The sequence below is a fragment of the Andreprevotia lacus DSM 23236 genome (assembly GCF_900176275.1).
Classification (GTDB): Bacteria; Pseudomonadota; Gammaproteobacteria; order Burkholderiales; family Chitinibacteraceae; genus Andreprevotia; species Andreprevotia lacus.
Genome location: NZ_FWXD01000001.1, coordinates 54,435 through 110,076, shown reverse-complemented (window position 1 = coordinate 110,076; position 55,642 = coordinate 54,435). Strand labels below are relative to the sequence as shown.

At 62.9% G+C, this 55,642-nt stretch carries 58 protein-coding genes (2 of these 58 only partly in view); 33 read left to right on the top strand and 25 right to left on the bottom strand.

Annotated features, from left to right (window positions below):
• The 5 genes from B9A19_RS00650 to B9A19_RS23210 form a co-directional block, all read left to right on the top strand.
• Positions 1-159: the final stretch of a DinB family protein gene (locus tag B9A19_RS00650; RefSeq protein ID WP_084088824.1), read on the top strand. 378 nt of this gene lie to the left of the window's left edge; only the last 159 of its 537 coding nucleotides appear in the window; its start codon lies off the left edge, out of view; its stop codon occupies positions 157-159.
• A 2-nt stretch (positions 160-161) separates the two neighbouring features.
• The gene (locus B9A19_RS00645; protein WP_084088612.1) at positions 162-404 is read left to right on the top strand and encodes a DUF2164 domain-containing protein; all 243 of its coding nucleotides are present in this window, start codon (positions 162-164) and stop codon (positions 402-404) included.
• Positions 405-408: 4 nt separating this feature from the next.
• Positions 409-1,059: an endonuclease III gene (nth, locus tag B9A19_RS00640; protein ID WP_084088611.1), complete on the top strand. Its 651-nt coding sequence runs from the start codon at positions 409-411 to the stop codon at positions 1,057-1,059.
• 102 nt (positions 1,060-1,161) lie between these two features.
• Positions 1,162-1,749, top strand: coding sequence for an LURP-one-related family protein (locus B9A19_RS00635; protein ID WP_084088610.1), 588 nt, complete (start codon positions 1,162-1,164; stop codon positions 1,747-1,749).
• 299 nt (positions 1,750-2,048) lie between these two features.
• Positions 2,049-3,713 (top strand): carbohydrate-binding protein, encoded by a 1,665-nt coding sequence (locus B9A19_RS23210; RefSeq protein WP_084088608.1) that lies wholly within the window; start codon positions 2,049-2,051, stop codon positions 3,711-3,713.
• A gap of 266 nt (positions 3,714-3,979) precedes the next feature.
• On the opposite strand, the gene B9A19_RS00620 is transcribed toward B9A19_RS23210, so the two are convergent.
• The gene (locus B9A19_RS00620) at positions 3,980-4,882 is read right to left on the bottom strand and encodes a flagellar brake protein (RefSeq protein WP_176216720.1); all 903 of its coding nucleotides are present in this window, start codon (positions 4,880-4,882) and stop codon (positions 3,980-3,982) included.
• A 183-nt stretch (positions 4,883-5,065) separates the two neighbouring features.
• On the opposite strand from B9A19_RS00620, the gene B9A19_RS00615 reads away from it, so the two are divergent.
• Positions 5,066-7,060, top strand: coding sequence for a UvrD-helicase domain-containing protein (locus tag B9A19_RS00615; protein WP_084088606.1), 1,995 nt, complete (start codon positions 5,066-5,068; stop codon positions 7,058-7,060).
• A 204-nt stretch (positions 7,061-7,264) separates the two neighbouring features.
• Here B9A19_RS00615 and B9A19_RS00610 read toward each other — a convergent pair whose 3' ends face one another.
• Positions 7,265-7,762 (bottom strand): glycine zipper 2TM domain-containing protein, encoded by a 498-nt coding sequence (locus B9A19_RS00610; protein WP_245804228.1) that lies wholly within the window; start codon positions 7,760-7,762, stop codon positions 7,265-7,267.
• Between the two features lie 232 nt (positions 7,763-7,994).
• Here B9A19_RS00610 and rpsT point away from each other — a divergent pair, with 232 nt between their 5' ends.
• Positions 7,995-8,258, top strand: coding sequence for a 30S ribosomal protein S20 (rpsT, locus tag B9A19_RS00605; RefSeq protein WP_084088604.1), 264 nt, complete (start codon positions 7,995-7,997; stop codon positions 8,256-8,258).
• 67 nt (positions 8,259-8,325) lie between these two features.
• Here the strand turns inward: rpsT and B9A19_RS00600 are convergent, their stop codons facing one another.
• On the bottom strand, positions 8,326-8,679 hold the full coding sequence (locus B9A19_RS00600) for a hypothetical protein (RefSeq protein WP_176216719.1): 354 nt from the start codon (positions 8,677-8,679) through the stop codon (positions 8,326-8,328).
• Between the two features lie 116 nt (positions 8,680-8,795).
• Between B9A19_RS00600 and B9A19_RS00595 the strand changes: the two genes are divergently transcribed.
• A complete protein-coding gene (locus tag B9A19_RS00595; protein WP_084088602.1) occupies positions 8,796-9,911 on the top strand; it encodes a GGDEF domain-containing response regulator in 1,116 nt (371 codons plus the stop codon).
• A 2-nt stretch (positions 9,912-9,913) separates the two neighbouring features.
• Here B9A19_RS00595 and B9A19_RS00590 read toward each other — a convergent pair whose 3' ends face one another.
• The 3 genes from B9A19_RS00590 to surE form a co-directional block, all read right to left on the bottom strand.
• Positions 9,914-11,710 carry a GGDEF domain-containing protein gene (locus B9A19_RS00590; protein WP_084088601.1) on the bottom strand — a complete coding sequence of 599 codons (1,797 nt, stop codon included), beginning with the start codon at positions 11,708-11,710 and terminating at the stop codon, positions 9,914-9,916.
• Between the two features lie 203 nt (positions 11,711-11,913).
• Positions 11,914-12,570 (bottom strand): hypothetical protein, encoded by a 657-nt coding sequence (locus B9A19_RS00585; protein WP_084088600.1) that lies wholly within the window; start codon positions 12,568-12,570, stop codon positions 11,914-11,916.
• 11 nt (positions 12,571-12,581) lie between these two features.
• Entirely contained in the window at positions 12,582-13,538 is a 957-nt protein-coding gene (gene surE, locus B9A19_RS00580) for a 5'/3'-nucleotidase SurE (RefSeq protein WP_084088599.1), read from the bottom strand.
• A gap of 137 nt (positions 13,539-13,675) precedes the next feature.
• Between surE and B9A19_RS00575 the strand changes: the two genes are divergently transcribed.
• Positions 13,676-14,269 carry a TetR/AcrR family transcriptional regulator gene (locus tag B9A19_RS00575; protein WP_084088598.1) on the top strand — a complete coding sequence of 198 codons (594 nt, stop codon included), beginning with the start codon at positions 13,676-13,678 and terminating at the stop codon, positions 14,267-14,269.
• 207 nt (positions 14,270-14,476) lie between these two features.
• Here B9A19_RS00575 and B9A19_RS00570 read toward each other — a convergent pair whose 3' ends face one another.
• The 4 genes from B9A19_RS00570 to B9A19_RS00555 all read right to left on the bottom strand — a co-directional run bounded on the left by B9A19_RS00570 (position 14,477) and on the right by B9A19_RS00555 (position 18,824).
• Positions 14,477-16,090 carry an NAD+ synthase gene (locus B9A19_RS00570; protein ID WP_084088597.1) on the bottom strand — a complete coding sequence of 538 codons (1,614 nt, stop codon included), beginning with the start codon at positions 16,088-16,090 and terminating at the stop codon, positions 14,477-14,479.
• Between the two features lie 186 nt (positions 16,091-16,276).
• On the bottom strand, positions 16,277-17,251 hold the full coding sequence (locus tag B9A19_RS00565; protein ID WP_139798572.1) for an EF-hand domain-containing protein: 975 nt from the start codon (positions 17,249-17,251) through the stop codon (positions 16,277-16,279).
• A gap of 43 nt (positions 17,252-17,294) precedes the next feature.
• The gene (locus B9A19_RS00560) at positions 17,295-17,864 is read right to left on the bottom strand and encodes a LemA family protein (protein WP_084088595.1); all 570 of its coding nucleotides are present in this window, start codon (positions 17,862-17,864) and stop codon (positions 17,295-17,297) included.
• A 42-nt stretch (positions 17,865-17,906) separates the two neighbouring features.
• The gene (locus B9A19_RS00555; protein ID WP_084088594.1) at positions 17,907-18,824 is read right to left on the bottom strand and encodes a LysR family transcriptional regulator; all 918 of its coding nucleotides are present in this window, start codon (positions 18,822-18,824) and stop codon (positions 17,907-17,909) included.
• 97 nt (positions 18,825-18,921) lie between these two features.
• On the opposite strand from B9A19_RS00555, the gene B9A19_RS00550 reads away from it, so the two are divergent.
• Positions 18,922-19,893 carry an SMP-30/gluconolactonase/LRE family protein gene (locus B9A19_RS00550; protein WP_084088593.1) on the top strand — a complete coding sequence of 324 codons (972 nt, stop codon included), beginning with the start codon at positions 18,922-18,924 and terminating at the stop codon, positions 19,891-19,893.
• A gap of 133 nt (positions 19,894-20,026) precedes the next feature.
• Here B9A19_RS00550 and B9A19_RS00545 read toward each other — a convergent pair whose 3' ends face one another.
• The gene (locus tag B9A19_RS00545; protein WP_176216718.1) at positions 20,027-20,419 is read right to left on the bottom strand and encodes a YybH family protein; all 393 of its coding nucleotides are present in this window, start codon (positions 20,417-20,419) and stop codon (positions 20,027-20,029) included.
• A gap of 20 nt (positions 20,420-20,439) precedes the next feature.
• Positions 20,440-23,376, bottom strand: a complete 2,937-nt coding sequence (locus tag B9A19_RS00540) for an HD domain-containing phosphohydrolase (protein ID WP_084088591.1) — start codon at positions 23,374-23,376, stop codon at positions 20,440-20,442.
• A gap of 208 nt (positions 23,377-23,584) precedes the next feature.
• On the opposite strand from B9A19_RS00540, the gene B9A19_RS00535 reads away from it, so the two are divergent.
• Positions 23,585-24,787, top strand: coding sequence for an amino acid aminotransferase (locus tag B9A19_RS00535; RefSeq protein WP_084088823.1), 1,203 nt, complete (start codon positions 23,585-23,587; stop codon positions 24,785-24,787).
• A gap of 85 nt (positions 24,788-24,872) precedes the next feature.
• Here the strand turns inward: B9A19_RS00535 and B9A19_RS00530 are convergent, their stop codons facing one another.
• The 3 genes from B9A19_RS00530 to B9A19_RS00520 all read right to left on the bottom strand — a co-directional run bounded on the left by B9A19_RS00530 (position 24,873) and on the right by B9A19_RS00520 (position 26,456).
• Positions 24,873-25,502 (bottom strand): hypothetical protein, encoded by a 630-nt coding sequence (locus B9A19_RS00530; RefSeq protein ID WP_139798571.1) that lies wholly within the window; start codon positions 25,500-25,502, stop codon positions 24,873-24,875.
• A gap of 70 nt (positions 25,503-25,572) precedes the next feature.
• Positions 25,573-26,046 carry an LEA/WHy family protein gene (locus B9A19_RS00525; protein ID WP_084088589.1) on the bottom strand — a complete coding sequence of 158 codons (474 nt, stop codon included), beginning with the start codon at positions 26,044-26,046 and terminating at the stop codon, positions 25,573-25,575.
• A complete protein-coding gene (locus tag B9A19_RS00520; protein ID WP_084088822.1) occupies positions 26,043-26,456 on the bottom strand; it encodes an acyl-CoA thioesterase in 414 nt (137 codons plus the stop codon). Before B9A19_RS00520 ends, B9A19_RS00525 begins: the two co-directional genes overlap by 4 nt.
• A 108-nt stretch (positions 26,457-26,564) precedes the next feature.
• Here B9A19_RS00520 and B9A19_RS00515 point away from each other — a divergent pair, with 108 nt between their 5' ends.
• Both B9A19_RS00515 and mutY read left to right on the top strand, forming a co-directional pair.
• Complete coding sequence (locus B9A19_RS00515; protein ID WP_084088588.1) at positions 26,565-28,841, top strand: AsmA family protein; 2,277 nt, start codon at positions 26,565-26,567, stop codon at positions 28,839-28,841.
• Complete coding sequence (mutY, locus tag B9A19_RS00510; RefSeq protein ID WP_084088587.1) at positions 28,838-29,875, top strand: A/G-specific adenine glycosylase; 1,038 nt, start codon at positions 28,838-28,840, stop codon at positions 29,873-29,875. The genes B9A19_RS00515 and mutY overlap by 4 nt, the downstream gene beginning before the upstream one ends.
• Positions 29,876-29,918: 43 nt before the next feature.
• Here mutY and B9A19_RS00505 read toward each other — a convergent pair whose 3' ends face one another.
• Positions 29,919-30,491 (bottom strand): outer membrane beta-barrel protein, encoded by a 573-nt coding sequence (locus tag B9A19_RS00505; RefSeq protein WP_084088586.1) that lies wholly within the window; start codon positions 30,489-30,491, stop codon positions 29,919-29,921.
• Between the two features lie 228 nt (positions 30,492-30,719).
• Here B9A19_RS00505 and argJ point away from each other — a divergent pair, with 228 nt between their 5' ends.
• The 3 genes from argJ (at position 30,720) to B9A19_RS00490 (ending at position 32,747) form a co-directional block, all read left to right on the top strand.
• The gene (argJ, locus tag B9A19_RS00500; protein ID WP_084088585.1) at positions 30,720-31,949 is read left to right on the top strand and encodes a bifunctional glutamate N-acetyltransferase/amino-acid acetyltransferase ArgJ; all 1,230 of its coding nucleotides are present in this window, start codon (positions 30,720-30,722) and stop codon (positions 31,947-31,949) included.
• 128 nt (positions 31,950-32,077) lie between these two features.
• A complete protein-coding gene (locus tag B9A19_RS00495; protein ID WP_176216731.1) occupies positions 32,078-32,410 on the top strand; it encodes a DMT family transporter in 333 nt (110 codons plus the stop codon).
• 4 nt (positions 32,411-32,414) lie between these two features.
• A complete protein-coding gene (locus tag B9A19_RS00490; protein WP_084088583.1) occupies positions 32,415-32,747 on the top strand; it encodes a YnfA family protein in 333 nt (110 codons plus the stop codon).
• A 15-nt stretch (positions 32,748-32,762) separates the two neighbouring features.
• On the opposite strand, the gene B9A19_RS00485 is transcribed toward B9A19_RS00490, so the two are convergent.
• Positions 32,763-33,350, bottom strand: coding sequence for an NUDIX hydrolase (locus B9A19_RS00485; RefSeq protein ID WP_084088582.1), 588 nt, complete (start codon positions 33,348-33,350; stop codon positions 32,763-32,765).
• Between the two features lie 89 nt (positions 33,351-33,439).
• On the opposite strand from B9A19_RS00485, the gene B9A19_RS00480 reads away from it, so the two are divergent.
• Together B9A19_RS00480 and B9A19_RS00475 are read left to right on the top strand one after the other, a co-directional pair.
• Positions 33,440-34,195 (top strand): DeoR/GlpR family DNA-binding transcription regulator, encoded by a 756-nt coding sequence (locus B9A19_RS00480; RefSeq protein WP_084088821.1) that lies wholly within the window; start codon positions 33,440-33,442, stop codon positions 34,193-34,195.
• Positions 34,196-34,259: 64 nt separating this feature from the next.
• Positions 34,260-35,093 carry an AraC family transcriptional regulator gene (locus tag B9A19_RS00475; protein ID WP_084088581.1) on the top strand — a complete coding sequence of 278 codons (834 nt, stop codon included), beginning with the start codon at positions 34,260-34,262 and terminating at the stop codon, positions 35,091-35,093.
• Positions 35,094-35,126: 33 nt separating this feature from the next.
• Here B9A19_RS00475 and B9A19_RS00470 read toward each other — a convergent pair whose 3' ends face one another.
• The gene (locus B9A19_RS00470; protein WP_139798570.1) at positions 35,127-35,882 is read right to left on the bottom strand and encodes a substrate-binding periplasmic protein; all 756 of its coding nucleotides are present in this window, start codon (positions 35,880-35,882) and stop codon (positions 35,127-35,129) included.
• Positions 35,883-36,507: 625 nt separating this feature from the next.
• Between B9A19_RS00470 and B9A19_RS00465 the strand changes: the two genes are divergently transcribed.
• Entirely contained in the window at positions 36,508-37,371 is an 864-nt protein-coding gene (locus B9A19_RS00465; protein ID WP_217806947.1) for an ATP-binding protein, read from the top strand.
• A gap of 223 nt (positions 37,372-37,594) precedes the next feature.
• On the opposite strand, the gene B9A19_RS00460 is transcribed toward B9A19_RS00465, so the two are convergent.
• Entirely contained in the window at positions 37,595-38,038 is a 444-nt protein-coding gene (locus B9A19_RS00460) for a hypothetical protein (protein WP_084088578.1), read from the bottom strand.
• Positions 38,039-38,142: 104 nt separating this feature from the next.
• Between B9A19_RS00460 and B9A19_RS00455 the strand changes: the two genes are divergently transcribed.
• The 5 genes from B9A19_RS00455 to B9A19_RS00435 all read left to right on the top strand — a co-directional run bounded on the left by B9A19_RS00455 (position 38,143) and on the right by B9A19_RS00435 (position 41,813).
• Positions 38,143-39,090: a Nudix family hydrolase gene (locus tag B9A19_RS00455; protein ID WP_084088577.1), complete on the top strand. Its 948-nt coding sequence runs from the start codon at positions 38,143-38,145 to the stop codon at positions 39,088-39,090.
• The gene (locus B9A19_RS00450) at positions 39,087-39,521 is read left to right on the top strand and encodes a hypothetical protein (protein WP_084088576.1); all 435 of its coding nucleotides are present in this window, start codon (positions 39,087-39,089) and stop codon (positions 39,519-39,521) included. The genes B9A19_RS00455 and B9A19_RS00450 overlap by 4 nt, the downstream gene beginning before the upstream one ends.
• A 140-nt stretch (positions 39,522-39,661) precedes the next feature.
• The gene (locus B9A19_RS00445; RefSeq protein WP_176216717.1) at positions 39,662-40,126 is read left to right on the top strand and encodes a DUF4124 domain-containing protein; all 465 of its coding nucleotides are present in this window, start codon (positions 39,662-39,664) and stop codon (positions 40,124-40,126) included.
• A 231-nt stretch (positions 40,127-40,357) separates the two neighbouring features.
• The gene (xth, locus tag B9A19_RS00440; protein WP_084088574.1) at positions 40,358-41,128 is read left to right on the top strand and encodes an exodeoxyribonuclease III; all 771 of its coding nucleotides are present in this window, start codon (positions 40,358-40,360) and stop codon (positions 41,126-41,128) included.
• A gap of 10 nt (positions 41,129-41,138) precedes the next feature.
• A complete protein-coding gene (locus tag B9A19_RS00435) occupies positions 41,139-41,813 on the top strand; it encodes a Crp/Fnr family transcriptional regulator (RefSeq protein ID WP_084088573.1) in 675 nt (224 codons plus the stop codon).
• Between the two features lie 143 nt (positions 41,814-41,956).
• On the opposite strand, the gene B9A19_RS00430 is transcribed toward B9A19_RS00435, so the two are convergent.
• From B9A19_RS00430 to B9A19_RS00415, 4 genes are all read right to left on the bottom strand, one after another.
• A complete protein-coding gene (locus tag B9A19_RS00430; RefSeq protein ID WP_084088572.1) occupies positions 41,957-42,400 on the bottom strand; it encodes a hotdog fold thioesterase in 444 nt (147 codons plus the stop codon).
• 63 nt (positions 42,401-42,463) lie between these two features.
• On the bottom strand, positions 42,464-43,078 hold the full coding sequence (locus tag B9A19_RS00425) for a lytic transglycosylase domain-containing protein (RefSeq protein WP_084088571.1): 615 nt from the start codon (positions 43,076-43,078) through the stop codon (positions 42,464-42,466).
• Positions 43,079-43,110: 32 nt separating this feature from the next.
• Positions 43,111-43,422 (bottom strand): hypothetical protein, encoded by a 312-nt coding sequence (locus B9A19_RS00420; protein ID WP_139798569.1) that lies wholly within the window; start codon positions 43,420-43,422, stop codon positions 43,111-43,113.
• Between the two features lie 107 nt (positions 43,423-43,529).
• The gene (locus tag B9A19_RS00415; RefSeq protein WP_084088569.1) at positions 43,530-45,242 is read right to left on the bottom strand and encodes a proline--tRNA ligase; all 1,713 of its coding nucleotides are present in this window, start codon (positions 45,240-45,242) and stop codon (positions 43,530-43,532) included.
• A 172-nt stretch (positions 45,243-45,414) separates the two neighbouring features.
• Here B9A19_RS00415 and B9A19_RS00410 point away from each other — a divergent pair, with 172 nt between their 5' ends.
• On the top strand, positions 45,415-46,587 hold the full coding sequence (locus B9A19_RS00410) for an MFS transporter (RefSeq protein ID WP_084088568.1): 1,173 nt from the start codon (positions 45,415-45,417) through the stop codon (positions 46,585-46,587).
• Here B9A19_RS00410 and B9A19_RS00405 read toward each other — a convergent pair.
• A complete protein-coding gene (locus B9A19_RS00405; protein WP_084088567.1) occupies positions 46,572-46,946 on the bottom strand; it encodes a hypothetical protein in 375 nt (124 codons plus the stop codon). The two genes, B9A19_RS00410 and B9A19_RS00405, sit on opposite strands and share 16 nt — an antisense overlap.
• A 214-nt stretch (positions 46,947-47,160) precedes the next feature.
• Between B9A19_RS00405 and B9A19_RS00400 the strand changes: the two genes are divergently transcribed.
• The 5 genes from B9A19_RS00400 (at position 47,161) to B9A19_RS00380 (ending at position 51,811) form a co-directional block, all read left to right on the top strand.
• Positions 47,161-48,213: an imelysin family protein gene (locus tag B9A19_RS00400; RefSeq protein WP_176216716.1), complete on the top strand. Its 1,053-nt coding sequence runs from the start codon at positions 47,161-47,163 to the stop codon at positions 48,211-48,213.
• A gap of 208 nt (positions 48,214-48,421) precedes the next feature.
• A complete protein-coding gene (phnD, locus tag B9A19_RS00395) occupies positions 48,422-49,393 on the top strand; it encodes a phosphate/phosphite/phosphonate ABC transporter substrate-binding protein (protein ID WP_084088565.1) in 972 nt (323 codons plus the stop codon).
• Between the two features lie 203 nt (positions 49,394-49,596).
• Positions 49,597-50,454, top strand: coding sequence for a pirin family protein (locus B9A19_RS00390; protein WP_084088564.1), 858 nt, complete (start codon positions 49,597-49,599; stop codon positions 50,452-50,454).
• A 53-nt stretch (positions 50,455-50,507) separates the two neighbouring features.
• Positions 50,508-51,398, top strand: coding sequence for a pirin family protein (locus B9A19_RS00385; RefSeq protein WP_084088563.1), 891 nt, complete (start codon positions 50,508-50,510; stop codon positions 51,396-51,398).
• Positions 51,399-51,400: 2 nt separating this feature from the next.
• Entirely contained in the window at positions 51,401-51,811 is a 411-nt protein-coding gene (locus B9A19_RS00380) for an OsmC family protein (RefSeq protein ID WP_084088562.1), read from the top strand.
• Positions 51,812-51,813: 2 nt separating this feature from the next.
• Here B9A19_RS00380 and B9A19_RS00375 read toward each other — a convergent pair whose 3' ends face one another.
• Positions 51,814-52,128, bottom strand: a complete 315-nt coding sequence (locus B9A19_RS00375; protein WP_084088561.1) for a hypothetical protein — start codon at positions 52,126-52,128, stop codon at positions 51,814-51,816.
• Between the two features lie 160 nt (positions 52,129-52,288).
• On the opposite strand from B9A19_RS00375, the gene recG reads away from it, so the two are divergent.
• From recG to B9A19_RS00360, 3 genes are all read left to right on the top strand, one after another.
• Positions 52,289-54,313, top strand: coding sequence for an ATP-dependent DNA helicase RecG (gene recG / locus B9A19_RS00370; protein WP_084088560.1), 2,025 nt, complete (start codon positions 52,289-52,291; stop codon positions 54,311-54,313).
• A gap of 137 nt (positions 54,314-54,450) precedes the next feature.
• A complete protein-coding gene (locus tag B9A19_RS00365; RefSeq protein ID WP_084088559.1) occupies positions 54,451-55,023 on the top strand; it encodes a putative metalloprotease CJM1_0395 family protein in 573 nt (190 codons plus the stop codon).
• 98 nt (positions 55,024-55,121) lie between these two features.
• Positions 55,122-55,642: the 5' end (the start) of an ATP-binding protein gene (locus B9A19_RS00360; protein WP_084088558.1), read on the top strand. The gene runs 1,615 nt beyond the window's last position; the window shows 521 of its 2,136 coding nt (coding positions 1-521); the start codon lies at positions 55,122-55,124; the stop codon falls past the right edge of the window.

The following is a 55,642-nucleotide window of genomic DNA, read 5'->3' as shown; positions in this document are numbered from 1 at the left end:
TTCAAGGGCATTGCCATGCGCAAGGCGTTCGCGCCGTTGCTGCTGCATGTGTTCAATCATCAGACCCACCATCGCGGCCAGGCCAGCACACTGTTCTTCCAGGCTGGCGTCGATATCGGCGTAACCGACCTGCCCATGCTGATCCCGGACGAGGTGTAACCGTGCCCTTGCAACTCGACAAACCGCAGGAGGCGCACCTGATTGCAGCCATCCAGCACTGGGGCAACCGCAATCTGGACGAGGAAATCGGCAACCTGCAAGCAGCCGGCCTGCTCGACCTGTTCATGACCGAGCTGGCACCTGTCATCTACAACCAGGCAATTGCCGATGCGCAGCACTATATGCACGAACGCGCGCTCGATCTGCCCGCCCATTGCTATCAGACCGAATCCGCTCCGCGCTGACGCCATGAACAACGACAAACGCCGCATCCTCTACCATCGACTGGCCGAACTGGACCCGAACCCGACCACCGAGCTGGAATACAGCACCCCGTTCGAGCTGCTGACCGCCGTGCTGTTATCGGCACAAGCCACCGACGTAGGTGTGAACAAGGCCACGCGCCGGCTGTTCCCGGTCGCCAACACCCCCGCCGCCATCCTCGCACTGGGGCAGGAAGGGCTGGAGGGCTATATCGCCACCATCGGCCTGTATCGCAGCAAGGCCAAGCACCTGCTGGAAACCTGCCGCATCCTGCTGGAAAAGCACGGCGGCGAAGTACCGCAAGACCGCGAGTCGCTGGAGGCACTGCCCGGCGTGGGCCGCAAGACGGCCAATGTGGTGATGAATACCGCTTTTGGCCACCCCACCATTGCGGTCGATACGCATATCTTTCGCGTCTCCAACCGCACCGGACTGGCGCCGGGCAAGGATGTGAACGTAGTGGAGCAAAAGTTGCTCAAGGTCACCGCGCCCGAATTCCGTCTCAATGCCCACCACTGGTTGATCCTGCACGGCCGCTATGTGTGCAAGGCGCGCCGGCCCGAGTGCTGGCGCTGCGTGATTGCCGACGTGTGCGACTACAAGACCAAGGAAATGACCCCGCCCAAGGGACGCTGATACCGCCTGGCGGCCGGTAACTTGCGGCAAGAGGCGTGTCGGGATATCGTATGCCCGCCGTAAGTAACAATACCGTCACTTTCAACCTTATCCGGTGTTTGCATGCATCCAGCTCTTGCCCAGAATCAGTACTTCGTCAAAGAACATGTCGGCCTGCTCAAGGCAGCCAACAACTACGACATCTATGACCCGGCCACCAGCCAGATCGTGCTGCAATGCCGCGAGCCGGATCTGGGCATTTTCACCAAGGTATTCCGCTTTACCGACTACAAGCGCTACACCCCGTTCGACATCAAGGTCACTACCCCGACGGGGGGCCAGGTGGTGCGCGTGCGGCGCGGTATTTCCATCTTCCGTTCGCGCGTTGAAGTGCTCGACGAGCAAGACCGCCTGATCGGCATCTTCCAGCAAAAGCTGCTGAGCATCGGCGGCAAGTTCGAGCTGCAGGACGCTACCGGCAAACCGCTGTGCTTGCTCAAGGGCAAGTGGACCAGCTGGGAGTTCGATTTCGAGCAAGACGGCAAGAGCTATGGCAACGTCACCAAGAAGTGGGCCGGCCTGGGCAAAGAGCTGTTCACCAGCGCCGACAACTACATGCTGACCATAGACCCGAGCGTGCCGGCCGATTCGCCGCTGCGCCAGATGATCGTGGCCGCCGTGATGTGCATCGATATGGTGCTGAAAGAGTAAGCATTGCTGCGCATCGCACCAAGGGGGCCAATGGCCCCCTTTTTGTTTGCCTGCGCCATGCCGCGCGTGCGCCGTAGCGCATGCTACAGGCAAAAACACCTTGCCATTCGTGAATCCACGGCAGACAAAACTGCCACCAAGGCACTGTTTAAACAGGATTTTTACGCAAACCCGCTGTCACCCGTGAAGACGCCCTCCATCCCGGCTTCCCGCCATGCCCTCCGCGCGCCACAGTAGCGCGCAGCGACACAGCGTCGCTGGATACCAAGCCAGGTCAAATCAAAAAAGAGGATGGAGCAATGAGATTGTTAGAACGATGTCTGCTGGCGGCAGTACCCGCCATCGTGATCGCGATGCCTGCGCTGGCCGCATCGGCATGGAGCCCGACCACCGTGTACACCGGTGGTGAGGTCGTCAGCTACAACGGCCAGGACTGGCGTGCCAAATGGTGGACACAGAATAACGTCCCCGGTGCCGACCAGTGGGGCCCGTGGGAACTGGTCACCATCAGCGCGACGCCGACACCGACGGTCACCGTCACCCCCAGCCCGACGTTGAAGCCGACCACCACGCCGACACCCACACTCAAGCCGACAACGACCCCGACGCCGACCGTCAGCCCCACCCCGACGCTCAAACCCACCACCACGCCGACACCCACCAGCACACCAACCACCGGCCCGACCGTGACACCGACGCCGGTCAGCGGCAACTGCGTGCCATGGCTGGGCAGCCCGGCCTACACCACCGGCATGTGCGTGATCTACAACGGCAACCAGTACAGCGCCAAGTGGTGGAACCAGAACAGCGCCCCCACCAACGATCCGTACGGCCCGTGGACACTGATCGGCCCGGTCACTACACCGACACCGGTGGTCACGGTCACCCCGACCCCGGTCATTACCGGCACGCCAACACCGATCCCGACCGTGGTGCCGGCGCGCATCGGTGCAGTCAAGGTCGATACCTGGCGCAACGGCGCCACCGCCGCGTATTCGATGGTGCATGACGACTTCTGCTACAGCGTGGTCACGCAAACCCAGGTTGCGATTGCTGACCCTGAACTGACCAAGCGCGGCCTGGTGGCCGGCTTTGGCGCCATTACCGGCCAGTGCCTGCCGACAGACTGGGCGACGGCGCAAACCTTCATTGCCCATGGCCATGAAATCGTTGACCACTCGCGCAGCCATCCGCTGGGCGGCAGCGGCGATGCCAGCTGGGTGAACAGCGTGCAGATCAGCGATTCGCGCCAGGATATCGCCACCAATCTGGGCGGCTATCAAGCCACCTACTTCATCTGGCCGAACGATACCGCCACCGACGCGGCACAGGCCTATCTGCGCAGCGCACCGGGTTATCTGGGCGGCCGAGGTACCAACCGAGACCTGGGTGGCGGCAATATCGAGTACATCGGTGCTCCGGTGGGTATCAATGCAGCCAACTTCACCGATCCGTACATGGTGAAGTGGGATCTGTTCACCATCTCGGGCCAGTATTCGCTCTATCCGATGGGCAGCGAAATCCTCAACCTGCACGTGGATGCGGCCATTGCGCAAGGCGGCTGGGCAACCCGCACCATGCACGGCGTGAGCGATAACGCCACCGATGGTTACGAACCGGTGCCGGTGGCCCGCTACAAGGCCCACCTCGACTACGTGAAATCCAAGGTCGATGCCGGTCTGCTGTGGGTGGCTACGCCGTCCAGCGTGATCCGTTACCGCTTTGCCCGCGACTACTGCGCCCCGGCACTGAGCAGCAATGGCGGTCAGGTCGACTTCCCGGCGACCGATGCCAATTGCGTGAAGTACGCCACGCCGCTGTCGCTGGAGTTCACGGTGGCCGGCAACAGCGTCACCTTGAGCCAGGCCGGCAAGGTGCTGACCGCGAAATCACTGGGTAACAGCGTTTACCGCGTCGATGTATTGCCGACGGCAGGCTCGGTGACGGCACAAGCAGCACAATAAACAGCAACAGATACTGCCTCGAGGGCACGGCGGCGGCGCAATCCGCCGCCGTTTTTTCGAGCCTGGCATGACAAAGGGCCACATTGTCTGCAGGTGGACTGCATCAAACCCCCGGCAAAGCCGGGCGCTCACCGGTTTTTGCAAGTGACGCAGCGGCTCTCCCTGTTTGATTCCACGCCCCCCGGCCCTCGCCGCCGCGAGGGAGCCTCGCCATCGCTCGTCATTGGCACAGTTCACGTGCAGCAACAGCAACAACGCCACCGGACTTAACCGTTTACCAGCTGGTGATAAATGAAGTTGTCCAGCACCAGCCGCTCCAGCATGCCCGGCTCGACAAACTCGATGCCGGCCTGCCCGTCGGCACGGCTGCTGCTGCGTACTTCGGCCTTGATCGACAGCGTGTGCTCGGTACCAGCCGCAGTCAGCCGGAATGCCAGCTGCAGCGATGACCCCGCATGCAACTGTGTGCTGCATACCAGCAGCGCACCACCGGCCGATAGATTGATCAGCCGCGCCGGCACCGTATTGCCGCCCAGGGTCAGGCTGGCGATCAGATCGGTATCGATGCGTTGCGAGCTGCGCAGCTGCTGGCGCTGCACCTGCTCGGGATAGCTGAGGATGAGATGCGGTACTGGCGTGAAGCTGACCTTGCTCACCACACAGGTAAAAGCCACCACATCGCGCCCGGCCATGGTCTTGAGCGACAGCGTTTCGCCATCACGGAACGGCAGTACCGTACCCTGCGCATTGACGCTGCTGAGAAACACCGTGCTTTTTTCCACCCAGCCGATCAGGCGCACGCTGGTTTTCGGCCGGCCGCTGGCGCCGTTCTCGCCGATCTGCAGCCAGGTGCCGGGCATGAGCTTGATTTCGGCAACCTTGCGCTCCGCCGCCAACTCGGCACCACGCGCAGCAGCGGTCGGTGCGGGCGGCGGCGTGGGCTCCGCCCGGTGCACGCGTGCGCCACCGGCTGCAGCGGGCTTGCGCACCGGGTTCCATTGCGGGTTTGCGTACATGCCGATGGTTTGCAGTGTTTCCAGCAATTCCGGGCTGCGCACGGTCTGCCCGGCCGAGATCAGCAGCTGGCCGCCCGCGTCGAAGATCGCGTACGGCACTGGCTGGCCTAGCTGCAGGTCCTGCTTGCGCACGGGCAACATGTGTTCGGGCATGGCGTTCAGAAAAGGCAATTGATCGGCAGCGGAGCATGTATTCCGCAACGACAAGCTTACACCAGACGCAACAACTGCGGCGGCGATTCTGCCCGACGCACGGGTGCATGCACACGACCGGGCCAGCGCACCACGCGTGCTAAAATCCCCCGCTGCGCCAAGCCCTTGTCGAGTTTCCCCATCATGCTGCATCTGCTCAATCCTGCCCAGCGCGCCGCCGTGCAATATCTGGACGGCCCCTGTCTGGTTCTGGCCGGTGCCGGCTCGGGCAAGACGCGCGTGATCACGCAGAAAATCGCCTACCTGATCGAGAAGGCCAGCATGGACGCGCGCAATATCGCCGCCATCACCTTTACCAACAAGGCTGCGCGCGAAATGAGCGAGCGTGTCGGCCACCTGATGTCCGCCGACCGGCTGCGCGGGCTGACCGTCTCGACCTTCCACAGTCTGGGCATGCGCATCATGCGCGAGGAAGCGCGCCATGTCGGCTACAAGACACAGTTTTCCATCCTCGACAGCGCCGATGCCGCCAAGATCATCAGCGACAGCCTGGGCACCACCGACAAGCAACTGATACGCAGCACGGTCAGCCGCATTTCGATGATGAAGAACGACCGCATCTCGCCCGACAAGGCGATCCTGCAGGCCGATTCGGAGGGCGAGCTGCATCTGGCGCGCATCTATCGTGTGTATCAGGACACCTTGCAGGCGTATCAGGCGGTGGACTTCGATGACCTGATCCGCCTGCCGGTCGATCTGTTCGAGCAGAACGAGGAGGTGCTGAAAAAGTGGCAGCACCGGCTGCGCTATCTATTGATCGACGAATATCAGGACACCAACCTGACCCAGTACCAGATGGTGAAGCTGCTGACCGACATCACCGGCCAGTTCACCGCCGTGGGCGACGACGACCAGAGTATTTACGCTTGGCGCGGCGCCGACATGGAAAACCTGCGCAAACTGCAGAGCGACTTTCCCAAGCTGCAGGTGATCAAGCTGGAACAGAACTACCGCTCGGTGGCGCGCATCCTCAAGTGCGCCAATGCGGTCATCTCCAACAACCCCAAGCTGTTCGAGAAAACGCTGTGGTCTGACCTGGGCGTGGGTGACCCGATCCAGGTGATCGAGTGCAAGAGCGACGAGCACGAGGCCGAGCTGGTGGCGATGAAGCTGCTGGCGCACAAGTTCGAGACCGGTGCGGACTACAAGGACTACGCCATCCTGTATCGCGGCAACCATCAGGCCCGCATCATCGAAACCGCGCTGCGCACGCACAAGATTCCTTATCTGATTTCCGGCGGGCAAAGCTTTTTTGACCGTGCCGAAATCAAGGACATCCTCAGCTATCTGCGGCTGATCGCCAACGAGAACGATGACCCGGCCTTCATCCGCGCGGTCACCACGCCCAAGCGTGGCGTGGGCAACGTCACGCTGGAGCGGCTGGGCGCCTATGCCGCCGACCGGCAGATTTCGCTCTATCAAGCGGTATACGAGGAAGGCTTCATCTGGCAGGTGCAGGGTACGCAGTACGAGCCGCTCAAGACCTTCTGCGATTTCATCGGCCGCATGCAGTTCCGCGCACCGCGCGAGCCGGCCGGCGAATTGCTCAAGGAATTGCTGGACGCCATTGACTACGAAACCTGGCTGTACGACAGCGACGAACCCAAACCAGCCGAGAGCAAGTGGAAGAACGTGCTGGAGCTGGTGCAGTGGGTCACCCGCCAGGGCGAGGAAAAGCAACGCAGCCTGATCGAAGTCAGCCAGACCATTGCACTGATCACCATGCTGGAAGGGCGCGACGAGGAAGAAGTGGACGCGATCAAGATGTCCACCCTGCACGCCAGCAAGGGGCTGGAATACCCGCACGTGTTCCTGATCGGCTGCGAGGAAGACATCCTGCCGCACGCCAACTCGATCGAAACCGGCATGGTCGAGGAGGAACGGCGGCTGATGTACGTGGGCATCACGCGCGCGCAGCGCACGCTCACCATTACCTATTGCGGCAAGCGCAAGCGTGCCGGCGAATGGCAGATCACCGAGCCCAGCCGCTTCCTCAAGGAACTGCCGGCCGACGATATCCGCGTATCCGGCCGCCTCAACGGCGGCAAGGCCGAGCAGGCGATCAGCAAGAGCGAGGGCCGCGCCATGCTGGCCGGCCTGCTCGCCAAGCTGGGTTAGCGCCGTGGTAGGTTGATCGAAATAACCGCGTTCGCGCGGCTTTCGAACAAAGCGAGGCTCCCTCGCGGCGGCGAGGGCGGGGGGTATGGAATAAAACAGGGAAGAGCCGCTGCCTCACCTGCCAAAACCGGTGAGAACCCGGCTTTGCCGGGTGCTTGATACCGGTTTACCTGCAGATCACGACCAAGCGTGCACAACAGGCGCTTAGCCCGGGGTCACATCCACGCGCACCGGAATGGTCGCACCCGGTTGCTGCGGCAAGGTGGTGGTCATCGTATGGCCACGGTATTCATAGGTCACCAGATACCCGGTCACCCGGTCTTCCCAGGCGTCCACCTTGCGGCAGCGCTGCACATCGCGCTCGCTATAGCGTGGTTCATCGCTGGCAAGATGGTTGCCCAGCAGGGTGCCGGCAATCGCACCGGCCACGGTGGCAGCATCACGGCCACGGCCGCCGCCGACCTGATGGCCCAGCACGCCGCCGGCCACGCCACCGATCACGGCGCCCACCGTGCCGTTGGCATTGCCCTGCTCGCGCACCTCACGGCTTTCGGTCCAGCATTCCTTGCGCGGGGTGTTAATGCGTTCAACCTGCGCGGTACTGCTCAGCACACGCGCCTGATCATAGAATTCCTGCGCCTGACTGGCGGCACTGACACCAGCCAGCAACAGCAACATGGCATGGATATACGGGGTCTTCATCGTGGCCCTCCTTGGGGCGTTACGACACATGTCCCCATCAAAACGGCCACGCAAGCCCCTGCGTTGACGACAATTTCGTTCCGGCACCGGCAGTTACATGTTGCAACACCCGCCAAAGGCACGATGCGTCTCTTGCATACGACGTGGATAACGGCTATCATCGCCGGTTTCCGAGTGTGCCTTTCCCGGCAAGCCGGGATCGTACAATTCAAACCGATTTGGAGTTCAAGACATGGCTAACAGCGCCCAAGCTCGCAAGCGTGCGCGTCAGGCTGAGCAAGCTCGCCAACACAATGCCAGCCAACGTTCGGCATTCCGCACCGCAGTGAAGAAGGTGCTGAAGGCGATCGAAGCTGGTGACAAGACCGCCGCTCAGGCAGTTTTCCAGCAATCCGTCAGCATCATCGACAGCATTGCCGACAAGAACATCTTCCACAAGAACAAGGCTGCTCGTCACAAGAGCCGTCTGTCCGCTGCCATCAAGGCACTGGCCTGATTCTTGTCAGAAGCTGCAACAAAAAACCCGGCCTTGGCCGGGTTTTTTGTTGCCTGCCGCTTGGTACCTACATCCGCCGGCTAAGCCGGAACGCCGGCAGCAAGGCGCGGTAATCGCCCTCGTCGAAGTCCAGCCACACGCTCTCGTCGGCCTCGGCCTGCCCTTCCAGCCAGCAACTGGCGCGCACAAAACGCCCCAGCGCGTGCCACAGATGCGCAACAATGCGCTCGGCATACCAGCGTGGCGTATCGCCCCCCAGATCGACCTCCAGCTCCAGCCGCAACAGGCACCCCTGCGGGTGCGGCTGGCGCATGGCGCGCAACAGCGGCAATTGCAACCGCGCCACCGCATGCAGCGCCAGATCAATCTCGCGCGCGGACAACGGGGCAAGGCTAAGCTGAAGAGGAACCCGGTTCATCATGTCAGCTTATCACGTAGATAGCGGCTTGCCGCCGCCGACCATCCGGGGAACGCCTGTCACGCCAAAGCCGGTCCACTGTGCTAGATTGGCGAAGCATACGATCAAGAGCCTTTGCCATGACGCAAGAAGCCACAGAACTCGCCCCGCTACCCACCGTGCTCATCGTCGACGATTCCCGCATCGTGCGCGCCACCGTCAGAAAGCACCTGTCCGAGCATTACAACGTGCTCGAAGAAGCCGATGGCGAGGCTGGCTGGCGCCGCCTGCAAACCGAATACAACGTGCAACTGCTGGTGTCCGACCTGACCATGCCCGAGCTGGACGGCATGGGCCTGCTGGCCCGCATTCGTGGCAGCGGCGATGGCCGGCTGATGCAGCTGCCCATCATCATCATTTCGGGCGAGGAAGACGAAGAAACCAAGCGCCGCTGCGTTGAATGCGGCGCCAACGACTTCATCACCAAATCCACCGATCGCTCGGAAATGCTGGCGCGCGTGGCAGCCAACATCCGTCATGCGCAAACGCAGAAAGAGCTGGAAACCGCGCGTACCCAGCAGGCAGAAACCGCGACCACCGACCACACCGGCGCCGGCACGCACCACCTGCTGATGCTGCAGACCGAGCAATCGCTGGCCTTTGCCCACCGCCACCACAGCGAAGTCACGCTACTCTTGATCGAGATCGACCATTTCGGCCATCTGCAGGACAAGCTGGGCACACGCCTTGCGGAACAGATGCTGGGCCTGATGGCCAAGCATCTGGGCGCCAAGCTGCGCCGCGAAGACACGCTGGCGCACGTGGAAGGGCCGCAGTTCGCCGTGGTATCTCCCGGCACCACGCTGAACGAAGCCAGGATACTGGGTGAGCGCTTGCGGCTGGCGATTGCCGGCGCACGCGTACACTTCCGCGACGAGCTGGTACAGGTCACCGCCAGCATCGCTGCAGCCAACTCGATCCACGACCAGCAAACCAGCGCAGCTGGCCTGTTTGCCGCGGCCACTGAACGCCTGTACGCCGCAGCCGGCAACAACCGCCTGCTGATCCCCGATCAGCCGGAGCGCCGCAGCAGCCCGCTACTGGCCGAGGCCATGGTGATGCTGCACAAGGGGCTGGATGACGACGTGAAGCCACATCTGCCGGCGCTGATGAAGAACCTGCTGCCCCTGCTGGAGCTGGCCAATCGCGAGATGGGGCTGGGCTGGCCGCTGGACAAGCTGCAACAGCCCTCCTGAGCTTACCCCACCGTCAACAGCGCCTGCGGCGGCTCGATGTCGGCAGCATCGGCGCGGCGCTCGACAAACACGCTGGACCCGCTCTGCCGCTTGGCACAGCGCTTGGCCGCAGCCGCAGCAGCAGCCACCTCGTGATGGGATAGATAACGGCCGGGCTGCACCTCGACGATGCCCACCGACAGCGTCACCAGGCTGTGCCATTGCAGTTCGCCACGCCGGTCCGGCGAGGCATAGCCCCCGCTGAGCCGATGCGCCGCCTCGAAATGCTCAAGCTTCTGGTGCTCGAAGCCTTCCAGCATGTCCCGGCAACGCTGCTCTGCACCGGGGGTGCGGAAGATCACCACGAAGTCATCGCCGCCGATGTGGCCGACAAAGTCATGCTGGGGGTCTGCCATTTCCAGCAACAGCGAGCCGGTAAGCTGGATCAGGCTGTCGCCGCGCGCATAGCCATAGACGTCGTTGTAGGGCTTGAAGTGGTCCAGATCGAAGTAGGCAACGGCAAACGGCTCTGCATCCGCCAGCAGGCCGTCGATTTCTTCCTGAATGGGCACGTTCCCCGGCAACAGGGTGAGCGGGTTGGCATAACGTGCCGCGCGCATCTGCAACTCGGTCAGCGCGCGCATCAGGTCGTGGCCGGTACCCATGCCCAGATAGCGGCCATGCTCGGTGACGATGAAGCCGTCGGCCAGATAACGTCGTTCGGCCGCACTGACGAGCAGCGACAATTCCTGCAGGCTCATCGAGGTTTCGACGATCAGCGGCGAGGCATCCATCAGGCCGCGGCAGGGCCGGTTGCCATACAGCTCGTGCGTGAACGGCCGGGCAAAGAACTCCAGCACCTCGTTGCGCTTGAGCAAGCCCACTGGCCGGTCACCCTCGACCACCGGCAGCGCATACAACTGCGGCGAGCCGGTAAACAACTGGCAGACGGCTTCGCTGCGCTCGGTCGGAGCAACCGTCGGCACCTCGACCAGCAAGCTGCCCGCACTGCGCGCGTGGCGCTCATCGCTGCCGCGCGGCGACTCCGGCTCGGACAGCTCCAGCGCGAGGAAACGCACCGGGTGCTGTTGCGGACGCGCGATGTGATAACCCTGACCAAAGCCGATGCCGATGCGGCGCACCACATCCAGCTCGGGCTGGGTTTCTATGCCTTCGGCGATCACCTTGGTGGCGGTATTGAGCGCAATATGCTGGATGGAGCGCACGAACTGGCGTTTTTGCACATCGCTCGCCAGCCCCTGCACGAAATACTTGTCGATCTTGACGAAGTCCGGCTGCAATTCGGACCACAGCCGCAGGGTGGAAAAACCCTCGCCCAGATCGTCGATGGCGATCTGGAAACCCATATTGCGATAGTGCAGCAAGGCGTCCTTGAGCAGCGCGTAGTCATGGGTCGAGTGCGTTTCCGTCAACTCGATCACGACGCGCTGCGGCGGCAGGCCAACGGCACGCAGCATGTCCAGCGTGGCGCCGGGACGGAAATCCGGCGCGGTCAGGCAGGCCGGGCTGACATTGAGGAACAGCCGGCCCTGCAGGCGCTCGGCAACAAAGGCAGCAATGATGGCCTTGCGGCAGGCCAAGTCGACCGACTGCAGCAAGCCCACGGCATCGGCACTGCGAAAGAGATTGATCGGGGAATGCAGATACCCGTCAGATGGGCCACGGATCAAGCCTTCATAGCCATAGATTTCACCGTCATTGAGTGACGCGATCGGCTGAAACAATGCGGACAGGCGGGCTTCCTGCAGCAGCAGCTCGATGTCACGGCGAAGGCTGGTCAACTCGGGCAATTCGGGCATGATGAAAGTTGTGCGGGCAACAAACCCGGCAGTCTAGGCACCATGCGTTACCGGGTGGTGACAAACCGGGCTTGTCATCTACATCAATGGATGATGCATCGGGGGTTGTCGCACGACGACACCCCGGCAAGGGGGCCGTCGGCAACCGTTTTTTCACACCGGCAAGCCGCCCGGAGGCAGGCGGGCCGGCGTGACGGGCGTGCTTACTCGGCGTACGCCCAGAGATCGACCACCTGCTTGCCGTCATCCGCCAGCAGGCGGAAACGCGCCGGCGCATACGCGGCATCAACCAGCAATACACCGTTGACCGCAGCCGGCAGGCTGCCGCACCCCGACAACACCAGATTGACCGCAACACTGCCGGGCAACGCTGCCACGCCGGTTTTGCCCGACAACTGGCAGCTGCCGCCCGCTGCCGACAGGCTGCCATCAGCCGCCAGCGTGAACACCGCCGTACCGCCACCCTGTACCTGCGCCACATAGCGCCCAGCCAGCCGGGCCAGATCGACCGTGGCCGGGCTGGTGGCATCGCTGCGCAACAAGGTGATGCTCACCGGCGCACTGGCCGCCGGCACCGACTGCCACGCACCGCCGGCCGCCTGCTTGTAGAGGGTTTGCGCCAGCTCGTTGTCATCATTGACCACCAGCAGGCGGCTGCCATCGGCAGCTGCAAGGTATTGGCCCACCGCAGGCTTGCTGTCGCTACCCAGCGCCACGTTGTAGCTGCCGGCAGGCAATGCCTGCACCTGCACGCTGGGTTGTAGCGTGGGCGCAACGGAGCTGCCGCTGTCGCTGCTGCCACCGCAGGCCGCGAGCAGGCTGCCGAGCAGCAGGGGCGGAATCAGGAAAATGCGTTTCATGCCCTTCCCCCTTACTTGGCCAGCAGATCGCGCAGGCGCAGGCGCAACCACTGCTGCGATTGCGGGCGGGCCTCAAAGCCGACCTGCATTGCCGTCACCGTGACATTGCCCTTGGCATTCAGCGCAGCCTCATTGTCGGCCTCGGCACCTGTCGGCGTACCACCGATGGCAAACGTTACACCGGGGTACGGCACTTTCACGCCGTAGCCACTGGCAATCGGGTCCTTGGACAGATCGGCAACGAATTTGGGAGTGGTGGTGGAGAAAGTCCCAAAGCGGGCAAACACCCACGGTAGCTTGGCGGAACCACCGCTGGTAAAGGTCGGGAAATTGACATTGAGCGCCACGCCGGCCGGCAGCAGCGGCCCGGTGCCGGCTTTGGCTTGCAGCGCGGCCAGCAGCTTGAGCGACAGCATGGCGACTTCGTCGGCCAGCACGGCATTGTCGGTAGTGTTGGTATCGGCACTGATGGCAATCGACGGCAGCCCTCGATTGGCCGCAAAGACGGCATTGCTGACGGTGCCCGAGGTATTGACGATGGCGCCGAGGTTCTGGCCCTCATTGGGGCCGGAAATCACCACATCGGGCGCCTTGCCCCAGCGGGCCGGCGCCAGCACATCCAGGCCGTACATGGTGGCCATGACCGGCGTGCCATCGACATAGTTGATGTCGGCAATGCTGGGATCAATGCCGACGCCCGGCGCGCCGGCCTTGACGGCACCACCACGGCAATCCTTGGTCAGCGGGGTAAGCGGCGTGAGGAAATTGAGCGAAGCACCCTTGCCGCTCTGGTTCTGGCACGGCGCGGAGACGATCACATCATGACCGGCCGCCTTGAGTTTGGCATACAGCGCACGAATGTTCGGCGCGGCAAAGCCATCGTCATTGGTCAGCAGGATGTTGAGGGCAAATGCCGGCGAGGCAGCACCCACTGCCAGCAAGGCAACGGCGATGCGATTGAATTTCATGGTTCAGGCTCCAAAAAAGAGCCGCCATGAAAACAAACAAATATGTCTTTTTAATGAAATAGGTAATCCATAAGCAATTACAAATTTTGTACACGGATATTGGTGATATCCCTAACCGGGCAAGGTAGAATTCACACATGGCTACCCAACTCCAACGCTCAACCCAGACCCAACAACAACTGCTGGCCGCGACCGAACGTCTGCTGGCCGAGCAAGGTTATGCCGCTGTCAGCGAGGCCCGCATCTGCGATCTGGCCAACCTGACCCGTGGTGCACTGCGCCACCACTACCCGAACGGGCGCTACGACCTGCTGCCAGTGTTGCTGGAAAAACTCATCGCCAAGCAAAGCGAAAAGATCGAAGCTGCACAGCCGCAAAACCCGCGCGAACGCGTCTACCTGATGCTGTTCGGCCTGCTCGAAGCCTCGATCCAGCCGGAAACCGTCGCCATCCTCGAGGTATGGATGGCTGCACGCGGCGACGCCAAACTGGCGGAACGCATCAACCCCATCATGAACAGCTCGATCGAACGCCTGTTCGGCATGACGCCGGATACGCCCATCGACCCGGACTTGCTGGCCCTGCGCTGCCTGCTGCACGGTGCCTGTATGCACTGCTACAGCGTCGATTACCGCCACGAGGAGCTGGTGCGCGCCATTCAATGGGTGCTGGAACGCCTGCCGCCGCCGGCCGGCTTTGTTGAACGGCTGAGCGCCGCCCAGGCAGCCTGAGCGGTTTTTCCCACTCCTGAATGAACAAACGGCAGCGCAAGCTGCCGTTTTGCTGTGCCAGCCCAAGCGGCGCCACTAGCGCGCGGCGGCGAGAGCGGTAGCGGAACACGTCGCGGTTGCGAACACCATGAACAGCGAAAACCCGGCCATGCCGGCCTCCTGATACCGCCCGCGGCTGGATCGCGCCCCGAGAACCCGCGTAGACGCTCAGTCGCGATAGCCATTGGTGATCGGCATGCGCCAGTCCTTGCCGAAAGCACGGCTGGTCACGCGCGGCCCCACCGGCGCCTGGCGGCGCTTGTATTCATTGATGCGCAGCAGGCGCACCACCTTGTCAACGTCATCGCCGGCATAGCCGCGCGCCTTGATCTCGTCACGGCTGAGGTTTTCCTCGACATACAGCGCCAGGATGGCGTCCAGAATGTCGTATTCGGGCAGCGAATCCTGATCCTTCTGGTCCGGGCGCAGCTCGGCGCTGGGCGGACGGGTGATGATGCGCTCGGGAATCACGCGGCCCTGCGTATTGCGCCAGTTGGACAGCTTGTACACCAGCGTCTTGGCCACATCCTTGAGCACGGCAAAACCGCCCGCCATGTCGCCATACAGCGTGGCATAGCCGGTGGTCATTTCGCTCTTGTTGCCGGTGGTCAACACAAGGCGCCCGCTCTTGTTGGACAGCGCCATCAGCAAGGTGCCACGGATGCGGCTCTGCAGGTTTTCCTCACTGGCATCCATGGGCAGGCCGGCGAAGTGCGGCGCCAGGCCCGCCATGAAGGCTTCGTACATCGGCCAGATTTCGATTTCGGAATACTGGCAACCCAGCAATTCGATCATTTCGCGCGAATCGGTCACCGAAATATCAGCGGTATAGCGCGACGGCATCATCACCGCGTGCACCTTGTCGGCACCCAGCGCATCGACGGCAATCGCCAAGGTGAGCGCGGAATCAATCCCGCCCGACAAACCCAGTAGCACACCGGGGAAGCCGTTCTTGCCGATATAGTCCTTTACCCCCAGCACCAGCGCCTGGTAAACGCTGGCCACCTCGTCGAGATCGGCCGCCACGTCGCCAAACTGCAAATCACCATCGCGGTAATCCACCAGCAGGGTGGCGGGCACAAAGGCCGGGGCTTGCGCCACCAGATCGGCTGCCTTGTTGAGCGCAAATGAGTGGCCGTCGAACACCAGCTCGTCCTGCCCGCCCACCATGTTCACATAGGCAATCGGGATGCCGGTTTCATCCACGCGGTTGGCCACCACCTGGTCGCGGCGCATCTGTTGCTTGGCCTTGTGATACGGCGAGGCATTAAGCACCAACAGCAATTCGGCGCCTTCGTCGCGCGCGGCAGAGGCAGGCTCGATGTCCCAGATATCCTCGCAGATCACTACGCCGACGTTGACTACGCCATCGGGCGTTTGCTGCTCGAATACCAGCGGCGCATAGCCGGGGGTGAAGTAGCGTACCTCGTCGAACACTTCGTCATTGGGCAGCAGCATCTTTTCGTAGCGACCCAGCACCTTGCCGTCACGGATCACGCTGGCGGCATTGAAGCGCTCGCCACCGGCTGCATGCGGGTGACCGATTACCACGGTGATGTCATCCACCTCGTCGATGATGCGGCCGATCAGCCGCTGGCATTGCTTGAGAAAGCTCGGCCGCAGCAGCAGGTCTTCCGGCGGATAGCCGGACAGTGCCAGCTCGGGCGTCACGATGATGTCGGCACCCTGTGCGCGGGCATCGGCAATGGCGGCAAGGATCAGGTCGAAATTACCGGCAAGGTCACCGACTTTGGGATTGAGCTGGGCAAGAGCGATTTTCATGACAACCGGCATACAGAGAACAAGGCCCCTATTTTACGGCACTGCGCCGCGCCTGCTATGCCCACCCTGCCAATTATCTGTGGGCAATCGGCATCAGGTATCCGGCCAAACCGGGTGCTCCCCGGCGGTTGTAGACGAAACAGCGGCCTGGCCCGGTCATATCCTGACCGAATCGGGCACGCGCGTTCATGCCAGCCTCGGCACGCTCACATCGTGCACCTGCGCCGACTGATGCACCACGGGGCGGCGATGATGCTGGCGTGCCGCATCATGGTAAAACCACCACATGCCAAGCAGGATGGCAAAGGTACTGAGCAGGAACCATCTTGCAATCCGCCGATAGCGCTGCCCGAGCAAGGCCAGCTCGCGCGTGCTGACGATCAACGGCAAACCCGCCGGCTTGCCCAGTGTATGCGTGGCCTCGGCGGCGGCGGCGCGGATACGCTCGGTCTCTACCTCGCGCGCGGCAGCGGTCCGCGCCTGCTCCCACTCCTGCACATCGATCTCGCCATTGCCGTCGGCGTCAAAGCGCCGCAGCAGGTCTACCCGATCCGACTTCCAGTCGCTCAGTCGCTCGGAAACGGCGGCACGCACCGCCTGCGGCGAGTGACGATCCGGCAGCTCGCTGCTGAACCGGCCGAACGCGTGCAGCGCGGTGCGCTCCATGATGGCCCATTCCAGAAAACAGTCATCACCGCGTATGTGCTGCTCCGGCTCGGGCAGATCGAATTCGGCCTGCGCGGGGTCGATCAGGCATGCACCGCGTTCGTCGGCGATCAGGAAGGGTTCGGTGGTTTGCCAGCGGCGCACGATGCGCCATTGCCGGCGATTGTAGACATCCTTGCCCATCGCCCGGGCATGCACGCAGCGGAACCACACGCAGTCCACGCCGCTGGGCGTGCGCTGCAATTCGCCGTGCACGCGGGCACGCCCGGCAAGCACGGCCAGCCCCTGTGCGGTGGAGGCAATCGGGGATTCCGGCGTATTTTCCAGTGCACGCCGCCGGCCAAGGTAGCGCTGCCAGGCCAGGATGCTCAGCAATGCCGCAAGTGCCATCATGGCAAGCCGCCATGGCAGATAGGTCGTCAGCAAGCCCAGCAGCAGCAAGACCGCCTGCGCCAGAAAGACCGCGCCAACCTCGGTGAGCCTGTTACGGTTCATCTGCATGGCACGCTAGACCCGTGCGCCAGCAGGACAACCCGGCTCAAGATTTGAAAGCCTTGTCCAGATTGATGTCGCTCTTTTCCGGTGCAGCGAATTGCAGCAACAGCGCGGCACGAAAGCCGCATTGCCGCGCAATCACGATGTTGGGAAACTGGTCGATGCGCACGTTGTTGGCGTTGACTGCGTCGTTGTAGACCTCGCGCCGGTCGGCAATGCTGGTTTCCAGCTCGGTGATGCGGGCTGCCAGATGGGTGAACTGATCGCTGCTGCGCAGCTGTGGATAAGCCTCCACGGTGGCATACAGCGCGCTCAGGCCGGCGCGCAGCTCGCCTTCGGCCAGCCCCAGCGCGGCGATATTGCCGGTTTCACGCGCCCGCGCCACACCGGCACGCGCCTGCATGACGGCATCAAGCGTGGATGCCTCGAACTGCATGTAATGCCGGCAGACCTCGACCAGCTTGAGCAACTCGTCATGCCGCTGCTTGAGCAGCACGTCGATGTTGGCCCACGCACGGCTCACGCCATGCTTGAGCGATACCAGATTGTTGTAGATCGAGACCAGGTAGAGGAACACGACCAGCAGCAGGCATAGAAAAATCACCAGGGGCATACCAACTCCATAAAAGGCGCACAGTCGGCGCACCACCCAAGATTAGTCGACAAAATCATCGCCAGCCACCGCAGGCCGCCCGCCCAGATGCACCACCAGGAAGTCGATCAGGCTGCGCAACTTGGGCGTGGGCTGCAGATCGCGCGTGCGCAGCAGGTAGATGGTGCGCGCGGGCAAGGCCCAGTCGGGCAACAGGTGCACTAGCCGCCCGCTGGCAATATCGTCCTCCAGCAGCACGTCGGCCTGCACGACGATGCCCATGCCGGCCAGTGCCGCCGCACGCAGCGCCTGGCCGTTGTTGGTGCGCATGCGCCCCTGCACCGGGATGTGGGCCGTCTCCTCGCCACGGCTGAAACGCCATACCGGCTCGCGCCCCCAGGCCATGAAGCCGAGGCAATCATGCTCCACCAGTTCGGCGGGGTGTTGTGGCGTGCCGTGCCGTTGCAGATAGGCCGGGCTGGCAACGGCCAGCATGGTGGACTGGTGCAGCGCACGCGCCACCAGCGGGCCGGCATCAATCTCGCCCGAGCGTATCGCCAGCTCGAAGCCCTGCTCGACCAGATCGGCCACCTGATCACTCAGCACCAGCTCCACCTTCACCTGCGGATGGCGCGCCATATACGCGCCCAGCACCGGCACCAGCTTGTGCGCGCCATAGGTCACCGGCGCGGTCATGCGCACCGTGCCCTGCGGCTCGGCCCGCAGCGTATCGCCGACGCGATCCGCCATCGCCACGCTGGCCAGCACATCGCGGCAGCGCGCCAGATACAGCTGGCCCACCTCGGTCAGATGATGGCGGCGCGTGGTACGCACGATGAGCTTTGCGCCCAGCTCGCTCTCCAGTGCACGCACATGATTGGCAATCATGGTGGTGGACAGGCCAAAACCATCGGCCACGGCGGCAAAGCTGCCCTTCTCGGCCACCTGCACGAACACGGCCATGCTGGTTAATTTATCCATTCAAAACCCTTGCTTCCGATTCTTTCAAGCCAGTGCCACTTTATCAAAGCAGGGTGATGAAAAGAAACTGGTGGCTCCTTGCTTGTGGAGCACTGTCATGCGTATCCCTTCTGTTGTTTTCACCTTGCTGACCCTGCTGTCGGCACGGCCGCTGCTGGCCGCTGCGCCGCTGCCCTTGCCGGAGGACTGGTATCCGGAAAGCGTCGCCGCAGCCAGCGATGGCACGCTCTATGTCGGCAGCTGGCGCCAGGGTGCCGTTGCCCGCCTGCGCCCCGGCAGCGATACACCGGAAATCCTGGTCCCGCCCGGCAGCAACGGTCTGGCCAATGCGCAAGGCGTGCTGGTCGACGAAACCGGCCACAGCCTGTGGGTGTGCTCGGGCAATATGGGGTTTACCACCGTGCCGCAGACACCCAGTGCGCTCAAGCGCTACGACCTTGCCAGCGGCAAGCCGCTGGCGAGCTACCCCTTGCCGGACAACGGCTACTGCAACGACCTGGCCCAGGACAGCGCCGGCAACCTGTATGTGAGCGACTCGAAAAACCCGCGCATCCTGCGCTTGGGTAAGGGTGCCGATGAATTGACCATCTGGTGGCACGACGCAGCCTATCCCGCCGGCAAGGAGGGCTTTTACCTGAACGGCATCACGCTGGAAGACGACCGCACGCTTTACTTCAGCGCCGTCACAGCCGAAGCAGCGCTGTGGCGGCTGAGCATCAAGGCTGATGGCCAGCCCGGCCCGCTGGACAAAATCGCCGTCGACCGTGCTTTGAAGAATGCCGATGCCATCCGCAGCGCCGGCCCCAAGCGGCTGGTGGTGTTCGAAAGCAATGCCTTCGGTAACGACGGCCCGTATGGTGGCCAGATCAGCAGCGTGCGCATCAACGGCACCCAAGCCAGCACGACCACGCTGGTGGCAGGGCTGAACGACCCGTCATCCGGCGCAATGGTAGGCAACAGGATTGCCTTCATCGAATCGAAATACGGGCTGCTGATCCAGCGCACGCTGGCCAAGCAGACGGTACCGCTGCATGTGCCATTCGATGTGCAATACGTGCCGCTGCCGTGAGCTGCGGCAAGTGCGAGCGCACGGGGCAACGCGGAGGCACGCCGCCGCCCCCTAAAACCAGCCAGTAGCCCGTGTCATGCGGGTCCGGGCTGCAGGTTGGCCCGCCGCAATGCCCAACGGATACCCAAGGCGCTCAAACCTGCGGTACGGCCACCAGCATGTTGGCGTCGCGGCTCAGCAGCCAGCGACCGTCACGGCGCTCGAACAGGGTCAGCGTGTGGCCGGCGCGCTGCCTGGGATCACCCCCGGCCCGCGGCGTTGCGGTAACCACGAGCGTGGCCCAGCAGCTGGCATGGTCACCCAGGATGCGCACCTCCTCGACCTGCACGCTGTAGTCGATGGAAAACTGCGCAATGGCAATGCGGAACGCATCGGCAAATGCAGCCGCACCGCGCATCGGCGCCTGGCCGGGTTGCAGGAACAGCGCGTCTTCGGCGCACATGGCCCGCAAGGCATCCACGTCGCCGGCCAGCGTCGCACTGCGCCAGCGGGCCAGAAAATCATGTATCTGCTGCTCGTCGTTCATGACCATCTCCCGCCCGCGCGTCAGGCAGCCGTCGGCAACTCGGCCAGCAGGGCGGCCTCGTCCACCTCATCCAGTTGTTGCGGCTGCATATATCGTTCAGCGTATTCCAGATACACCCGTCCTTGCACAAAAAGGCGGAACAAGTCCGGATCAACGTGTGCCCCCTTGGCCATGCCCACCATGATTTTCAGCGATTCGGACAAGGTCTTTCCCTTCTTGTACGGCCGGTCGATGGCCGTCAGCGCCTCGAAAATGTCGGCAATCGCCATCATGCGGGCGGCAATGCTCATCTCGTCCCGCGTCAGCCGTTTCGGATAGCCGCTGCCATCCATTTTCTCGTGGTGGCCGCCGGCGATTTCGGGCACGCGCCGCAGGTGGCGCGGGAACGGCAGCTTGTTGAGCATGACGATGGTCTGCACGATGTGCTCGTTGATCTTGTAACGTTCTTCCTCACTCAGGGTGCCGCGCGCCACGCTCAGGTTGTAAATCTCGCCCCGGTTGTACAGATGCTCGGGCACTTTCATATCAAAGCCGTGCCCCTGCGGCAGCTGGTCGCGCGCGCCGCGCGCAAAGACATGATCGATGCGATCAGCCAGCAAAGGCTCCACGGCCGGCAGCTCCGGCTCGGGCTGTTGCGCCTTGCGTTCGGCTTCTTCGTGCGAGATGCCGATGCGGTCGGACAAGGTGCGCCGCCAAGTCAGCGCGGCAATGTCCTTCAAGCGACTGATTTTTTCCGGCGCCATGAATTCGCCGCCGACATTGCACTCGGCAATGAAGGCAAAATCCTCATCCAGCTGCCGCAGCTCCTCCTCCAGCATGCTCTTGAGCCGTGCCGGATCGCCGCCGGCCACCACGGCATGCCAGTAATCGATTTCGGCATCGCGCTTGAGCACTTCGAAGCGCATGCGTACCTCGTGGATGCGGTCGTACAGCGTTTCCAGCTTGGTGGCCTTGTCCACCACGTATTCCGGCGTGGTGACCTTGCCGCAATCGTGCAGCCAGGCGGCGATGTGCAGCTCCTCCCACTCATCCGGGCCGAGGTTAAAATCGGCATACGGGCCTTCTACCTGCCGCTCGGCCGCGCGTGCCAGCATCTTGGTCAGCTCGGGCACGCGCTGGCAATGGCCGCCGGTATACGGGCTCTTGGCATCGATGGCACCGGCAATCAACTGGATGAACGATTCGAGCAGCATTTTCTGTTCCATGATCAAGCGCTGCGTCTCGATGGCCACCGCCGCCGTGCCCGATACCGCCTCGACCAGCGCGACCAGCGCCTCGTCGGCACGCTGGCGCCGGTCATCCTGCAACAACAGCAGCATGCCAATGCATTCGTCCTGCTGGTTCTTCAGCGGCACGGTCAGTACATTGAGCGGGTAGTCGAATTCCGCCATGCCACCAAACAGCAGACCCAGCGCCAGTGCATCCAGCAGGGTATTGTCCACCCGCCCCTCACGATAGCTGCGCCACGCCGGATGCTCGACATCGTCTGCGCTCAATTGCGGCAGATGCAGTTCATCCGCCAGCGCCTCATCATGCCAGAGCGCCTGCGCGGGCTTGAGCGTGCCATCCGTTTCCAGCAGGTAGATGACGCCACCTTCGGCCTGCGCGATATCGGCGGTTTCCTGCAACAAGCGGGCAAGCAGCGAATCGAACTGCCGCTCGCTGGCGAGCGCGTTGCCGATATCCAGAAAGTTCTGGATCGTCGCCTTCATCTTGCCCATGGCCTGAGCCAGCTCATCGATCTCGAAAATGCGCGAACGAACCCGCAACGGACTGCCAAAGCGCAGCGCCTGGATTTCGCGCGCCTCGGCGACCAGCGCCCGGATGGGGCTGGAAGCCAGGCGCGACAGCCACAGTGCGATCAGCATCGACGCAGCAACCAGCACCGCCGTGATCAGCATGGAACGACTGCGCAGAACCAGAGCGTCGTTGAGCAGTTCATCCTGCGGGGCTGCAATTGCCAGGTGCACCGGCTTGCCGCCGGGCATCGGAATGGCGGCGAGCCAGCCACGCCATTCCCGGTCGCCCACCGTGAATTCGGCGCCATTGCGCGCCCGGCCGTCCAGCTGCACCAGTGCGGTCAGGGCCGGAATGGCCAGATCATTGACCTTGGCCAGCTGGATCACGCCGTCACTTTGCTGATGCACCAGCCGCGCAGCGTCCTTGTAAGCAATGACGTCATTCGAGCCGCCGACCAGGGCCAGCTCCGCGCTGGGCGTCACTTCCTGGCTGGATAGCAGGTTGCTCAATTCGGCCAGCGTGATGTCTGCCGCGACAACAGCATCGCCGTTTTCGGCCGGGCGGGCAAAAGTGGTCCCCACCTCCTTGCTGCTGAAAAACAGATAAGGCTCTGTCACATACAAAGCCCCACGCCGTGTTGCTTCCTGATACCAGGGGCGGCCACGCGGATCGAACTGATAATCGGATTGAGGGCTGTCACGCATCAATTGCAGCTTGTCGTCGAAAAACAGATAGCGCCCCTCGGTGCCACCCTCATGCCGCTCCACGCTCTGCACCATGAACACGCTGCCCGCCGGCGCATCAAACCGCTGCATCAGCAGAGGAGAGCGATCAATGCGCCGCACCAGGAAAAAATCGCCGCTCTCATAACCGACATAAACCGATGACAAGCCGAAATCACCACGCAACGCCTCAACAAAATAAGGCAGGCTCTGCAAACGTTCGCGCAATGACCCGGCAAACATCACCTGCTGATGAGCCAGCAAATCAACCGCCAGCTTGGTCGGTTCGTAGCGCGACTGTATGGTTTGCACCGTATGCGCGCCGATTCGGGCAAACAGGGTCTCCGAGGCCGACAGCAACATGCGGCTGGTTTGTCGGTACTGATAAGTAATGTTGACCAGCGCAAAGACCGCAATGAGCGCAACGAAGAGCGTGGATATGTGAATGTGCAGTGGATAACGTGCATCCAGACGTTTTTTTTCAGCCGGGCTCATGGAACACTCTGTCCTGATCGTTGTTCTGCTTATTCACGGATTACCAGCACCCCAAGCATCTTTACCACAATAGGCCGTCTGGCCGGCTGCTGCCGGCTGTTATCGGCGTGCGCCGTTGCCCATGTTAGAATCCTGCGGTTACGATTTTCCGATGACCGGCCGCTGCGTGGATCGCACGGCCGCATTGCCACGCATGGAGAGCAGCAGCATGAGCAACTCGATTTTTGCCGCCGTCGAACTGGCGCCGCGCGACCCGATCCTGGGCCTGAACGAAGCCTTCAACGCCGATACCCGTGAAACCAAGGTGAATCTGGGCGTGGGCGTGTACTACGACGACAACGGCAAGATCCCGCTGCTGGCTGCAGTCAAGGCTGCCGAACAGGCCCGCCTGCAACAACAACCGCCGCGCGGCTACCAGCCGATCGAAGGTCTGGGTGCCTATAACACCGCTGTACAGAACCTGCTGTTCGGCGCCGGCTCCGAGCTGACCGCGGCCGGCCGCGTGATCACGGCAGAAGCCCTGGGCGGCACCGGTGCACTGAAAATCGGCGCGGACTTCCTCAAGCGCCTGAACGCGGAATCCAAGGTCTACATCAGCGACCCGAGCTGGGAAAACCACCGTGCGCTGTTCGAATCGGCCGGCTTCACCGTTGAAAACTATCCGTACTACGACGCCGGCACCCGTGGCGTGAACTTCGCAGCCATGAAGGCTGCGCTGCTGTCGTATGCACCGGGCTCGGTCATCGTACTGCACGCCTGCTGCCACAACCCGACCGGCGCCGACCTGTCCGATGCGCAATGGGCCGAAGTGGTCGAAGCCTGCCGCGAGCGCGGTCTGGTGCCGTTCCTCGACATGGCTTATCAGGGCTTTGCCGACGGCATCGAGCCGGATGCGGTAGCCGTGCGCCTGTTCTCGGCCTCGGGCCTGCAGTTCTTCGTCTCCAGCTCGTTCTCCAAGAGCTTCTCGCTGTATGGCGAACGCGTGGGTGCACTGTCCATCGTCACCGCCAACAAGGACGAATCGACCCGCGTGCTGAGCCAGCTCAAGCGCGTGATCCGCACCAACTACTCCAACCCGCCGATCCACGGTGGCGCGGTGGTCGCTGCCGTGCTGTCCAGCCCGGAACTGCGTCAGCAGTGGGAAGACGAGCTGGCCGGCATGCGTGACCGCATCCGCGCCATGCGCACCGGCCTCGTCGAAGCCATCAAGGCTGAAGGCGTGACGCAGGACTTCAGCTTCGTGATCGCCCAGCGCGGCATGTTCTCCTACACCGGCCTGACCGCTGCGCAAGTGGAAACACTGAAGAACGACTTCGGCATCTACGCCGTGTCGACCGGCCGTATCTGCCTGGCTGCGCTCAACAGCAAGAACATCGGCTACGTCGCTGCGTCGATCGCCAAGGTGCTGTAATCGGCCAGCCAGCCATTTGGCTGGCGACCCAACAAAAAACCCCGAACATGATCGGGGTTTTTTGTTGGCTGGCGCCAGCGGCGGGTCAGTGCTCGCCGTGCGCCTTTTCAACCGGCTTCTCGGCCGGCTTTTCAGCCGGCGCCTTGGTGGCACCCTTGGCCGCTTCGCCCTTGCCTTCCACTGGTGGCTTGGACACCCCGAGACAATCTTTCCAGTCTGCACCCTTCTGGCCGGTGCTCAACACGCAGTCGCCCTTCTTGGCGAATTTGGCCGTGCCACCCGCCTCAGCATTGCCGGCTGCGGGTGCTGCTGTGCTGCCCTGCTCGCCATGCGCAGCGGGGGCGGGGGCAGCCTCGTGCTTGCCACCGCGCTCGGCATTTTGCTGTGCCTCGTCCACCTTCAGCTCCAGCTCGTGAATTTCATCGCGCTTGGCCTTGAGCTCCTCGCGCATCTTCTCCACGCGCTCTTCGGCTTCGGTACGCTGGGTCACCGATTCGGCCAGTGCAGCCTTGAGTTTATCAATCTGCGTGACATAACCCTTGCGCTCGAACTGGCGCTTGGCCATGCCGATGCCGATGCCGATGCAAAGGAACAACACGACGCCCAGCACGCCTCCGCCAATGGCAAGTGGCAGCGCCATGCGCTTGAGCTTGGATTCGGACGAAGCAGGAGCAGCGGCTGGTGCAGGCGCGGATGCGGTCGGTTCGGCGGACATGGGCTCGGCAGGAGAAAGTGGAGAGCCCTAAGCTTAACCAATTAACGTGTATCTGCGCACGGTATCAGTGTCAGAACCTGGCGCCGGGCACCAACTGTTCGAACAAACCCTGCAAGGCAGGCAACTCGCCCTCGTATTCAAACGGTACGCCATCGGCGCGTTGCGGCAGGAACAGGCGGCCACTCAGCTTGTAGCTGCCCTGCGCCTGCATGGAGCGCCACGCCTTGAGCAGCGACGCCAGGTCTGCAGTCACCTCCACCGGCAAGGTAGCCTCGCCCAATGCCGGCAAAGTCACCCGCTCGTGCGATACGCCTTGCGCCAGCGGCTTGTCGGCAATGCTCAGGGTGGTATCCAGCCCATCGATGGGGATGGCAATCTTGTTCGGGTTCTGCACGCGCAAGGTAAGTACGAAACGCTGCTGCAGCAGGCCCACATCCTTGAGCTGGATATCGGCAATCGCCACACGCGGCTTCTCGAAATGGGTGGGCACGCTGGCGCAAGCGGCCAGCCACAGGCACAACAACACCATCAGGATGCGTTTCATGCTTGTGCTCCACGCAGGGCGCCCAGGCGCTGGGCCAGTTCACCGTCTATGGTCAACGCACCGATGGTATCGGGGTGCACCACGGCAAAGGTTACGTCGGCCTCGGCCACCAGCTTGCCGTTATCGGCGCGCACGATGCGCTGCGCGACCACAGCCGCCTTTTCTTCAATGCGATCCAGCTGCGTTTCGATCACCAGCACGTCGCCCATGGTGGCCGGGCGCTTGTAGCGGATATCGATGCGCGTCACCACCAGCGCCAGCTGCTGCTGCATGAACCAGCCGATGTCGCTGGTGGTCTCTAGCAAGCCCCACCGTGCCTCTTCCAGAAACTCCAGATAGCGTGCATTGTTGACGTGGCCATAGAGGTCGAGGTGGTAGCCCCGCACCTTGATTTCGGTTTTATGCAGCATTTGCGGTGCCATCGGTCAGGAAACCGACAAATATTAGCACTTTGAATTCTGGCGGGTCTTGGTGATAATCGCCCGCATTCCCTGCTGGCCCGACAACATTCAAACCCAATGGACCTGCGCCACTCTCGCCCGTTTCGTATCTGCCTGCTGCTGGTTGCCATGCTGGCCGCCATTGCCGGCATCGGGCCCTATTTCTTTGAAGCCGACTGGGCGCGCGACCTGCTGACCACGCAGCTCAAGCGCGATACCGGCCGCACGCTGGCCATACGCGGCCAGACCCGCGTGGTGCTGCTGCCGCGCCCGGCCGTGCTGCTGACCGACGTTACGCTGTCCGAGCCGGATCATCCCGATATCTTTGCCAAGACCGACAGCGTGAAAGTCACGCTGGGCATGTGGCCGCTGCTGTCCGGCCGTTTCGCCATCGAGGCCATCGACTTTGAAAAGCCGCAAATGCTGGTCGAGCACCGCAGCGATGGCAGCTACAACTTTGAAGACCTGCTGCAAAAACACCAGCCGGGCAACAAGCTGCAGTTCGACCTGAACCGGCTGCGCTTTCACGAGGCACGCTTTGACTACCGCGATGCCTTCCTGGGTGAAAGCGCCCGGCTCGGCCCGCTCGACTTCACCATGGACAACCTGGCCGACCCCAAGAACGGCAGCCTGGATGTAGACGGCAAGGTGATGATCGGCCCGGAAAAATCGCCGCTGTGGCAGGGCCGCATCAAGGCCGGTGCAGCGATGCGCTATCACCAGAACCAGCGCAACCTGCTGGTGAATGATCTGCTGGTGACGCTGACGCAGGATGGCGATAGCCGACCCGGCGTCAACGTGCACGGTGTCGAGGTGCAGATTGCCGGCAATCTGGTTTATGGCTGGCAACCGCTGCGGCTGACCGGGGGCGAGCTCAAGCTCACCGGCAAGGGCACGCGTGCCGACCAGCAATGGCAGGGCGAGCTGAACGTGCCGGAAATCAAGCTGACCGAAAACCAGCTCGGCCTGTATCAGCTCAAGCTCGGCCTGACCATGCAAAGCCAGGGCGTGCGTTTCAATACCGGCATTGCCATCCCGTCGCTGACCGCCACGCAGCAGGGCACCATGCATGCCGACGACGCCATCCTCAACGTCTATCTGAAATCGCCCAAGCAAACGCTGTCGCTCGATTTCAAAAGCCCGCTGGAACTGCACGGTGGCACCGTGGCCCGCCTGCCGGGCTACAAGCTCACCGGCCAGTACAGCAACACGGCACTGCCGCGCGGCGCCATCCCGCTGACCCTCTCCGGCGACGCCATGCTGGACCTGCGCAACGAATCGCTGCAGGTGGGCAGCCATGGCAATTTCGACCAGGCACCGCTCACGTCGCACTTCGACCTCGACGACTTCGTGAAGCCGCGTTACCGCTTCCAGTTCGATCTGGCCAAGCTCGACCTCAGCCCCTATCTGCCCGTAGTTGCCGAGGGGGCCAAGGCGGTCAACATCGACGCCCCGCTTGATCTGGGCTTGCTCGACACGCTGAATGCAGAAGGCGAGCTGCGCATCGGCGAGCTGGTGCTGCAAAAGCTGCATATCGACAAACTGTCGATGAAGCTGGTGGCCGCCGACAAGAAACTCACGCTGAACCCGCTGTCGGCCACGCTGTACGAGGGCCAGCTGGACGGCAAGCTGGAGCTGGATGCCAGCGGCAAGAAGCCGGCCTGGCGCATCACGCAAAAGCTGTCGGACATGAACGTGAATACCCTGCTGGCCGACGTGCTCGATACCAGCCGCTTTGAAGGTCGCGGTCATCTGGACCTCGACATTGCCGCCACTGGCGACAAGCTGTCCGACCTCAAGCGCACGGCCGGCGGCGATGTGCGCGTGCTGCTGAACAAGGGGGCGATCCGCGGCATCGACATCGAAGCGCTGCTGCGCGCAGCCAGCCAGCAGCTCAAGGCCATGCAGGGTGATGGCGCTGCACCCAGCTTCAATCTGGATGCGCGTACGCGCTTCTCGGAGCTCAAGGCCACCATGCAGCTCAAGCATGGCGTGGCGACCAACAACGATCTGGCCGTGACCGCCGGCGTGCTGCAGCTCAAGGGCGGCGGCGTGCTCGATCTGGCCAATGGCAGCATCGACTACAAGCTGGCCGCCAATGCCAACCCCAAGGTGCCCGAGCTGCAAGGGCTGCTGGGGCTGGTGCTGCCAATCCAGCTTGGCGGTACCCTGGCCACACCGGAATACAAGATCGACTACGCCAGTCTGAAAGACCAGATCATCGCGCGGCAAAAAGCCGAGCAGACCAAGGCCAGCACACCAGCCAAGGCGGCCCCCAGGGCGCCTGCCAAAACCGGCAAGGCCCCGGCAGCCAAAGCGGCCACCAGGCCAGCCGCAAAGCACAAGAAATCATGAGCGATTTTTCCCGCCGCCTGCTGGGCTGGCAGGCCGAATGCGGCCGGCACGATCTGCCCTGGCAGGTGAGCGACCCGTACCGCGTCTGGCTGTCCGAAATCATGCTGCAGCAGACCCAGGTCACCACCGTCATTCCGTATTACGAGCGCTTTCTGCAGCGCTTTCCCACTGTTGCCGATCTGGCCGCCGCCACGCAAGACGACGTGCTGGCGCACTGGAGCGGGCTGGGTTACTACAGCCGGGCGCGCAACCTGCACGCCGCCGCGCAGATGGTGATGGGCCATTTTGGCGGCACCTTTCCACGCACACCGGCCGAGATTGCCGAGCTGCCCGGCGTAGGGCGCTCGACCGCTGCGGCGATTGCTGCTTTCTCCTTCAACACCCGCAGCGCCATCCTCGACGGCAACGTGAAACGCGTGCTGGCCCGCTGGGCCGGCATCGAGGGTTTTCCGGGCGAAAAGGCGATAGAAAACCGCCTGTGGGCACTGGCCGAATCGCTACTGCCGCCCAACGCGGCCGACATGCCGGCTTACACGCAGGCGCAAATGGATCTTGGTGCCACCGTCTGCACCCCGCGCAAACCGGCCTGTTTGACCTGTCCGCTGGCAGATGATTGTCGTGCCAAAGCAGAAGGCTGCCAGCTTGAGCTGCCCACGCCCAAACCGAAAAAAGCCATCCCGGAGCGGCACACCACCATGCTGCTGATCCGCGATGCCCAAGGCCGACTGCTGCTGGAAAAACGCCCGCCCACCGGCATATGGGGCGGGCTGTGGTGCCTGCCGGAAAGCACGTCTACGCTGCAGGCCACTGCGCGCTGCCAGCAACTGGGCCTGGCGGTCGAGCTCGACCCCGCCCTGCCCGACTTCGTACACGTCTTTACCCACTTCCGCCTGACCATCACGCCGCAGCCGGCAACAGTGAGCGGCGCAACGCATGCAGTGCATGACGATGCGCTGCGCTGGTTCAGCACCGCAGATGCACTGGCGGCAGGTATACCCACACCGCTACGCAAGCTGTTGACCGCGCAGACATGAAAAACGGGCCGTATGGCCCGTTTTGTCCAGTGACATAGCCAGCTCAGTTGAAGCCGTAAGTCATGCCCATGCTGAGCATGCCGGTGTCGGACTTCACGCCCTGGTTATCGACAGTGTTGAAGTACTGCGTATAACCACCGCGCACGCCCAGCGCGTCGCTGACCTTGTAGCTCACGCCAACGCCCACGCTGGGCACCACGCGCCATTCGCTGTCCGTGGCGCCAGCCAGGCTGGATTTCACGTACAGCGGGTTGAGACCGGCGCTACCATACACGCCGAAGCGGTCATTCAGCGGCACGGTGCCGACGGCCTGCAGGCCCAGCCCCTGCGCGCTGTATTTGGCGGTAGCGTTGCTGTTACCCGCCGTCATGCGGCCCAGATTGAGGTAACCGGCTTCGACCGCCACATTCGGCGTGATGCGGTAACCGGCGCCAATGCTGCCGGCAAAGTCGGTTTCATTGCTGCCGGCACCGCCGAGCTTGCCGACGGCATCGCCCGCGTCATAACGCGACTGGCCGATGTCGCCATAGAGATAGGTTTTGCCCGCGTCGACGGCATAGGCGCCGGCAGCAAGGCCCAGGGTGGAAATGGCCAACAGGGTACGCAGGGTATTCATGGTGTTTCTCCAGATGCAAACATGGTTCGACCATTGCGCCGGCAGCTGATGCCTGCAGCGCTGATCTGGCAACCATGCTAAGGAAGCAGCCCCCTGCGGCGCAGTGACTGATTACCCCGCCGTGAATCGTCACAACGTGCAACTTTTGCGTGTGCTGCAACACAACACGCGTGCGTGCGCGAGTACAATCGCGTTTCGATTCAACCCTGACTGCACAAGGATGCTGCCATGCCCGTCAACCTGCCCGAACTCGATCCTGCAAGCCTCTTTCCCGTCGCTGGCGTGGAACTGGGTATTGCTTCTGCCGGTGTGAAGACGCCCGGCCGACGAGACGTGCTGGTGATCAAGCTGGCCGAAGGCAGCCGTGCCGCAGGCGTGTTCACACTGAACAAGTTCTGTGCCGCCCCGGTGCGCATCTGCCGCACCCATCTGGCCGAGCGTGGCGACATCCGTGCGCTGGTAGTCAACACCGGCAATGCCAACGCCGGTACCGGTGTGGATGGCTTCGAGCGCGCGAAGAAAAGCTGTTTTGCACTGGCCGAGCTGCTGAACATTGCACCGGCACAAGTGCTGCCGTTCTCGACCGGCGTGATTCTGGAACCGCTGCCGGTGGACAAGGTGATCGGCGCACTGCCGGCCGCCATTACCGACCTGAAGGCTGGCAACTGGGCCGAGGCGGCCAAGGCCATCATGACCACCGACGTGGCCCCCAAGGCCGCGTCGAAGCAGGTGGTGATCGGCGGCAAGACCGTCACCATCACCGGCATCAGCAAGGGCGCCGGCATGATTCACCCGAACATGGCCACCATGCTGGGCTATGTGGCGACCGATGCCGCCATCAGCCAGCCGCTGCTGCAGGAGCTGGTGAGCTGGACGGCGGACCGCTCGTTCAACAGCATCACCGTCGATGGTGATACCAGCACCAACGACAGCTATATCCTCATCGCCACCGGCCAAGCCGGCAATGCCGAGATCAGCGATGCCGGCAGCGCCGATTTCGCCGCCTTCCGCGATGCGCTGCTGGACGTGGCGCAAACGCTGGCCAAGGCCATCATCCGTGATGGCGAGGGCGCCACCAAGTTCATGACCATCAACGTCGAAGGTGGCAAGGACCGCGACGAGTGCAAGACCGTCGGCTATGCCATTGGCCGCTCGCCGCTGATCAAGACTGCTTTCTTCGCCAGCGACCCCAATCTGGGCCGCATCCTGTGCGCCATCGGCTATTCGGCCGTGGCCGATCTGGATGTCGATCAGCTGGAAGTCTGGCTGGGCGACGTACTGGTGGCCGAAAAGGGTGGCCGTGCCGCCAGCTATACCGAAGAGCAAGGCCAGCGCGTGATGAAGGAAAGCGAAATCACCATCACCGTGAAGCTGGGCCGTGGCAGCGAAAACGCCACCGTCTGGACCTGCGACTTCAGCTACGACTACGTGAAGATCAACGCCGACTACCGCAGCTGATTGCGCGGGCAAAAGCACGCTGCCACGCGGTAGCAGTCCACTTGCCTGCCAGCCACAAGCTGCCATCATGGCACGATGGCACAGAACCCCGGCCGCACGCCGGGGTTTTGTCATTTCATGGAGGACGCATCATGCACTGGCTGTATCTGGGCATAGCCATCATTGCCGAAGTGATTGCCACCTCGGCGCTCAAGGCAGCCGCCGGCTTTACCCGGCCTTTGCCTAGTGCGCTGGTTATCGGCGGCTATGCGGTGGCGTTCTACTGCCTGTCGCTGACGTTGCGCACGCTGCCGGTCGGCGTTGCGTATGCGGTATGGTCGGGGGTCGGCATCGTGCTGGTTTCGCTGGCAAGCTGGCTGCTGTACCGGCAGACGCTGGATCTACCGGCACTGGCCGGCATCGCCCTCATCATGGCCGGCGTGCTGGTGATCAACCTGTTCTCCAGATCATTACCCCACTGACCTCATGCCGCAACTCCTGCACACCACACTGCTATTCGCCCTTACCGCCGTGGCCGAGATCATCGGCTGCTATCTGCCATGGCTGTGGCTCAAGCGTGGAGGCTCGCCGTGGCTGCTGTTGCCGGCGGCACTGGCACTCGGCGTTTTCGCCTGGCTGCTGACCCTGCACCCGACCGCCGCCGGCCGTACCTATGCGGCCTATGGCGGTGTTTACATCGTGGTGGCGCTGCTGTGGCTATGGCAGGTGGATGGCATACGCCCTACGCAGTGGGATTTGCTGGGCGGCGCGGTGGCACTGCTGGGCATGGCCATCATCATGCTTGCTCCGCGTAGCTGACCTCGCCCCGCCCCCTCAGCTCATCGTTCCAAACAGCCGCAACGCCGCATACTGCAGCAGCATGATGGTCTTGCCATCGACAATCTCGCCGCGCTCCACCATGGCCAGTGCGGTGTCGAACGGCAGCTCCAGCACCTCGATGTCCTCGCCCTCCGCTTCGATGCCGCCACCCGCCCCCACTTTCGATGCCGGGTCATATTCGGCGACGAAGAAATATAGCTTCTCGGTCACCGAGCCGGGGCTCATATAGGCCTCGAAGGCCTTGCGCACCTGCTGTACGCGATAGCCGGTTTCCTCTTCCACCTCGGACTGGATACGTTGCTCGGGCGTGGCGTGGTCAAGCAAGCCGGCAGCGGTTTCGATCAGCCAGCCGTGGTGGCCATTAACGTAGGTTGGAAAACGGAACTGCCGGGTGAGGATGACGCTGCGCTGCGCCAGGCTGTACAGCAGGATGGTGGCGCCATTGCCACGATCGTAGGTCTCGCGGCTTTGCCGCTGCCAGCTGCCGTTGTTGCGACGGAAATCGAAGGTGGTTTTCTTGAGCAAAAACCAGTCGTCCGACAATACGCGTTCCTCGACGATCCTGATGCGATCCGATGCCATGAGCCAATCTCCACAGGTTTGCAAAGCGGGTTATACTGCGGCCAAGGTATCGTGCAATTTCGTGCATGGTCAAGAAATTTCGTGCAAACATGCTGACCAGTCAACGCAAGCAACTCATCCTCGCTACCCTGCAACGCGATGGCCAATTGGTCGCCAAGACCTTCAGCCAGCAGCTGGAAGTCTCCGAGGACACCATACGCCGTGACCTGCGCGAGCTGGCCGCCGAAGGGCTGCTGCAACGTGTGCACGGTGGCGCCCTGCCCGCCTCGCCGGCGGTGGCCGACTTTGCCGGGCGCAGCCAGATCGCCGGCGATGGCAAGGCGCGCATCGGCCGCGCCGCTGCCGGGCTGATCGAGGATGGGCAAGTGGTCCTGCTCGATGGCGGCACCACCGCTGTACAGCTGGCCAGCCAGCTGCCCCCTGCGTTGCGGGCTACCATCGTCACCCACAGCCCCAGCGTGGCGGTGGCGCTGGCCCTCCACCCCACGGTCGAGGTCATCATGATCGGCGGGCGACTGTTCAAGCATTCGGTGGTGACCATGGGTACGGCAGCGCTGGAATCACTGGGCCAGATACGCGCCGATGTGTTTTTCATGGGCGTGACCGGCGTGCATGCCGAGGCCGGCCTGAGCACCGGCGATCTGGAAGAGGCTTACATGAAGCGCGCGCTGATGGCCCGTGCGGCCGAAACCGTGGTGCTGGCCTCGGCCGAGAAAATCGCTGCAGCATCGCCCTATTTGATTGCCGGGCTGGATGCGGTGAGCGGCATCATCACCGAGCAGAGCGTGCCCGATCCACAACTGGCGCCACTGCGACAAGCCGGTGTCGCGCTCACGCTGGTGTGACGCGGGGCGCAGAAAAGCAAAATCTGCAACACATCCGCGATTACCATTCCCAACCGGAGGCCGCATGAAAGCAAGCACGCAACAGCTCTACGCCCGGCGCCTGACCGGGGTGATCGATTACCTGAACCAGCATCTGGACCTGGACCCCGACCTGTATCGGCTGGCCGACATTGCCTGTTTGTCGCCATTCCACTTCCACCGCGTCTGGCGTGCCTGGACGGGCGAAACCATCGCCGACACGGTGCGTCGCCTGCGGCTGCATCGGGCATCGGGCGAGCTGGCCGCCACCACGGCGGCACTGGGACAGATCGCCCAGCGTGCCGGCTATGATTCGGCCGCCGCGTTCAGCCGCGCGTTCCGCCAGGCATTCGGCCTGCCGCCGTCATCATTCCGCGCCGCGCAGGCCGCAGGCTATCCGCCGCCAGACCACACCCCTGCCGTACACGTCGCAACGCTGACCCCCACGGCACTGACCGCTGTGATGCACAGCGGCACCTTTATGGAAATCGGCCAGGCATTTGATCGTTTGTTCCTGTGGGCCCGCCAGCATGATGTCGACCCCTACGCGGCGAGGGTGTTCGGGCTGTTTTACTGCGAAGAAGGCGGTACGTCCGCAACGCCGTACACGGCCGCCGCCGCGATGGGTAGCCCTGCCGGCTATATCGAAGATGACGATACGCGGTCGCTGGCCGTGCCAGCCATGCGCTGCGCCACGCTGGAATATGTCGGGCCGTATGCGGGCATTGCCGGCGTCTGCACCTGGCTGTACCAGCACTGGCTACCGGCCAATGATGAACTACCAGGCGATTTCCCCGAGTTCGAGGAATACCTGAACGACCCGCGCATTACGCCGCCCGCAGCGCTGCGCACGCTGATCCACGTGCCGCTGGCAGACTGACGTGGCAGGACCGGCAACGCTTCAACCCGGGCGCTACTGCATGCGCAACGCGATATTGAATTGCTCGATCAGGGTATCCGGCGTGCTCTTGCTGCACATCAGGTAGAGCTTTTCACCCGGCTCCACATCGCGATAGACCAGCGCCACCAGGGTTGTGGCCGGGTTCTGCGCACGATAGAAATCGAAGACATCCGACGGCAAGATGGTGTAGTCGCCGTGACTGGCCTCGATCTTGCGCAGGTTCTGGATCGGATCGATGGTGGCGCGCTCGATGCGCGCTTTGGCCAGCAGGCCATCGATATAGTTGCCGTGCGAGATGCCATCGAGGATGGAGGGCACCAGATGGCCGTCACGCAGCAGCGCAGCCAGCGTCTTGTAGGTCTGCAGGCGCGGATGCATGGCCTTGCGCGTGACCACTACCCAGGGCTTGTCCTGGTAAATGGGGGCAGAGAACCTGGCAAAACCCTCGCGCTCCGGTGTTTTGAACCAGCCCATCGCACACAATGGCTGCGAGTCGTCCCGCACCGAGGCCACCACCCGTTTGGTCGGCTGTTCGACAAAACGCACCGGAATGGCCGCCGCAGCAAACGCCGCGCGCACCCGTTCGTAGACCACCCCACGGGTCTGCACCGCGCCGTCGGCGCCTTCCTCGGCGTAATACAGCGGCGGGCGACGGGCAAAGATCACGTCGAACATGGTGGGGCCCGCCGCCTGGCAAAGCAGCGGCAAGGCCAGCACGAACAGCGGTAACAGACGGAATACGGTATGCACGCAGGTCACGGATCGCAAGGTGATGATCTGCCCATCATATGCAAAAAGGGCGAAGGGGCATATCGCCCCCTCGCCCTTTAACGGGAATCAGGTTTTACCTGGCCAGAGTAGCTACCGGTACGGTTCCGCGATCTCGAGGGCAAGATTCCTCGAATCATCGTGGTCGAGTTGGGTAGAGGGTTTGAAGGCCCGGAACAAGTTCATCAACGCATCGTTGACCGTACTCGCTAAGCCTTCCATGAAGTCGAATCGCATGGCGATCTCCTTTGGCGAAGGTTTCACTATCTACGTCGCAGATTTTGCTGACAGGTGTCACCCCCACCTGCATCAGGATCGGGCGACTCGTTGCCGGAGTGTCGTCTCCGGCCGCGCGACACACCTTAGGGGCATGCCGGCCTGTTTGCACAACCGAACGTCCGCCACGGCACAATTGCAATGACGGCAAAATCACTCTAGCACCGCCCCCGCAATGCCGTCAAATTGAAACAAAGGAATTATTTCAATAAAAAACAGCCACTTAGGGAAAACACCGACGCAAATCAGGCAAAAGCAGCACGACAGGCGGCGCGCTCTGGCGTTACCCTGAACCCCGTCTTCCATCCGCCATTCTGCCGTCAACATCATGGATCAACACCCGCTCGCTGTGTACTTCCAGCAACTGATAGACCGCACCGATACCCTGCTGGCCAAGCTGGAGTCCTCCTTGCCGCCTACGCCGCCGGCACAGGACTGGCAGGCTGTCGCCTACCGCTGGCGCAAGCCGCACGATCACGGCTATCTGCAGCCGGTGGCGCACCCGCATCGTGTGCAGTTGAGTGATTTGCAGAATGTCGATTTGCAAAAAGACCGTCTGCTGGCCAATACCCGCCAGTTCGTGCGCGGCCAGCTCGCCAACAATGTGCTGCTGACCGGCGCGCGCGGCTGCGGCAAGAGTTCGCTGGTCAAAGCAGTCTGGAACGAATTCCGCGACCAGGGGCTGCGGCTGATCGAGGTGGAAAAAACCCATCTGGTCGACCTGCCCGATATCGTGGCACTGGTAGCCGACCGGCCCGAACAGTACCTGATTTTCTGCGACGACCTGAGCTTTGAGGAAGGCGACTGGGGCTATCAGGCACTGAAGACGGCACTGGATGGCTCGATTGCCGCCCCCAGCGCCAATGTGCTGATCTACGCGACGTCCAATCGCCGTCACCTGCTGCCGGAATACCACGACGAAAACCGTCAGACACGCTATGTCGATGGCGAAATCCACCCAGGCGAAGCCACCGAAGAAAAGATCGCGCTGTCCGAGCGCTTTGGCCTGTGGCTATCTTTCTATGGCTTCAGCCAGGACGAATATCTGACTGCCTGCCGCCACTGGTGCACGACACTGGGCGGCAGCGCATGGGACAACGCAGCCGAGCGCGAGGCATTGCAATGGGCGCAAGGCCGTGGCGCACGCAATGGTCGGGTGGCATGGCAGTTCGCGCGGGACCGCGTGGGGCAAGAAAAAAGCCGGGACGCGTAAACGCGTGCACCGGCAGAGGATGGAGCCGTCATCACCTGCCATGCGCCGGGGTCTTTGATTTGCAAAGCCCCGTCTCCTGTCTCTGGCAAAGCGCCCTCGCGACGGCGAGGGTGGGGGATCAAACCGGGCGAACCGCAGTTTTCCCCGAAAAAACTACAAAGAACCCGGCCTGGCAGGGTTCCTGATACTGCTTCATCAATACCGCCTGAAATACATCCGGCATTCAGGCAAGCGCACGCTGCTGCACCGGGCTGATGAGGTCGATCATTTCACCGTGCATGGGCTGCGCAACATCGCGCATGCGCACCAAGGTGTCGGACGCCAGCAAGACCGGCGGCAAGGCAATCAGGAAGCGTGCAGCTTCCTCTGCCGCCCATTCATTCAGCGGAATGGTCCGGCGCGGCACAAAGAAGGCCGGGCGGCCGGTTTCGAGCAGCATGTCGGACATTTCGCGCAGCATGGAGAGGCGGCCGCCGCGCAATAAATAGCTGTTCTCGTCCTGTACAATCAGCACGTTGACGCTGGCGCCCCAACCGGCGCGCGCAACCAGCGTTTGCGGCGCAAACGACACAATACTGCACAGCGTGGCCGACTCTGCGGCCAGGGTAGCCAACTGGCGTACCAACCTGTGGTCAGGCCCGCCTTGCAGCTCGATGATGCGCTTCATGTCAGCTCCAAGCTTACAAAAGCATTGCCTGATATTAGCAATCAACAACAGAATAATTCAAGTTTATTAAATAATTTCAAACATTTGCATACGGGAAACTCCCAATGAGTACGGACAAGCAGGTGGCGGTGGCCGCCGGAATCCTGATTGATGGCGACAGCCGTTTTCTGCTGGGCAGCCGGCCTGCCGGCAAGGTTTACGCAGGTTACTGGGAGTTTCCGGGCGGCAAGCTCGAGGCGGGCGAAACCCCGCACGATGCGCTGTGCCGCGAGCTAATGGAGGAAATGGGCATCGTCACCACGGCCGCCACGCCTTGGATCGTGCAAACCTTCACCTACCCGCACGCCACGGTGCGGCTGCACTTTTTCCGCGTGACCGGCTGGCAGGGCGAACCCAAACCGCACGAGGGGCAGCAGTTTGCCTGGCAACAGGCTGGTGCGCTGAACGTATCCCCCATCCTGCCGGCCAACGGCCCCATCCTGCGCGGGTTAATGCTGCCTGATGACATGGCGCTGTCCAATGCCGCCGGGTTGGGTACGGCCGCATGGCTGGACAAGCTGGACCAGCGGCTGGCTGCCGGCCTGCGCTGGCTGATCCTGCGCGAACCCGCCCTCGACGCCGCGCAATACCGCGCCTTGGCCGAAACGGTGATCGCGCGCTGCAGGTCAGCCTGCTGCCGCGTGTTGCTGCACGGCGATATCGCACTGGCGCGCGAGCTGGGCGCAGATGGTGTGCAGCTGCCCGCCCGGATCGCGGCCGGGCTGGATCGCCGCCCGACCGGCATCGACTGGCTGGGGGTATCCGCCCACAGCGGCACCGAGCTGGCGCAGGCGGAACGCATCGACGCCGATTTTGCCTTGCTGGGCCATGTGCAGGCCACCGCATCCCACCCCGGCGCCACGCCATTGGGCTGGGACGGTTTTGCCACACTGGTCGGCCAGGGCTGGCCCTTCCCCGTCTATGCACTGGGCGGCATGAAGGACAACGATGTGGCCACCGCCCGTCAGCACGGCGGCCATGGCATTGCCCGTCTGTCGGGAGCCTGGGCATGACGCAGGCACACTGGCGGCAGGCGTTGATGGCACTGGCCGCAGCCGCTCTGGGCACGCTGATGCTGTTGCAACAGATGGGCTGGCTGCCCCTACACCCGGCGGATCAGCAGCCCTCCCTGCAATGCGCAGATCTGAGCCAGACATGCCATTTCATGCTGGGCGGGCGCGACTACGAGGTACGCAGCGCAGCGCCGCTGAGCGGCGGCAAGCCCGTGTTGCTGCAAGTGCGAGGCGAGGCAGCCAAGGTCGAAGCATCGTGGCAAATGCAGGGCATGGAAATGGGGCCGAATCGCTACCTGCTGCAACAACAAGCCCCGGCAGACTGGCGCGCCAGCACGGCATTGCCGATCTGCACACAGCGCCGTACCGACTGGCAATTGACCTTGACCATAGATGGCCAAACCGCCCGCATCCTGACAAAACAACAATAAGTGCCCACTGATATGTTGGCAGCGCGCCACAACGGATTAAGCTAAAACATAGAACCCGCCACGAGTGCGCAGCCAAGCGGCATGACCAGGATGACGGAACAGTATCCTTACGTGATAATCGACCCATGAGATCAGGGTTTTTGCTTACCGTCGCACTGCTGGTGCTGCATGCCATTCCGCTGGCCACGGCCAAGGTGTATCAATGGCGCGACGCCGATGGCAACGTGTATTACGCCGACCAACCACCACCGGGCCAGGCTGCCCGCGAGCGCAACCTGCGCTCCAACATCATCGGCAGTGGCAATGCCAGCGGCCCAAAGAAAGAAGCGATCACTTCCAATTACGCAGTAACGCTATATATCAGCCAGGGCTGCGGTCTGCCCTGTGAAGAGGCCCTGTCGTTGCTGGACGGGCGCCGGGTTGAATACGAGGTTAAAACCATAGGCACCTCGGAGGCAGAAATGGTGAAGTTCGTCGGGATCGTGGGCAGCATGAACGCGCGGCCTCCGGTGATGGTCATAGGTAGCGACGTTTACAAAACCTGGGATCGCACATTGTGGAGCGCGGCGCTGTCCAAGGCGGGTTTCAAGGTGCCGCAGCGCTAAAGCGAAGAGTGACTGCACGCCCGCCGTGACCGGCTGTTTGAGTTCGCCGCTTGCCCAAGCCGGACACAGCAGCAAATACCGCCAAGCTTACTTTCCACTTTCCATATATCCGCCAGTTTGGGCTGCTGCCATAGGTAGCAGCCTATCGGCCGGATGACAGTACGACGATTTCTTTTGCAACACAGCCCCTACGCTCCATTAAACTGGCGCCTTTAGTACGGAGCCGCCGCGATGCGTTTTGCCACCTGGAACGTCAACAGCCTCAAGGTACGCCTGCCGCAGGTGCTGGAATGGCTGGCCGCCAACCCGGACCTGACCGCGCTCGCCCTGCAGGAGACCAAGATGGAGGATGCGGTTTTTCCGCAAGCCGAGATTGAGGCCGCCGGCTTTCACGTCGCCTACATCGGGCAAAAGACATACAATGGCGTCGCCATCATTGCACGTGAGCCGCTGGCCGACGTCCAGTACAACCTGCCCGGCTACGACGACCCGCAAAAACGCGTGATTGCGGCCACCGTAGCAGGCGTGCGTTTCATCTGCGCCTACATCCCCAATGGCCAGGCGCTGGATTCTGAAAAATACCCGTACAAGCTGGGCTGGCTCAAGGTGATGCAGGGCTATCTGGCTGATGAATTGGCGCGCCACCCGCAGCTGATCCTGGCTGGCGATTACAACATCGCACCGGAAGACCGCGATGTGCACGACATCAGCAAGTGGGAAGGCGGCGTGCTGGTTTCGCCAGCCGAGCGGCAGGCGTTCCAGGACATGCTGTCGCTGGGGCTGAGCGATGCCTTCCGCGCGTTTGAACAACCCGACAAGTCGTTCAGCTGGTGGGACTACCGGGGTTTCTCATTCAAGAAAAACGCCGGCCTGCGTATCGACCACCTGCTGATCACCCCGGCACTGACCGAAAAACTGACTGCAAGCGGCATAGACCGCGAACCGCGCAAGCACGAGCGTCCGTCCGACCATACGCCGGTCTGGGCCAGCTTCCGCGACTGAGGGAACCAAAATGGATAAAAGCAAACTCCTGTCCGGCAGTTGCCTGTTTTGCGAGCTGACCGCCGATGAGTTGACCGGCCTGGCCCACCACGCCGAGCTGCGCGAGGTTCGCGCCAAGCAGGTGGTGATTGCGCAAGGCACCGAGGGCGAGGAGATGTACGCCGTGCTGCGCGGCCGCCTTAAGGTGTCGCGCACCAGCAGCGAGGGCAAGGAAGCCACGCTGGCCATCCTGGAGGGCGGCGAGGTGTTCGGCGAGATCGCCATGCTGGATGGCGGCGCCCGCACCGCCAGCGTCGAGGCACTGGAACCCTGTGAATTGCTGGTGCTCAAGCGCGATGTGGTGCTGAGCTACCTTGAAACCCACCCCAAGGTGATGCGCCAGTTGATCGCCGCGCTGTGCCAGCGCCTGCGCGGCGCCGACGAGCTGCTGCAGGACACGCTGTTCCTGCCCATGACGCAGCGGCTGGCCAAGGTGCTGCGCCAGCTTGGCGCCCAGCATGGCTCTTCGGGGCCACGCGGCACCTTGATCGACCTCAAGCTCAGCCAGCAGGAGATCGCCAACCTCGTCGGCGCCAGCCGCGAATCGGTGAACAAGCAGTTGAATGCGTGGGAAAACGAAGGCTTGATCGAGCTGGTCAGCAGCGGCTACATCCGCCTGCTCAAGCCCGAACAGCTGCCGGTCTGAGCCTGTAGCCAGTACCCGTCTACACACTGCATCAAGAACCCGGCCTGGCCGGGTTCCTGGCTTTCTGGCATGCACAACCGTGGCCGCCACGGCGTGCGCCTTCCCCCGCAACGGGCATGAGTGAAGTACGCTGAATCAGATGCTCAATCGCGCTCTACGCTGTCACGGCGACGACGCACCACATTGGTCAGCCGGGCAATGCACACCAGACCGCCCGCCTCGTTCTCTATGCGGATATCCCACACGTGCTGGCTGCTGCCCAGCCGGATCGGCCGCGCAATGCCGGTCACCCGCCCGCGCGTGGCCGGGCGCAGGTGGCTGGCATTGATTTCTGCGCCCACCGCGTAGAACGCATCAGGATTGATCACCAGGTTGCTGGCCACACTGCCCAGCGTTTCCGCCAGCAAACACGATGCGCCGCCATGCAGCACGCGCATGGGCTGCACGGTGCGCGCATCAACGGGCATGCTGGCGCTGACAAAATCCTCGCCCAGCTCGGCAAAGCGGATATCCAGATAGGAAACGGCCGTATCGGCACACAGTTTGTCCAGGTCGGCAACGGCGTAGTTGCGATACCAGATCGACATGCGGAAGTCCTTCGTACAACGAGCCGCCACGCTAGCACGCGGGGTGCATGGCGACTATCGGGTTTATTGCTGGGCAACCTGCTGCGGCGACGGGGTCCACGCGTAGTAGTTCTTCCACGCGCCATAAACCAGATTGGGGTATTCCGGCTTGCCCAGGCTGCCGTTATAGCGGCCCAGCGCGCGGAACAGGTCACCGTTCTCGACATCCAGATAATGGCGCAGGATGGTACAACCGTAGCGCAGATTGGTCGCCAGATCGAACAGGCTTTGCTGCGACGTGCCGATCTGGCGCTGCCAGAACGGCATCACCTGCATCAACCCGCGCGCGCCCACCGGGCTGAGTGCGTAGCGGTTGAAGCCGCTTTCCACATGGATCAGCCCCAGCACCAGCTGCGGGTCCAGCCCGGCACGCGTGGCCTCGTATTGCGCGACGGTCAGCAGCTTGCGGCGCATGAACTCATCGGGGATGCGCTTGGCCAGGCGGGCGCTCATTTCGTCCAGCCAGGCCTGTCCTTCCGTCGCATTGGCAAACACCAGGCGCGGCTGCATGCCGTCGGCAATCGCGCGCGACATCGACGACTGCACCGAGTCGGATAGCGCTTCTTCTTTCTGCGCGCCTGCCCAGCTCACGGCACTGCAGCCCAGCAGCAGGCACAGCAGCAGCGAGCGGGTGTTCATTCGAAAAGGATTCAAGCTAGCCATCACAAGTTCTAAATAAAAAACGGCACCAACAAACCCAGCAGTGCGGCAATGACCGCACGCTGCAACCACATGGCCACCCGGCACAGACGCTGATGGCTGGCAGAAGCCATTTCCTGCCAGCTTTTTGCCCCCAGCAGGGGCGGCACCTTGCTGAAGGCAACGAAGGGCTGGTCGAGATTGGTCCGGTAGTGATGCGGTTCGATGTCAACCAGCGCCGGATAGTGCTCGCGGCACACATCGTAGATACGGTTGACCAGATACATGTAAACCAGCGATCCGAACAGCGCTACCGTCACGCAGACGGGCAGCAAATAATTCAACAACCATTGGTGCAACATGTTGCATCGCCCCGAACTTCCATCCTAAGCCGCTTTGCGGCACTTGCAAGCACGGGCGGCCTGATCACCACCCGCGCACGGCAAATGCATCAGACCGCCAGCGCCTTGGCAAACGCCGGCACCTCGGCCAGTGCCACTTTCTGCATCTCGCCACCGGCGCGTGCCACGTATTCCACCACGCCGTCGGCCAGGCCCTTGTCACCAATGGTAAAGCGGTGCGCCACGCCGATCAGCTCCATATCGGCAAACATCGAGCCTGGACGCTCGTTGCGGTCGTCCAGCAGCACATCCACACCGGCAGCGGCCAGTTCGGCGTACAGCTGCTCGGCAGCTTCCTTGACCGCTTCCGAGCGGTGATAGCCCACCGCAACGATGGCGACTTCGAACGGCGCCATGGCTTGCGGGAACTTGATACCACGCTCGTCAAAATTCTGCTCGATGGCGGCGCCGACCACGCGGCTGACGCCGATGCCGTAGCAACCCATCTCGAACGGCTTGAGCGCGCCATCCACATCGGTGAACGTGGCATTCAAGGCCTTGGAATACTTGGTGCCCAGCTGGAAGATATGACCGACTTCGATACCACGGCACAGTTCCAGCACGCCCTTGCCGTCCGGCGAAGGATCACCGGCCACCACGTTGCGGATGTCGGCCACCAGCGCCGGCTCGGGCAGATCACGGCCAAAGTTGACACCGGCGATGTGGAACTTGGGCTTGTTGGCGCCGCAGACGAAGTCGCTCATGGCGGCCACGGTGCGGTCGGCAATCACCTTGATATCGGCAGCAATGCCGACCGGGCCGAGGAAGCCCGGCGGGCAGTTGAACGTGCTACGGATTTCTTCTTCAGTGGCAAAGCGGAAATCGCCCATGCCGGCCAGCTTGCCCAGCTTCACTTCGTTCAGGCTGTGGTCGCCACGCAGCAGCGCGATGACGAACTGGCCATCGGCCGCCACCAGTGCAATCAGCTTCACGGTGCGCTCGATGCTGATGCCCAGCAGGGCAGCCACATCTTCGCAGGTGGTCTGCTTGGGGGTCTCGACATCACGCAGCGTTTCGGTCGCGGCAGCGCGCGGTGCGGTCGGCGCGAGTGCCTCGGCGGCTTCGACGTTGGCGGCAAAATCGGAGGTCGGGCAATACGCCAGCAGGTCTTCGCCAGCATCGGCCAGCACGTGGAATTCCTGGCTGCCGTCACCGCCAATGGCGCCGGAATCGGCTGCCACGGCGCGGAACTTCAGGCCCAGACGGGTGAAGATATTGGCATAGGCCACCGCCATCTTGGCGTAGCTGGCCTTGAGGCCATCGAAGGACGCGTCGAACGAGTACGCATCCTTCATCAGGAACTCACGCGCACGCATCACGCCAAAGCGCGGGCGGATTTCATCGCGGAACTTGGTCTGCACCTGATAGAAATTCACCGGCAGCTGCTTGTACGAGCGCAGCTCGTTGCGCGCGATGTCGGTAATCACTTCCTCGTGCGTCGGGCCAAAGCAGAAATCGCGCTCGTGGCGATCCTTGATCTTGAGCATTTGCGGGCCAAACACGTCCCAGCGGCCGGTTTCCTGCCACAGTTCAGCCGGTTGCACCGCCGGCATCAGCAGCTCTTGCGCACCGGCCTTGTCCATTTCTTCGCGCACGATGCGTTCCACCTTGCGCAGGATGCGCAGCCCCAGTGGCATCCATGTATACAGGCCCGACCCCAGACGCTTGATCAAGCCGGCGCGCAGCATCAGCTTGTGGGAGATCAGCTCGGCCTCGGAAGGCGCTTCCTTGAGGGTGGACAGGTACAGTTGCGAGGTACGCATGGTGTCGGGAATCGTGATGATTTGAAAAGAAAAGAGTGCAATTCTAGCAAGAAGCGCCCCTTGATAGGGCTGGCCCGACGGAAATCGCCAGCGGGTTGCCCAATAACCACACCGCTTGAGGTGCGGTACATCCCGAATGGCCGCACGCAGCGGAAATCAGCACACTGCCCCCATGACCGAATCCACAGCCCTCACCGTCCCCTACGCTGTTTTCTCCCGCGCCCGCTGGGCCACCATGTGGCTGTTTTTCATGGCTGGCGCTTGCTACGCCACCTGGGGCGTGCACATCCCGACCATACGCGACAAATTCGGCCTGTCGGCCGGTGCGCTGTCGATGGCCATGTTTGCCATGGCAGCCGGTGCCATCACGGTAATGAAGCCGGTTGGCCGCTGGGTGGCGCGTCAGGGCAGCGCACGGGCAGCGTGGCAGGCCGGGCTGGTGTATGCCGCAGCAGTGGCACTGATCATGGTGGCGCCCAGTTTCTGGCTGTTGATCCCGGTGCTGGTGCTGTTTGCCATCGGCAACACCGGCTACGACGTGGCCATGAACGCCCACGCCGCCACGGTGGAAGCCAGCGCCCCCAAACCCGTGATGGCGCAATTCCACGGCATGTTCAGCCTGGGTGGCATGGTGGGTGCATCGGTGGGCGGTGTGCTGATCAAGCTGGGCGTGCCGCCGTTGCTGCATTGTGCCGGCATGGCAGCGCTGATTCTGCTGACGATCTGGTGGGCACACCCACGCATGCAGGAAGACCACCCGGTGGCGCCAGCCAAGGCCGGCCAGCATCACATCGGCCGCGTGCTGTGGCTGCTGGGCCTGCTGGCCTTCCTTGGCCTGATTGCCGAAGGGGCGATGTATGACTGGACGGTAATCTATCTGCGCGACGTGGCACATTCGGCCGAGCTGGCCAGCATGGCCTATGCCACCTTCTCCGGCGGCATGGCGCTGGGGCGCTTTGGCGGCGATGCGCTGCGCGCCCGCTTTGGCATGGAGCAACTGTTGAAACTGTCGGGCTGGGTGGGCTTTGCCGGCATCGCGCTGGCGGTGGCGCTACCGTGGCCCGCCACCAGCCTGCTGGGCTTTACCTTGATGGGACTGGGCTGCGCCAATCTGGTACCGCTGTTCTTTCTGGCCGCATCGCGTCTGCCGGGCATCTCGCCGGCCGAAGCCATTGCCGACGTGGCACGGCTGGCCTATGTGGGCCTGCTGCTGGGCCCGGTGCTGATCGGCATGGTCACCCAGCACAGCAATCTGCGCTGGGGCATGCTGGTAGTGGCGATCGCCATCGGCTGGATTGCCGTCGATGGCGCCCGCGTGCTGCGCAAGGCTCAGGCGTCGGGCTGAGCCGGCTGGTCTTGCGCCTGCTCCAGCCCGGCTACCTTGGCGGCCGTCTGCGCCGCACGCTTGGCGGCGATCTTGGGGCGCAGCACATTCATCATCACGATGTCGCGCAGGGTTACCAGGATCAGCACCCACGCCAGCAACACGATACCGTAGCCGATCTGGTTGGTGGCCAGTTGCGGCGCCAGATGGCGCACCAGCGGGTTGATGACGAACTGGATGCTGCCGAACGCGGCCACCAGCAGGAAAACGGTGGAAATCGAGCGTTCCTTCAGGAAGGTGCCCCGCAGCAGCACGCGCCGCTCCCAGCTGGTCAGCCCCTGCAGCTCGGGCACTTGATCCGCGCGCAAATAAAACGCCATTGTTTATTCCTTTCTGAATCCGGTTGATCGCGAAGTCTGCTCGGACCATCGCCAAGGCCGGCAAGTTTCCCGGCCACCGTCACAAATTGCAAGCCACGCCCGGCGGCCCGGTTGCTGACAGCGGCGCGGCAACTGTGGTATCAAGCTATTGCTGCCCCAGAGCAGCCGGCCCGTGGCGCATGGCGGGACCGACACAAGGATGGAAGGAAACAATATGGACTTTTTGAAAACCGGCTTCCGCCTGGCTCAACTGGCTGGCGCCCTGCTTGCCGGCCATGCCCTGGCCGAGGAAGTACGCATCCAGCCGCCAGAGCTGGCCATCAGCCTCACCGACAAGGTGTTGCTCCCTGCCACCCAGACGCTGGAAGACGCTGCTACGCGGCTGACCGCATCGATGACCGCCTTGTGTGTGGCCCCCAGCAAGGACAAGCTGGCCGAGGCACAGGCCAGCTGGCGCAACGCCAGTGCTGCCTGGCGGCGCATCGAGGCCGCCCGCGTCGGCCCGCTGGGGCAAGGCAATCTGGTGGCGCTGATCGACCCGTGGCCGCTGGATGTGCAGGCACTGGACCAGGCGCTGCCCAACACACCGACCGACCCGACCAGCCCGCGCTCAGTCGGCGAGTGGATGCAGAACCCCACGCCGGCTGGCGGCCTGCCCGCCATCGAATACCTGCTGTTCAGCGAGAACAACGCCGACAAGCAGCTGGCGCGACTGAAGGACGACAACCGCTGCCGCTATGCGTTGTGGCAAGCGGCAGGTGTGGCACGCCGCGCCACCACGCTGGGTTATGAATGGCGTGGCCTGCGTACCGGCCTCAATTACGACCTGAGCTATTACCGCCCCTTCCTGACCGATGCGCTGGGCCGCTCCATTGCCGGGCTGAAAGAGCTGGCCGGCTGGAAGCTGGCGCACCAGGACATCGCACCGCCCAAGACCCGCTTCCCCGACTGGCGCGCTGGCCAGACCAAGCAAAGCCTGCTGGCCGGCTTCGACGGCATCCGCAGCGTGCTGCTGGGTGACGACAAGGGCATCGGTTTCGATGACTACATCGCCAGCCGTGGCCAGGATGATCTGGTGCAGCAACTCAACAGCAAGCTGATCGAGGCACGCCTGGCGCTGGTGCAGCTGCCGGATGACCTGGCCGAACACGCGGTGCAAAACCGTGGCGAGCGCCTGTATGCGCAGCGCAAACTGAATGCGCTGGCCGATTTCCTGGCCGGCCCGTTTGCCCAGGCACTGGGCTTTCCGGTTGACGCGAAGAAGTAAACTCGCAATAAGCGCATCTGCAACGCCCGGCCATGCCGGGCGTTGTCGTTTCCGGGCATCTTGCGGTGAAGCAGCGCACGTATCCCGAAAAACATCGCATGTTTTACAAAAAACATATGCAGATCTAGACGAATAGACTGAAAGTTACACATCCCCGCAACATTCGGTGAATAAGCTTACGAAATTAAGCTTTTGATGGAATACCGCAATGTTACGCCGCCTGTTGTGCACCCTGCTCCTCGTCCTGCCGCTGGCCAGCCATGCCGCCGAGCTGACCGTGGGTCTGATCGCCACCCGTAACCCGGAAGAACTGCTGGGCTTCTGGCAGCCGGTCATCGACGACCTGTCGGCCTCCATCGGCCAGCCGGTCAAGGTGATCGCCGTCAAGAACTACGACGAGCTGCAGCAGAAATTCCACAACAACGAAGTGCAGGTGGCGCGCGTGGGCAACCGCCTGGCGCTATCCATGGTCGAGCACGACAATGCCGAAGTCTTTGCCCGTCTGGTGCAGAACCCGGGCCGCGCCGAGTACAACTCCATCCTGCTGGTGCGCAAGGACAGCGGCATCAACAATCTGGACAGCCTGTTGCGCGCCAAGGGCCGCTACCGCTTTGCCAGCGACTACACCAATTCGACCGCCGGCTACCTGATTCCGCAATACCACGCCTTTTTGAAGAACAACATTCTGCCGGAGCAATTGTTCAAATCGATGCGCCAGGGCAACTATGAAGACAACTTCATGGCGCTGTACCGCAAGGAAGTCGATGTGGCCGTGGCCAACTCCTTCGACATCGAGCAGCTGCAGGAAAAATATCCGCGCGAATTCGGTGCCATGAAGGTGATCTGGACCTCGCCCAATTTCGCCTTCGACCCGCTGGTTTACAAATCCACGCTGCCCGCAGCGCTCAAGGTGAAGATTTCCGCCTTCTTCACCAAATACGGCCGCGAGGGCAACAATGCCACGCAGCAAAAGCAAAAGCTCTACTACGCCGACCAGCTCGACGGCTTCCTGCCGGCCAGCAACCGCCTGCTGCGCGAAACGTCGGACCTGCAGCTCTACAACGACCTGTTCCGCCTGACGCTGAATGCCAGCGTGCCGGCCAACGAGAAAACCGCGCAGGAGAAAGACTATTACCGCCGCTACCAGCAATTGGTCGGCATTCTTGGCGGCGCCAGGTAATCCACACCTGCGGCATGCAACCTACCCTGCATGCCACAGTCAAAACGGGGGCCACAAGCCCCCGTTTTTTTGTTGCATCCCCGACCGGCGTGGCCATGTACATCGTTCCAGCAATGGAACAATCATTCCCGGCCGTGCAGGATTTCATTTCATCGTTGCAACATGCATAGTGATTACACGATCAATCACTGGAGGATTACAGCATGACCAGCGCCAACAACAACCTGCGCCGCATCGCCCGCGTGGTACGCGGCATGGCCGCGTCCGACGGCGCCGGCGTCAAGCTCAACCGTGTGATCGGCACGCAGGATCTGCCCATGCTCGATCCCTTCCTGATGCTGGATGAATTCCGCTCGGACGACCCGGACGATTACATCGCCGGCTTCCCGGAACACCCGCATCGCGGCTTCGAGACCGTCACATACATGCTGGCCGGCCACATGCAGCATGGCGACCATCTGGGCAACAAGGGCGACATGGGGCCGGGCAGCGTGCAATGGATGACCGCCGGGCGTGGCATCATCCACAGTGAAATGCCGCAACAGGAAAACGGCCTGATGTGGGGCTTCCAGCTGTGGGTGAACCTGCCTGCGCGCGACAAGATGACCGCGCCGCGCTACCAGGAATACGCCGCCGAGCAGATGCCGGTGGTGGCACTCGACAACGGCGGCAGCGTGAAGGTGATCGCCGGCGAATTCAACGGCGCCAGCGGCCCGATCAACGGCGTGGCCACCGAGCCGGTGTATTACGATGTGACCCTGCCCGCAGGCGGCGTGCTGACGCTGGATTTACCGGCCGAGCACCATGCCTTCGTCTATGTGTTCCAGCATGATCTGAACATCGTTGACGGGCCGCAGGAGCGCACCGTGCACCGGGGCGAACTGGCAGCGCTGACCCAGGGCGGAGCACTCGCCGTGGCCGCACTTGCGGCGGAAGCACGCTTCATCGTGGTGGCCGGCAAGCCGCTGCGCGAACCGGTGGCGCGTTACGGCCCGTTCGTGATGAATACGCAGGAAGAAGTACAGCAGGCGTTTATTGACTATCAGCAAGGCCGTTTCTGACGCCTTGCGCTTGAATAGAGGGGCTGGCGGTGCCGGCCCCCAAGGGAGACTCCATGCAAACGCCACCGCAACGACTCAATGCACACAACACCGTGCTGGGTGAGGGCATGCTGATCCGCCGTGCGCTGCCCAACCGCGAGCGCCGCATGATCGGCGCCTGGTGCTTTCTTGATCACTTCGGCCCGGTCGAGGTGGGTGATGGTGCCGGCATGCGGGTCGGCCCGCACCCGCACATCGGCCTGCAAACCTTCAGCTGGTTGATCGAGGGCGAAATCCTGCACCGCGACAGCCTGGGCTACGAACAGCTGATCCGCGCCGGCCAGGTCAACCTGATGACCGCCGGGCACGGCATCTCGCACAGCGAGGAATCCCCCGCCGGCCACGGCCCGCGCATGCATGGTGCGCAACTGTGGATCGCCCTGCCCGACGAACAATACGACCGTGCACCGGCCTTTGCCCACTACCCCGACCTGCCCTTGCTGCTGGCCGGCGGCTTCACCATCACGGTGCTGGCCGGCGAATTCGGCGGAGAAACCGCCCCGGCAGAAATCCACACCCCGCTGGTCGGGCTGGACCTGACCAGCAATGCGGCGGCCGCAACCACCCTGCCGCTGCGTGCCGATTTTGAATACGGCCTGATTGCGCTGGAAGGCAGCGCGACCTGTAATGGCGAAGCGCTAGCGGTGGGCGAGCTGCTTTATTTCGCCCCCGGCCAGACCGAACTGCAGCTGAGCAGCGATGCCGCAGCCCGCGTGCTGCTGATCGGCGGCGAGCCCTTCCCGTCGCCCCGGCTGCTGTTCTGGAACTTCGTCGGCCGCAATGGCGATGACATCCGTACCGCCACCGCAGAATGGAATGCCGGCGATGCGCGCTTTGGCGAGGTGCATGGCTATGACGGCGCACGCCTGCACGCGCCGGAAGTACCGAAACTCAAGGGAGAATGACAATGAGCCTGGAAGCCGTAGACGTCCGCCTTGGCGCGGCCCCTTATCAAGCCATACTGAACAGCGGCCCGCACGAATGGCTGCAGGATGTCTCGGTCGCCCAGGGCGGCGGCAATGCCGCCCCCGGCCCGCACGAGCACCTGCTGGCCTCGCTGGGCGCCTGTACCGCCATGACCATCAAGATGTATGCCTACCGCAAAGGCTGGCCGGTAGAGGACGTGCGCATCAGCATGCGCTATGCCGCCGACCACCGCGATGGCGACAGCAAGATCGAGCGCACCATAGAACTGATCGGCACGCTGGACGATGCCCAGCGCGCACGGCTGATGCAGATTGCCGATGCCTGCCCCATCCACAAGATACTGAGCGGGCCGATTGCCATTGCCACACAGGCTGCGCCACCAACAGCCTGACCTCAGGCCAGCACGCGGAAAATCTCCCAGCGCGGCGTTCCCGACACGATATAGGGCTCCAGCTCCTTGCCCCAGTTCTGGTGGGCGGGAATCGTCGCCAGCTTCACCCACGCTTCGTTCAGCTCAGCCAGGTCGGCAATCAAGACCTCGGACTGCACCGTTGACTCATGCGCACCGATCGAGCCGGTGAGCAGGCGCACCTTGTCGCCGCCCCAGCCGATCTGGCTGCCGACCTCCTGCATCCAGCGCATCATCAACTCGACCACGACCTGCTTGTAGCCGAATCGTGCATCGATACTCCAGCGTGCGATCATCATGGTGCCACCTCCATGCGGGGCAACAATACAGACCACAGGTATAGCGCCGCAGCACCGTGCTGCGGCATTTTGCCGGCCAGGCAGCCGCCCGGCGGCTTCCCCAGCGGCGCCAAAACCGCTAATCTGCGTACACAGAACATTCGTTCAACAAATCACACGCATGGACCTGACGCAGCTTCCCCCTGGCATACAGACCCGTTTGCTCAAACTCGGCATCAGCCGGCCGTTTGATCTGGTGCTGCACCTGCCGCTGCGCTACGAGGATGAAACCCAGCTCTATCCGCTGGCCGACGCGCCCATCGGCACGCCGGTGCTGGTCGAGGCCGAGGTGCTGAGCGCCGAGACCACCTTTCGCCCCAAGAAGCAGTTCGTCGCCCGCGTGGGCGATGGCAACAGCACGCTGGTGGTGCGGCTGATCAATTTCTACCCCAATCAGGTCAAGCAGCTGGCGGTGGGCAAGCGGGTGCGACTGTATGGCGAAATCCGCCATGGCTACTGGGGTGACGAAATGGTGCACCCCAAGGTCAAGAATGTGGGTGAGGAAAGCAGCCTGAACGAGGCGCTGACACCGGTGTACTCCACCGTGGCCGGGCTGGCACAGGCACCGCTGACCAAGCTGATCGCGCGCGCGCTCAACCAGTGCCAGCTGGACGATACCCTGCCTGCCGCCATGCTCAACGATCTGGGTCTGCCCGCCTTTGCCGACAGCGTGCGCTTTCTGCACAACCCGACACCCGACGTGGCACGCATCCAGCTCACCGAGCGGCTGCACCCGGCGTGGCGACGGGTGAAGTTCGACGAACTGCTGGCCCAGCAGCTCAGCCTGCGCATGGCACGTGCGGTGCGGCGTGAGCGCAATGCTCCCCGCATCGCCCCACCGGGCCGGCTGGCGGCACAGCTGGTGGCCTGCCTCCCCTTTGGCCTCACCAAGGCGCAGAACCGCGTCTTGCTGGACATCAGCAAGGATCTGGCGCAGCGCCACCCGATGCAGCGCCTGCTGCAGGGCGATGTCGGCTCGGGCAAGACCATTGTTTCCGCCATCGCCGCCTGCCATGCCATCGAGGCAGGCTATCAGGTGGCCATGCTGGCACCGACCGAAATCCTGGCCGAGCAGCACTACCGCAAGTTCCTGCAATGGCTGGAACCGCTGGGCATCCAGGTACGCTGGCTGACCGGCTCGCTCAAGGCCAGGGAAAAGCGCGAGGCGCTGGCGACAGCCGCCGACGGCACGGCACAGATCGTATGCGGCACGCATGCCATTTTCCAGCAGACGGTGGAGTTCAAGAACCTGGGCCTGTCCATCGTCGACGAACAGCACCGCTTTGGCGTGGCGCAGCGGCTGGCGCTGCGCGAGAAAGGCGGCAGCCCGCACCAGCTGATGATGTCGGCCACGCCGATTCCGCGCACCTTGGCAATGAGTTTTTATGCTGATCTCGACGTGAGCGTCATCGACGAACTGCCGCCGGGCCGCACCCCCATCGTCACCAAGCTGGTATCGGATGCTCGCCGCGACGAAATCATCGAGCGCATTGCCAGCAAAGTGCGCGAGGGCCGGCAGGTGTATTGGGTGTGCCCGCTGATCGAAGAATCGGAAGCGCTACAGTTGCAGACCGCGGTCGATACCCATGCCCAGCTGACCGAAGAACTGGAAGGCATTGCCGTCGGTTTGCTGCACGGCAAGATGAAGCCGGCCGACAAGGCCGCCATCATGGCTGACTTCCTCGCCAACAAGCTGCAGGTGCTGGTGGCCACCACGGTGATCGAAGTCGGCGTGGACGTGCCCAATGCCAGCCTGATGGTGATCGAGCACGCCGAGCGCATGGGGCTGTCGCAACTGCACCAGCTGCGCGGCCGCGTGGGCCGGGGCGCACATGCCTCGCTATGCATCCTGCTCTACAGCGGGCCACTAGGCGAAACCGCCAAGGAACGGCTCAAAGTCATTTACGAGAATACCGACGGCTTCGTGATCGCCAAGGAAGACCTGCGCATACGCGGGCCGGGCGAGCTGGCAGGCGTGCGCCAGTCCGGCGTGCCGCTGCTGCGCTTTGCCGACCTGGAAAACGATGCCGACCTGCTGGATGCCGCGCGCGAAGCGGCCGAACAGATGCTGACCGGCGGCGCGGCGGCAGCCGAAGTCCACCTGCAGCGCTGGCTGCCGGGGCGCGAGGCGCTGCTGCGGGTGTAAGCACGGCCTTTGTGTCTCCACGCAGAGATCCGCCACACATCCGCCTGTCGCCACAGCGGCGATGCCGCGCCTTGCCGGGGCTAAAATCATGCTGTTGATCAATCACTTGCCCCCGTATCGCCCGCAAGCGCCCAGCCATGCTCAGTGCTACCGCCACCAGCGCCAACATCGCGTCTCTTTTGCCTGCCAGCCAGGCAAGCGCGCTACCGGCTGGCCAAAATGCGGGCACGACCGGTCAGCAGGGCAGCAACGGAACGGGCAAGGGCTCCGACACCGGCAAAGCCAGCGGCCTCAGTCAGGATGCCAAGACCCAAAGCGCCGTCGAACAGCTGCAATCCACCGACCGCAAGGTGCACCAGCACGAACTGGCCCACCTGGCCGCATCGGGCGGGCTGGCCACCAGCGGGGCTTCCTATTCGTTCAAGACCGGGCCGGACGGCAAGCGCTATGCGGTGGCCGGCGAGGTGCATATCGACGTCTCACCCGGCAACACGCCGGAAGAAACAATACGCAAGGCGCGCATCGTGCAGGCCGCAGCGCTGGCTCCGGCCGATCCATCCGGGCAGGATCGCGCCGTCGCCGCACAGGCGGCGGCCATGGAAGCGCAGGCTAGCGTGGAGCTGTCCCAGCGCAGCAAGGGGCAAAACCAGCTGGCGCGTACTTACGGCAATAGCGACCTGCCACGCTCCAGCTTTGCTGCCGCAGCATGAAAGCGCCTGCAAGCGCCGGCTGTCTGCTGACAATCCGCATTGTCGCCGGGGCATAAACCCCACTACACTCGCGCAATGCTTACAAGCTTCCCATTGGCATGACCGCGTCCCCGCCGCTCATGAATCCGCGCTTCCTGCGCGCACTATTGCTCGCCTCGATCTTGCTGCTGGTTTCGCTGGGACTGACCGTGCGTTTCGAGCAGCAACAGCGTGAAGAACTGGCCCGGGTTACCGCGTTTTCCAACCAGGACGAGCTGTGGCATTCGGTTGCGCTGAGCCGCGAATACCTCAAGCTGCGCGAGATAGCGGCATTGTCGCGCTTCAATGCCGCTTACTACCTGCAGCTGCGCACCCGCTACGACATTTTTGCCGGCCGCGTGGCAGCGATGCAGAACGGTGCCTTCATGCACCAGTTGATCGACCAGCGTGCCTATGGCGAGCACATGGGGGTGATCAACCGCATGATCACCGATACCGATGCACGCTGGGCGCGTTACCCGATGACGCCGGAAGAGGTTGACCACCTCATCGGCTCGCTCGACCACATCCAGGGCAATCTGCAAACCATCCATGACCTGATCCAGCACGGCTTTGCCGACCAGCTGGACGAAAATGAAAA

Excerpts from the sequence above, each read along its gene's own strand:
- B9A19_RS00490 (WP_084088583.1), top strand. The coding sequence starts at position 32,415 with ATGCCGCAACTCCTGCACACCACACTGCTATTCGCCCTTACCGCCGTG.
- B9A19_RS00365 (WP_084088559.1), top strand. The coding sequence starts at position 54,451 with ATGCTCAGTGCTACCGCCACCAGCGCCAACATCGCGTCTCTTTTGCCT.
- B9A19_RS00595 (WP_084088602.1), top strand. The coding sequence starts at position 8,796 with ATGACGCAAGAAGCCACAGAACTCGCCCCGCTACCCACCGTGCTCATC.
- B9A19_RS00410 (WP_084088568.1), top strand. The coding sequence starts at position 45,415 with ATGACCGAATCCACAGCCCTCACCGTCCCCTACGCTGTTTTCTCCCGC.
- B9A19_RS00560 (WP_084088595.1), bottom strand. The coding sequence starts at position 17,864 with ATGCCCCTGGTGATTTTTCTATGCCTGCTGCTGGTCGTGTTCCTCTAC.
- B9A19_RS00615 (WP_084088606.1), top strand. The coding sequence starts at position 5,066 with ATGCTGCATCTGCTCAATCCTGCCCAGCGCGCCGCCGTGCAATATCTG.
- B9A19_RS00390 (WP_084088564.1), top strand. The coding sequence starts at position 49,597 with ATGACCAGCGCCAACAACAACCTGCGCCGCATCGCCCGCGTGGTACGC.
- phnD (WP_084088565.1), top strand. The coding sequence starts at position 48,422 with ATGTTACGCCGCCTGTTGTGCACCCTGCTCCTCGTCCTGCCGCTGGCC.
- B9A19_RS23210 (WP_084088608.1), top strand. The coding sequence starts at position 2,049 with ATGAGATTGTTAGAACGATGTCTGCTGGCGGCAGTACCCGCCATCGTG.
- B9A19_RS00610 (WP_245804228.1), bottom strand. The coding sequence starts at position 7,762 with ATGAAGACCCCGTATATCCATGCCATGTTGCTGTTGCTGGCTGGTGTC.
- B9A19_RS00480 (WP_084088821.1), top strand. The coding sequence starts at position 33,440 with ATGCTGACCAGTCAACGCAAGCAACTCATCCTCGCTACCCTGCAACGC.
- B9A19_RS00590 (WP_084088601.1), bottom strand. The coding sequence starts at position 11,710 with ATGCCCGAATTGCCCGAGTTGACCAGCCTTCGCCGTGACATCGAGCTG.
- B9A19_RS00415 (WP_084088569.1), bottom strand. The coding sequence starts at position 45,242 with ATGCGTACCTCGCAACTGTACCTGTCCACCCTCAAGGAAGCGCCTTCC.
- B9A19_RS00585 (WP_084088600.1), bottom strand. The coding sequence starts at position 12,570 with ATGAAACGCATTTTCCTGATTCCGCCCCTGCTGCTCGGCAGCCTGCTC.
- B9A19_RS00375 (WP_084088561.1), bottom strand. The coding sequence starts at position 52,128 with ATGATGATCGCACGCTGGAGTATCGATGCACGATTCGGCTACAAGCAG.
- B9A19_RS00600 (WP_176216719.1), bottom strand. The coding sequence starts at position 8,679 with ATGATGAACCGGGTTCCTCTTCAGCTTAGCCTTGCCCCGTTGTCCGCG.
- B9A19_RS00520 (WP_084088822.1), bottom strand. The coding sequence starts at position 26,456 with ATGCTGCATAAAACCGAAATCAAGGTGCGGGGCTACCACCTCGACCTC.
- B9A19_RS00515 (WP_084088588.1), top strand. The coding sequence starts at position 26,565 with ATGGACCTGCGCCACTCTCGCCCGTTTCGTATCTGCCTGCTGCTGGTT.
- B9A19_RS00430 (WP_084088572.1), bottom strand. The coding sequence starts at position 42,400 with ATGTCGATCTGGTATCGCAACTACGCCGTTGCCGACCTGGACAAACTG.
- B9A19_RS00575 (WP_084088598.1), top strand. The coding sequence starts at position 13,676 with ATGGCTACCCAACTCCAACGCTCAACCCAGACCCAACAACAACTGCTG.
- B9A19_RS00620 (WP_176216720.1), bottom strand. The coding sequence starts at position 4,882 with ATGCCCGAACACATGTTGCCCGTGCGCAAGCAGGACCTGCAGCTAGGC.
- recG (WP_084088560.1), top strand. The coding sequence starts at position 52,289 with ATGGACCTGACGCAGCTTCCCCCTGGCATACAGACCCGTTTGCTCAAA.
- B9A19_RS00550 (WP_084088593.1), top strand. The coding sequence starts at position 18,922 with ATGCGTATCCCTTCTGTTGTTTTCACCTTGCTGACCCTGCTGTCGGCA.
- argJ (WP_084088585.1), top strand. The coding sequence starts at position 30,720 with ATGCCCGTCAACCTGCCCGAACTCGATCCTGCAAGCCTCTTTCCCGTC.
- B9A19_RS00460 (WP_084088578.1), bottom strand. The coding sequence starts at position 38,038 with ATGAAGCGCATCATCGAGCTGCAAGGCGGGCCTGACCACAGGTTGGTA.
- B9A19_RS00450 (WP_084088576.1), top strand. The coding sequence starts at position 39,087 with ATGACGCAGGCACACTGGCGGCAGGCGTTGATGGCACTGGCCGCAGCC.
- B9A19_RS00425 (WP_084088571.1), bottom strand. The coding sequence starts at position 43,078 with ATGAACACCCGCTCGCTGCTGCTGTGCCTGCTGCTGGGCTGCAGTGCC.
- B9A19_RS00475 (WP_084088581.1), top strand. The coding sequence starts at position 34,260 with ATGAAAGCAAGCACGCAACAGCTCTACGCCCGGCGCCTGACCGGGGTG.
- B9A19_RS00545 (WP_176216718.1), bottom strand. The coding sequence starts at position 20,419 with ATGAACGACGAGCAGCAGATACATGATTTTCTGGCCCGCTGGCGCAGT.
- B9A19_RS00570 (WP_084088597.1), bottom strand. The coding sequence starts at position 16,090 with ATGAAAATCGCTCTTGCCCAGCTCAATCCCAAAGTCGGTGACCTTGCC.
- B9A19_RS00540 (WP_084088591.1), bottom strand. The coding sequence starts at position 23,376 with ATGAGCCCGGCTGAAAAAAAACGTCTGGATGCACGTTATCCACTGCAC.
- B9A19_RS00485 (WP_084088582.1), bottom strand. The coding sequence starts at position 33,350 with ATGGCATCGGATCGCATCAGGATCGTCGAGGAACGCGTATTGTCGGAC.
- B9A19_RS00555 (WP_084088594.1), bottom strand. The coding sequence starts at position 18,824 with ATGGATAAATTAACCAGCATGGCCGTGTTCGTGCAGGTGGCCGAGAAG.
- mutY (WP_084088587.1), top strand. The coding sequence starts at position 28,838 with ATGAGCGATTTTTCCCGCCGCCTGCTGGGCTGGCAGGCCGAATGCGGC.
- B9A19_RS00380 (WP_084088562.1), top strand. The coding sequence starts at position 51,401 with ATGAGCCTGGAAGCCGTAGACGTCCGCCTTGGCGCGGCCCCTTATCAA.
- surE (WP_084088599.1), bottom strand. The coding sequence starts at position 13,538 with ATGAAATTCAATCGCATCGCCGTTGCCTTGCTGGCAGTGGGTGCTGCC.
- B9A19_RS00530 (WP_139798571.1), bottom strand. The coding sequence starts at position 25,502 with ATGTCCGCCGAACCGACCGCATCCGCGCCTGCACCAGCCGCTGCTCCT.
- B9A19_RS00385 (WP_084088563.1), top strand. The coding sequence starts at position 50,508 with ATGCAAACGCCACCGCAACGACTCAATGCACACAACACCGTGCTGGGT.
- B9A19_RS00405 (WP_084088567.1), bottom strand. The coding sequence starts at position 46,946 with ATGGCGTTTTATTTGCGCGCGGATCAAGTGCCCGAGCTGCAGGGGCTG.
- B9A19_RS00525 (WP_084088589.1), bottom strand. The coding sequence starts at position 26,046 with ATGAAACGCATCCTGATGGTGTTGTTGTGCCTGTGGCTGGCCGCTTGC.
- B9A19_RS00435 (WP_084088573.1), top strand. The coding sequence starts at position 41,139 with ATGGATAAAAGCAAACTCCTGTCCGGCAGTTGCCTGTTTTGCGAGCTG.
- B9A19_RS00505 (WP_084088586.1), bottom strand. The coding sequence starts at position 30,491 with ATGAATACCCTGCGTACCCTGTTGGCCATTTCCACCCTGGGCCTTGCT.
- B9A19_RS00635 (WP_084088610.1), top strand. The coding sequence starts at position 1,162 with ATGCATCCAGCTCTTGCCCAGAATCAGTACTTCGTCAAAGAACATGTC.
- B9A19_RS00535 (WP_084088823.1), top strand. The coding sequence starts at position 23,585 with ATGAGCAACTCGATTTTTGCCGCCGTCGAACTGGCGCCGCGCGACCCG.
- nth (WP_084088611.1), top strand. The coding sequence starts at position 409 with ATGAACAACGACAAACGCCGCATCCTCTACCATCGACTGGCCGAACTG.
- B9A19_RS00455 (WP_084088577.1), top strand. The coding sequence starts at position 38,143 with ATGAGTACGGACAAGCAGGTGGCGGTGGCCGCCGGAATCCTGATTGAT.
- B9A19_RS00400 (WP_176216716.1), top strand. The coding sequence starts at position 47,161 with ATGGACTTTTTGAAAACCGGCTTCCGCCTGGCTCAACTGGCTGGCGCC.
- B9A19_RS00565 (WP_139798572.1), bottom strand. The coding sequence starts at position 17,251 with ATGAACCGTAACAGGCTCACCGAGGTTGGCGCGGTCTTTCTGGCGCAG.
- rpsT (WP_084088604.1), top strand. The coding sequence starts at position 7,995 with ATGGCTAACAGCGCCCAAGCTCGCAAGCGTGCGCGTCAGGCTGAGCAA.
- xth (WP_084088574.1), top strand. The coding sequence starts at position 40,358 with ATGCGTTTTGCCACCTGGAACGTCAACAGCCTCAAGGTACGCCTGCCG.